This is a genomic window from Saccharopolyspora elongata (genome assembly GCF_004348985.1).
GTDB lineage: Bacteria > Actinomycetota > Actinomycetes > Mycobacteriales > Pseudonocardiaceae > Saccharopolyspora > Saccharopolyspora elongata.
The window spans coordinates 57,672-114,487 of the sequence record NZ_SMKW01000017.1 but is presented as its reverse complement, the minus strand read 5'-3'; the positions used below and the strand labels follow the sequence as shown (position 1 = coordinate 114,487).

The window sequence follows — 56,816 nt, the reverse complement described above, 5'->3', positions numbered from 1 at the left end:
CAGTCCTCGCCCTCGTCCGGGATCAGGTCCGGGGTGATCACGCCGAGCCCGCCGGCCGCCTTGAGGTCGCGGGCGAACGCGTCCGGGCCGTAGTGGTGCACCGGGTTCCAGTAGGTCATCACCACGGCGTGGCCACCGGCGTCGGCGATCGAGGACACCACGTCGAAGACGTCGCGCAGCCGGAACCCGGCGCGCAGCGCCTTGTCGCTGGCGGCCTGGATGGTGGGGCCGTCCATCACCGGGTCGGAGAACGGGATGCCGACCTCGACGATGTCGCAGCCGGTCGAGCCGTCGGTGCCGGTCAGCATCGCGCTGAACAGCTCCTTGGACTCCTCGACGGTCGGGAACCCGGCGGGCAGGTAGCCGATCAGGGCGGCCCGCTGCTCTTCCCGGCAGTTCTGGAAGACCTCGCGCAGGTTCACCGCGACTCCTCAGTGTTTTGCGGGACACCCGCACCCGGTCGGCTTACATGAGCGGAGAGCGTGCAAGTGTCGCTCATGACGCCTCCGTGTTCTCGTCAGTGTTCTCGTCGACGAGCCCGAAGTACTTCGCCGCGGTGTCCATGTCCTTGTCACCCCGGCCGGAGAGGTTCACCAGGATGATCGCCTCCGGGCCGAGCTCCTGGCCGAGCTTGATCGCGCCGGCCAGCGCGTGCGCCGACTCGATGGCCGGAATGATGCCCTCGGTGCGGGACAGCAGCCGGAAGGCGTGCATGGCCTCGTCGTCGGTGACCGAGCGGTACTCGGCGCGCCCGATGTCCTTCAGGTACGAGTGCTCGGGCCCCACGCCCGGGTAGTCGAGCCCGGCGGAGATCGAGTAGGCCTCGATGACCTGGCCGTCGTCGTCCTGCAGCAGGTACGAGCGGGCCCCGTGCAGCGTGCCGGGCGTGCCCTCGCAGAGGGTGGCACCGTGCTCGCCGGAGGCGATGCCGTGCCCGCCCGGTTCGAGGCCGACCAGCCGCACGTCCGGGTCGTCGATGAAGCCGTGGAAGATGCCGATGGCGTTGGAGCCACCGCCGACGCAGGCCGCGACGACGTCGGGCAGCCGGCCCGTCATCTCGAGCACCTGCCGACGCGCCTCGTCGCCGATGACCTTGTGGAAGTTGCGCACCATCATCGGGAACGGGTGCGACCCGGCCGCGGTGCCCAGCAGGTAGTGGGTGTGGTCGACGTTGGCGACCCAGTCGCGCAGCGCCTCGTTGATGGCGTCCTTGAGGGTCGCCGAGCCGCTGCTGACCGGGATGACCTCGGCGCCGAGCAGCCGCATCCGGGCGACGTTGAGCGCCTGCCGCTCGGTGTCCACCTTGCCCATGTAGATCACGCACTCGAGGCCCAGCAACGCGCAGGCGGTCGCGGTGGCGACGCCGTGCTGCCCGGCCCCGGTCTCGGCGATGACCCGGCGCTTGCCCATCCGCTTGACCAGCAGCGCCTGCCCCAGCACGTTGTTGATCTTGTGGGATCCGGTGTGGTTGAGGTCCTCCCGCTTGAGCAGGATCCGGGCGCCGCCGGCGTGCTCGGCGAACCGCTTCGCCTCGGTCAGCAGCGACGGCCGCCCGGCGTAGTTGCGCAGCAGGTCGTCGAGCTCGGCGAGGTACTGCGGGTCGCTCTGCGCCTTGGCGTACTCGGCGGCGAGCTCGTCCTGGGCGGCGATCAGCGCCTCCGGCATGAACCGGCCGCCGTAGACCCCGAAGTGCCCGCGCTCGTCCGGGTCATGTCCCTCCGGCACGGGCTTGCCCGGTCGGTGGGCGCGCGCGGTCTCTGCGCCTACGGTCATTGCCTTACCTCCTGTGCCTTGCGCCGAACCCTCGAACTCGCGGAACCGGTCCGGCTACCGGCTCGGCCGCGGGCACGCGGGGTGCGACCCGGCGGTCACCAGCTGGGTGACTGCGGTCTTGGGATTGTCGCTGGTCACCAGGCCCTCACCGACCAGCACGGCGTCCGCACCGGATCCCGCGTAGGCCATCAGGTCACTCGGACCGCGGACCCCCGACTCGGCGATCTTGAGGACCTCCTGCGGCAACCCCGGCGCGATCCGCCCGAACACGTCGCGGTCCACCTCGAGCGTATGCAGGTTGCGCGCGTTGATGCCAATTACTTTCGCACCGGCCTCCAACGCGCGGTCGGCCTCTTCGGCGGTGTGAACCTCGATGAGAGCGGTCATGCCCAGCGATTCGACCCGGTCCAGGAGCGCTTCGAGCGCGTTCTGCTCCAGGGCCGCGACGATGAGCAGCACCATGTCCGCGCCGTGCGCCCGGGCTTCGTGCACCTGGTACGGGCTGATGATGAAGTCCTTGCGCAGCAGGGGCGTGTTGACCCTGGCGCGGACCGCGTCGAAGTCGGCCAGCGAGCCGCCGAAGCGGCGCTGCTCGGTGAGCACGCTGATGACCCGCGCCCCGGCGGAGGCGTAGTCGGCGGCGAGATCGGCCGGCTCGCCGATCTCGGCCAGCTCGCCCTTGGACGGGCTGCGCCGCTTGACCTCCGCGATCACGCCCACGCCCGGCGCCCGCAGCGCGGCGAGCACGTCGCGCGGGGGTGCCGCCGCGGCGGATAGTTGTTTGATCTCGTCGAAGGGAATCGCGGATTCGCGAACTGCCAGATCTTCGCGAACGCCTTCGATGATTGATTCCAGAACGGTCACGCGAACACCTCGCCGGCCGTGTCCCGCACACTCGCCTTCAGGTCGGTCCGCAAGTAACCAGATGCGCAGATGAACTCATTGCGCTCGATCACGACACTCCCCTTCCCGCCGTGCCGTCGCATGGCCGATGCTAAACCTCACCGGCCACCGGTCCCACCAAGGGGTAGCCCAACGTCCCTGCGCAACAAGGACCTTCGGCCCTGGCGACGCGTCCGGTCACCGGCTCGGGGCCGCGCCGAACTGGGTTTTCCACCCTTCGGTGAATTTGAAAGATTTTCAGCGATCCTGCTCATCCGTTGGATCGCGGCCGGCGTCCAAGTCGTTCCACATCTGCCGGTCCGGATCGTGGGATTTCTGCTTCGCGGCACCCGGAGCCGAATATTTCGCGCCCATCGCGGGCATCCGACCGGCCCGGAACGCCACCAGAGCACCGGCGACGAACAGCAGCAGGGCGCCCGCAGCCATCAGCAGCAGCCCGAACGGCCGGCTGGCCATCTCGCCGATCGGCGTGCTGCCCGGCGGCACGTCACCGGCCGTCCCGGTCGCGAACCAGCCGAAGCTGAACTGCTGGAACACCCGCCAGCCCAGCACGGCACCCGCGACCGCGATGAGGGCGCCGACCACGCGCCGCAGCCACCCGCCGGTGGCCAGCACCGCGGCGACGGCGGCCAGGCCCGCCAGCGCCATCGGCACCAGCTCCGGGCGGATGTCCCCGCCGGTGATCCCGGCGGAGACCTCGGTGCCGAAGGGCGTGCGGAACCGCTGCTCCACCCAGACGAGCGCGCTCGCGCCCCAGAGCACGCCGGCGGCGACCAGCACCAGCAGCACCACCGACCACAGCAGACCCTTCGACCGCGCGGGCCGGGGGCTCGGCTCAGATCCCGGCTCGGTGGTCAACCCGCTCTCCCGTCGCCCGTTCGGTCGCCGGCCGCGACAGCGTCTCGGCCGTCGCCACCGCGTTGAGCACCGCGCGCGCCTTGTTCAGGCATTCCTGGTCCTCGGCGACCGGGTCGGAGTCGGCCACGATGCCGCCGCCGGCCTGCACGTACGCGGTGCCGTCACGCACCAGCGCGGTGCGGATCGCGATCGCCGTGTCCGCGTCGCCGGCGAAGTCCAGGTAGCCCACCACGCCGCCGTACTGGGCTCGCCGGGTCGGCTCCAGCTCCTCGATCAGCTCCAGCGCTCGCGGCTTCGGCGCGCCGGAGAGCGTGCCCGCGGGGAAGCAGGCGGCGATCGCGTCGAACGCCGTCCGGCCTTCGGCCAGCTGACCGGTCACCGTGGACACGATGTGCATGACGTGGCTGTAGCGCTCGATGCGGAAGAAGTCGACGACGTGCACCGAACCCGGCTTGCAGACCCGCCCCAGGTCGTTGCGGCCGAGGTCGACGAGCATCAGGTGCTCGGCGCGCTCCTTGTCGTCGTTGATGAGCTCCTTCTCCAGCAGCGCGTCCTCGTCCTCGTCGGCGCCCCGCCAGCGGGTCCCGGCGATCGGGTGCGTGGTCGCCTGCCCGTCGCGCACCGTGACCAGCGATTCGGGGCTGGAGCCGACGATGTCGAACGGCGTGCCGCCGTCCGGCGCGTCCAGCCGCAGCAGGTACATGTACGGGCTCGGGTTGGTGGTGCGCAGGACCCGGTAGATGTCCAGGGCGTCAGCGCTGGTCTCGATCTCGAACCGCTGCGACACCACGACCTGGAACGCCTCGCCGGCCCGGATCGCCTCCTTGGCCTTCTCGACCGCCGCGTAGTGCTCGTCGGGCTGGCGGCGCCGGACGAACTGCGGGGCGGGCCGGGAGAACGCGGCGACCGTGGGCGCGGCCGGGGTGCACAGCGCCTCGGTCATCTCGTCCAGGCGGCGCACCGCGTCGTCGTAGGCCGCGTCGACGCGCTCCGGGCTGTCGTCCCAGTTCACCGCGTTGGCGATGAGCGTGATGGTGCCCTCGTGGTGATCCAGCGCGGCGAGGTCGGTGGCCAGCAGCATCACCATCTCGGGGATCTGCAGGTCGTCCTCGGTCAGGTTCGGCAGCCGCTCCAGCCTGCGGACCGCGTCGTAGCCGAGGTAGCCGACCATGCCGCCGGTCAGCGGCGGCAGCCCGGGGAGCGGGTCGGTCTGCAGCAACCGGACGGTCTCGCGCAGCGCCTGCAGCGGGTCGCCGCTGTCCGGCAGACCCACCGGCGGCTTGCCCGTCCAGTGCGCTTGGCCGTCGCGAACGGTCAGCGCGGCCGCGCTGCGGGCGCCCACGAAGGACCATCGCGACCAGGAGCGACCGTTCTCGGCGGACTCGAAGAGGAACGTTCCGGGGCGGTCCCCGGCGAGCTTGCGGTACACCCCGAGCGGGGTCTCGTCGTCCGCGAGCAACCGCCGCACCACCGGGATCACCCGGCGGTCCGCCGCCAGGCTGCGGAACTCCTCGCGTCCTGGGCTGATAGTGCCGATATCACCGTCGCCGACCATGTCGTCATTGTGCCGTCCACCCGATCCCGGCTGCGCGGGACCTCCGCACCGCTTTGCCCTCCCGCTGCCGGGGCGGCGAGGATGGGTGGGTGAGCAGTGGCATCGACCAGAGCGGAACAGAGCCGAAGCGCCGCGGGCGGCGGCGCAGCGGGGCCGACACCAAGGCCGCGTTGCTGGCCGCGGCGCGCGAGGTGTTCACCGAGCAGGGCTACGACGCGGCCACGGTGCGCGCCATCGCGGGCCGGGCCGGGGTCGATCCGGCGATGGTCAACCACTGGTTCGGCGGCAAGGAGGGGCTGTTCACCGCGGCGGTGCACATCCCGATCAACCCGGCCGAGGTGGTGCCGCAGCTGCTGGTGGGCGATCGGGAGCAGCTCGCCGAGCGGTTGCTGCGGCGGTTCCTGACGGTGTGGGACAACGCGGAGGGCGGCCAGTTCGCGGCCCTGGTCCGCAGCGTCGCGGCGAACGAGAACGCGGTGGGGATGCTGCGGGAGTTCATCCAGAACGTGCTGTTCAAACGGCTGGTCAAGACGCTGGGCATGGACCGGGCTGAGCTGCGCACGGCGCTGTGCGGGTCGCAGATCGTCGGGCTGGGGATGGCCCGCTACGTGATCCACCTTGAGCCGCTGGCGTCGGCCGACCACGACACCGTGGTGGCCGCGATCGCGCCGAACCTCCAGCGCTACCTGACCGGCGACATCTCCGGAGCCACCGGCCCCTGACCACCGGGTGCCCCGGCCGGTGGAACCGCGGTCAGCCGAGCAGGACGTCGGCGTCGAAGCAGGTGTGGTCGCCGGTGTGGCAGGCCGCGCCTTCCTGGTCGACCACCAGCAGGATCGTGTCGCCGTCGCAGTCCAGGCGGACCTCGTGCACCTGCTGGGTGTGGCCGGAGGTTTCGCCCTTGACCCAGTACTGCCCGCGGCTGCGGGAGTAGTAGGTGCCGCGGCGGGTGGTGAGGGTGCGGTGCAGCGCCTCGTCGTCCATCCACGCCATCATCAGCACCTCGCCGGTGCCGCGCTGCTGCGCGATCGCCGCGACGAGCCCCTCCGCGTTGCGCTTGAGCCGGGCCGCGATCGCCGGGTCCAGACCGCTCATCGAACAGTGATCCCTTCCGCCCGCATGGCGTCCTTGACCTCGCCGATCTTCAACTGTCCGAAGTGGAACACGCTGGCGGCCAGCACCGCGTCGGCGCCGGCGCGCACCGCGGGCGCGAAGTGCTCGACCGCGCCGGCGCCGCCGCTGGCGATCAGCGGCACGTCGACGACGTCGCGGACCGCGCGGATCATCTCCAGGTCGAAACCGGCCTTGGTGCCGTCGGCGTCCATCGAGTTCAGCAGGATCTCGCCGACGCCGAGCTGCTGGCCCTTCGCGGCCCACTCAACGGCGCAGATGCCGGTGCCGCGCCGGCCGCCGTGCGTGGTGACCTCGAAGCCGGACGCCGTCGGCTGACCGCCTTCCGGCACGCGCCGGGCGTCCACGGACAGCACCACGCACTGCGCGCCGAAGCGCTGCGACGCCTCGCTGAGCAGCTCGGGCCGGGCGATGGCGGCGGTGTTCAGGCTGACCTTGTCCGCCCCGGCGCGCAGGAGCCGGTTGATGTCGTCGGTGCTGCGCACGCCGCCGCCGACGGTCAGCGGGATGAAGACCTGCTCGGCCGTGCGCCGCACCACGTCGAAGGTGGTCTCGCGGTCCGACGAGGACGCCGTGACGTCGAGGAAGGTCAGCTCGTCGGCGCCCTCCGCGTCGTAGGCACGGGCGAGCTCCACGGGGTCGCCGGCATCCCGGAGGTTGGTGAAGTTGACACCCTTGACGACCCGCCCCTGATCGACGTCCAGGCAGGGGATCACACGCACCGCAACGGCCATGTCCCCAGGGTAGAGACACGGCCGCGCGGCGCGGTGGATGGGGCGTTCTACTCTGCGCGCACCCGCACTTGCGAGGGCGTCAGCGCACCGCGGCGAGGGCCTCTTCGAGGGTGAAGTTCTGGGCGTAGAGGGCCTTTCCGACGATCGAGCCCTCCAGGCCGACCGGCGCGAGCTTCGACAGCTCCACCAGGTCGTCCACACTGGACACGCCGCCGGAGGCGATCACCGGCGCCTCGGTGCGGGCGCAGACCTCGCGCAGCAGCGCGATGTTCGGCCCCTGCAGGGTGCCGTCCTTGCTGACGTCGGTGACCACGTAGCGGCGGCAGCCGGCGGCGTCCAACCGGGCCAGCACCTCCCACAGGTCGCCGCCGTCCTTGGTCCAGCCGCGCGCGGCCAGCCGGTGGCCCTGCTCGGTGATCCGCACGTCCAGGCCGACCGCGACCCGCTCGCCGTACTCGGCGACCACCCGGTCCGCCCACGCCGGGTTCTCCAGCGCGGCGGTGCCCAGGTTGACCCGCGCGCAGCCGGTGGCCAGCGCCGCCTCCAGCGAGGCGTCGTCGCGGATGCCGCCGGAGAGCTCCACCTGCACGTCGAGCTTGCCGGTCACCTCGGCCAGCAGCGCCCGGTTCGAGCCGCGGCCGAACGCGGCGTCCAGGTCGACCAGGTGGATCCACTCGGCTCCCGCGCGCTGCCAGGTCAGCGCGGCCTCCAACGGGTCACCGTAGGAGGTCTCGGTACCGGCGGCGCCCTGCACGAGGCGGACCGCCTGACCGTCGGCAACATCAACAGCGGGAAGCAGCGTGAAAGTCACGCCCCAACCCTACTGCCAGCGCTTCGGCCCCTTCACCGGCGGCTGCGCTCGGAGCGGACGACGGCGACGACGGGCACCGCGAGGACGATCAGCACGAGCATCAGGACCGCCCACAGCGGCACCCCGGCCTGCAGCAGGTAGGGCGCGCCGATCCCGGCGATCATCCCGAGCGCGAGCACCAGCGCGATCACCCGCACCGCCGTCGGCCCCAGCAGGCCGCCCCGGCGGGTCACAGGCTGCCCAGCCAGTTCCGCAGCAGCCGTGCGCCCGCCTCCCCGGACTTCTCCGGGTGGAACTGGGTCGCCGTCAGCGGCCCGTTCTCCACCGCGGCGACGAACGGTTCGCCGTGTTCGGCCCAGGTCACCAGCGGCGGCGCGATCGTCTCCGACGCGGGCAGCTGCCACTTGCGGACGCCGTAGGAGTGCACGAAGTAGAACCGGGTGCCCGGCTCGATACCGGCGAACAGGGTGCTGCCCTCCGGCGGCTGCACGTCGTTCCAGCCCATGTGCGGGAGGACGTCGGCGTGCAGCCGCTCGACGGTGCCCGGCCACTGGCCGCAGCCGTTGGCCTGCATGCCGTGCTCGACGCCCTCGTCGAAGAGCACCTGCATGCCCACGCAGATCCCGAGGACCGGGCGGTCGCCAGCCAGCCGGTGATCGATGATCTTGTCGCCGCCGACGTGGAGCAGGCCCTCCATGCACGCGGCGAAGGCCCCGACGCCGGGCACGACCAGGCCGTCGGCCTCGGTCGCGGCACGATGGTCGGCGGTCACCTCGACGTCGGCCCCGGCGCGCTCGAGCGCGCGTTCGGCGGAGCGGAGGTTGCCTGATCCGTAGTCCAAGATGACGACTCGTGCCACGCGCCCAGGCTACCGCCCGGACGCATCAGCCCACGTCGCGGGCGGCCGCCGCGCAGGTCATCCGCCCAGGAACGACCGCACCGCCGTGCCGATACCGGCCGGGCCGAGGCCGTGCGCCGCTTCGTGCTCCTCGGCGGTGCCGTAGGCCCGCAGTTCCAGGTCGCGGCGAACGCCCAGCGCGAGCACCCGGTGCGGAGTGTCGGCCAGCGCGTCGTTGACCTCGTGCGTCGACGTGCCGCGCAGGTAGGGCTCCACCAGCACCACGTCGGCGGTCGCCGCCCGCACCGCTTCCCGCAGCCCGCCGGCGTCGAACGGCCGGATGGTGGCGGTGTAGAGCACGGTCACGTCGAGCGTCGCCGTCGCCGCGAGGACCGGTCCGAGCATCGGGCCGACGGCGAGCGCGACGCCCCGGCTGCCGCGCCGGACGGTGTGCCAGCCAGGCCCCGTCACCAGCGGATCGGCGTTGACCTGCTCGGAGAGCCTCAGGTAGACGAGGTCGTCGGTGTGCATCGCCGATCGCAGCAGCGCCGAGACCTCGGCCGGGTGGCCGGGCACGTGCACGGTCCAGCCGGGCAGCGTGTCGATCAGTGCGACGTCGCCGGGCGCCATGTGCGTGCGGCCCGCGGTCGGGTAGTCGTAGGAGGCGCCGGTGCTGACCACGACGGCACCGACGCCCTGGTGGTTGAGGTCGAGCTTGAGCTGCTCGAACGGCCGCTCCACGAGGAACGGCGTGATCGAGTGCAGCACCGGCCGCAGCCCGGTCAGCGCTAGCCCGCCGGCCACGCTCACCAGCGCCTGTTCCCGGATGCCGACGTTGAGCACCCGCCTCGGGTGGCGGGCGGCGGCGTCCACGAAGCGATCGGCGGAGATCTCGGCCAGCACCAGGGCGACCCGTGGATCGGTGTCGAGCGCTTCGGTGACGGTGTCGACGAACGCTTCCCGCATCGTCGGCGCGGCCGTTTCGGTGGTCGGTGCGGTCATCACAGCTCCTTGGGTTCGACCTGGGCGACCACCGCGAGCGGGCGGTCCTGGTGGATGTCGGCCAGCGCGTCGCGGAGTTCGGCGTGGTCGCGGCCGTCGACGGTGTGCGCGGCCCAGCCCTCGCGGGCGAAGCGGTCGGCGCTGCCGCCCGGCCAGCCGGTGCTGGAGGAGCTGTTGTCCACCACGACGGTGGTCAGGCGCCCGAGCCCCCAGCGGCCGGCGACCTGGATCGCCTCGTGGTTGCTGCCCTCGTCGAGTTCGGCGTCGCCGACGAGGACCACGACGCGCGGCCCGGTGCGGCCCTGGGCGCGCAGGCCGAGCGCCACGCCGAGCCCGAGCGGCAGGCCGTGGCCGAGCGAGCCGCTGCCGATCTCGACGCCGGGCGCCAGGACGCGGTCCGGGTGGAAGCCGAGCCTGGAGTCGAACTCGCCGAAGCGGGCCAGTTCCGCCGGGTCGAGGAAGCCCTTGGCCGTCAGCACGGCGTAGAAGGCCATCGGGCCGTGGCCCTTGGAGAGCAGGAAGCGGTCGCGGTCCGGGTCGTCGGGACGTCGCGGGTCGACCGACAGGATCTGGTCGTAGAGCACCCACAGCACGTCCAGCGTCGAGGTGGCGGCGGCGGAATGCTTCTCGTCGCCGGTCATTTCGCTCATCAGCGGGCGGAGATCGGCGTATCCGAACCCGGCCCTCGGTGCGGTGATCGTCATGCGACCAGGGTGGGACTTCAAGCGCACTCGAAGTCAAGCGAAAAAACCTGCACTTTGGTCTAGGTTTTCGGTAGCCTGGCGGACGTGTCGAAGCTACCGAAACTACTGACCATCGGAGAGGTGGCCCACCGCAGCGGTGTCGCCCAGACCGCATTGCGCTTCTACGAGCAGAAAGGGCTGATCGCCACCACCCGCACCTCCGGGAACCAGCGCCGCTACGACCGTTCGGTGCTGCGCCGGCTGGCGTTCATCCGCTCCGCGCAGCGCGTCGGCCTGAGCCTGGAGCAGATTTCCGAGGCACTCGAGACGCTGCCGGACGACCACGCCCCGACCAAGGCGGACTGGGCGCGGCTGTCGCGACGGTGGCGCGACGAGCTGGACGCGCGCATCGACGGCCTGCAACGGCTGCGCGACCGCCTCACCGGCTGCATCGGCTGCGGCTGCCTGTCGCTGCGCCTCTGCGCGCTGCACAACGCCGACGACAAGCTCGCCGAATTCGGCCCCGGCGCGCCGCTCCTGCGCCCGGCGGCCGACCGCACCTGACCGCCCCCGCGCCGCGTTTTGCCGCAATTTCAATGGAAATCGAAGGTCCAATTTCCATTGAAATTGCGGAAGTTGTCCACAGACACCCGAGGTTGTCCACATCCTTCGGCGTGTCGGGGGTGCGATGCACCGGCGGTCCGCAATTTCAATGGAAATTGCGGCGTCAGGACGGTCTCCGGGTTCCATCGCCCGTACCCACGCACCGGGCCGGGCTGGGGCCTGGGCCTCCGGTCAAGCTTCGCCGATCCAGCGGTACGCCATCTCCGGTCGGCCGACCGCGCCGTACAGCGGGCGGCGGTCGGCCATGCCGTTGTTGACCAGGTATTCGAGGTACCTGCGGGCCGTCACCCTGGACACCCCCGCGGCTTCGCCCACGGCTCCCGCCGGGGCGCCGTCGGGGTTGGCGCGCAGCGCCGAGACGACCGCCGCGAGCGTCTCCTCGCCCATGCCCTTCGGCAGCTCTGCGCGGTCGACGCCGCGCAGCGCGGAAAACGCCCGGTCGATCTCGGCCTGGCTGCTGACTTCCCGGTCGTCGCCGAGGCTGGCCCGGAACCGCGCGTAGTGCTCCAGCTTCTCCCGCATCGCCGCGAAGGTGAACGGCTTCAGCAGGTACTGCACCACTCCGCTGGACACCGCCGCGCGGACGACCTTGAGGTCGCGGGCCGAGGTCACCGCGATCACGTCGGCGTTGCTGCCCGCGGTGCGCAGCGCCCGCGCGACCTGCAGGCCGTCCATGTCGGGCAACCGCAGATCCAGCAGCACCAGGTCGACCGCGGTGCGCTCGACGAACCGCAGGGCCGCCTGGCCGGTGCGGACCCGGCCCGCGACCGCGAACCCGTCGAGCCGGTTCACATAGGCCTCGTGCGCCTCGCCGACCAGCGGATCATCCTCGACGACCAAGACCGAGATCACCGCGCCACGTCCGTCCCCGAGCGGCCGGGCAACCGGACGGTGAACACCGCGCCGCCGTCGTTGTGCACCTCGATGGTGCCCCGGTGGCGGCGCACGCTCTGCCCGACCAGCGCGAGCCCGAGCCCGCGGCCGTCCTCCTTCGTCGACCAGCCGCGCTGGAAGACCCGCTGGGCGCTGTCCGGGTCGACGCCCGGCCCGTTGTCGGCGACCCGGATCAGCACACCGTCCGATGTGGACCGGATGGTCACCTCGACGCTCGGGCGCGAGCCCTCCAGCGTCGCCTCCACGGCGTTGTCGATCAGGTTGCCCAGGATGGTCACCAGGTCGCGGGAATCGATGTGCTCCAGGTCGACGTCGTCGATCTCGGTGCCCGCGCCGAGCACGACCTCCACGCCGCGCTCCCCCGCCTCGGCGCTCTTGCCCAGCAGCACCGCCGCCAGCACCGGTTCGCCGACCGCGCCGACGACGCGATCGGTGAGCTGCTGGGCGAGCCGGAGCTCGTCGGTGGCGAACGCGACGGCCTCCTCCGCGCGGCCCAGCTCGATCAGCGAGACCACGGTGTGCAGCCGGTTCGCCGACTCGTGGGCCTGGGAGCGCAGCGATTCGGCGAAGCCGCGCATCGAGTCGAGTTCGCCGCTGAGGGCCTGCAGCTCCGTGTGGTCCCGCAGCGTGACGACGGTGCCCAGGTCGCGATCACCGCTGCGGATCTGCGAGACGTTGACCAGCAGCACGCGGTCGTCGGTCAGGTGGACCTCGTCGCGCACCGCCCGCCCCGCCCCGAGGGTGTCCACAAGGGACACCGGCAGGCCGAGCTCGGACACGTGCCTGCCTTCGGTTTCGACGGGATCCAGCGAGAGCAACACAGCGGCCCCATCGTTGCACAGGGTGATCAGCCCGGAGGGCGCCACCAGCAGCAGTCCCTCGCGCACCGCGTGCAGGATCGCGTCGTGGTACTCGTACATGCGGCTGAGCTCGGCGGGCCGCAGCCCGTGGGTGTGGCGCCGCATCCGGGCGCTGACCAGGTAGGTCAGCAGCCCGCCGACCAGCAGCGCGGCCGCCGCGACCACGACCAGCGCCGTGACCCGCTCGCTGAGCTCGGCGGTGAGCATCCGCACCGTGATGCCGTCCGACACCAGGCCCACCAGCCGGTGCCCGTCGTCGTAGACCGGCACCACGGCGCGCACCGACGGGCCGAGGGTGCCGGTGTAGGTCTCGGTGAACACCTCTCCGGCGAGGGCCTGCTCGATGTGCCCGAGGAACCGCTGCCCGATCTGCGCCGGGTCGGGGTGCGTGTAGCGGATGCCCGCCGGGGACATGATCGTGATGAAGTCGACCCCGGTCTCCGCCCGGACGCGTTCGGCCAGCGGCTGCAACGTGGCGGTCGGGTTCGGCGCGGTCAGGCCGTCCCGGACGGCGGGCTGCGCGGCGAGCGTGCGGGCCACCGCGACGACCTTCTCGGTGGCCGCGTCGTCGTTGCGCTGTCGCGCGTCGTACCAGGCCAGCACGGCACCGGCGAGGACGACGACGGCGACCACGACCACCTGCAGCACGAAGAGCTGGCGGGCCAGGCTCCAGCTGGGCCGGACGCGGCCGAACCAGTTCCGGTCATCGGCGGTGGGCATCACGGATCCGTGTCGGAGATGTGAACACAATGAACAGAAGCGTGACGCTGACGATACCCGGCACAGATAGTCTCTCCCGGCCGGACCGTGACCTGGGACACGGCCGGTACGAGTGTGACCCGGTAGCCCAGTAGGAGTGCAACAGTGGCAAGCAAAGACGCTGCGCAGACACGCCGTCGGGATCGAACGCATTACCTGTACATCGCGGTGATCGTCGCGGTGCTGGCCGGCATCGCGGTCGGCTTCCTCGCGCCCGACCTCGGCAAGGCTCTGAAGCCGCTGGGCACCGGGTTCGTCAACCTGATCAAGATGATGATCTCGCCGGTCATCTTCTGCACCATCGTGCTCGGCGTGGGAGGCGTCCGGAAAGCCGCCAAGGTCGGCAAGGTCGGCGGCCTCGCGCTGGCGTACTTCATGATCATGTCCGTGGTGGCGCTGATCATCGGGCTGCTGGTGGGCAACGTGCTGCACCCCGGCGAGGGCCTGCACATCACCGAATCGCTGCGCGGCCAGGGCGTGCAGCAGGCCGGTGAGGGCGCCGAGAGCACCACGGACTTCCTGCTCGGGATCATCCCGCACACCCTGGTGTCCTCGTTGACCGAGGGACAGGTGCTGCAGACGCTGCTGGTGGCGCTGCTGGCCGGTTTCGCGCTGCAGGCGATGGGCGACAAGGGCACCCCGATCCTGCGCGGCATCGAGCACATCCAGCGGCTGGTGTTCAAGATGCTGGCGATGGTCATGTGGGCGGCGCCGGTGGGCGCGTTCGGCGCGATCGCCGCGGTCGTCGGCGCGACCGGCGTGCAGGCCCTCAAGGGCCTGGCCGTGATCATGCTCGGGTTCTACATCACGTGCGTGCTGTTCGTGTTCCTGGTGCTGGGCCCGGTGCTGTGGCTGTTCGCGCGGGTCAACATCCTCTCGCTGCTGCGCTACCTGGGCCGCGAGTTCCTGCTGATCGTGTCCACCTCGTCGTCGGAGGCCGCGCTGCCGCGGCTGATCGCGAAGATGGAGCACCTCGGCGTGAGCAAGCCGGTCGTGGGCATCACGGTGCCGACCGGCTACTCGTTCAACCTGGACGGCACCATGATCTACCTGACCATGGCGTCGCTGTTCATCGCGAGCGCGATGGGCGACCCGCTGTCGCTGGGCGAGCAGATCGGGCTGCTGCTGTTCATGATGATCGCCTCGAAGGGCGCGGCGGGCGTCAGCGGCGCCGGGCTGGCGACCCTGGCGGGCGGCCTGCAGTCGCACCGGCCGGAGCTGCTGGACGGCGTGGGCCTGATCGTGGGCATCGACCGGTTCATGTCGGAGGCGCGGGCGCTGACGAACTTCGCGGGCAACGCGGTGGCGACGGTCCTCATCGGCGCGTGGACGAAGGAGATCGACCGCGGCCAGATGCAGCAGGTGTTCTCGGGACGGAGCCCGTTCAACGAGCAGTCCTTCGTCGACGAGGGCCACGGCGGCGCGACCAGCGAGGGCGACGAGCCCGAGAAGGAAACCGTCGCGGCGAAGAGCTGACGCTCCACAGCAGAAGGGCGCCTCCGATTCGTTCGGAGGCGCCCTTCGCGCGTTCAGGCTCAGCCGTAGATCATCCAGCCGATGCCGCCGACGATGGCCATCAGCGCGGCGACCGCGAGCACCACGGCGAAGAACCGGGCGGTCTTCCACGTCGCGTAGACGCCGCCGATCAGGAAACCCGCGACGGCCAGCAGGATGATCGGCAGGTAGCTCTGCATCACCACTCCCCTCAACCCGGCCAGCGTACCGAGGGGCGCGGGCTCAGCCGGTGACGCCCGGGGCTCCGTTCTCGACGCGGCCGGTGGCCCGGCGCCGGAACGACCGGTCCTGCGCTGCCGTCACCTCGACGTCGTACCAGCCCTGGTCCGTCGGCCACGTCACGGACTCCGCGCCGCCCGCGGCGAGCCGGACCTCGCGCTGCTCGCCGGGCGCGTAGCCCAGGGAGCGCAGGCGCACCGTGATCGGCTCGGCGCCGCTGTTGCGCAGTTCCAGCGACAGGCCGCCGGTGCGGGCGTCGGGGTTCGTCCGCACGTCGAGGCCCGCGGCCTTGCCGTCGCGGGAGCCGCTCAGCTCGAACCAGAAGCGGTTCGGCCCCTGCACCGCGAGCCGGTACTCCTCCTTCGCCGGCACGTTCACCACCTTCTCGCCACGAACGTCCACATGGGACGGTCCGGGCAGCTCGCCCGCGTACGCGTAGATCGCGAAGTGCGCCGATCCGGCGCCGGCGTTGCCCAGCCGCAGCGCCACCGCTTCCCCGTTCAGCGCGGCGGAGACCTGCGGCTGGTACGGCAGGGCCCGCGCCGGGCTGCGGCCCTGCTCCTGCAGCGGGAGCGCCTGCTCCGCCGGCGGCTTGGGGTGCCAGCGCTTGATCGGCTCCGGCACCGGGCCCGGCTCGGCGGGCTTCGGCGGCTTCGCCGCGTTCTCGAAGTCGAACACCGAGGTCAGGTCGCCGCACGCGGTGCGCCGCCAGGAGCTGATGTTCGGCTCCTGCACGCCCGTCCAGCGCTCCAGCAGGCGCAGCACCGACGTGTGGTCGAAGACCTCGGAGTTGACGAAGCCGCCGATCGTCCACGGCGACACCACGGTCATCGGCACCCGCGGGCCGAGGCCGATCGGCCGGCCCTCGAAGTGGTCGTCGCCCTCGCCGGATTCGGGCTTCGGCGGCACCGGCGGCGGCACGTGGTCGAAGAAGCCGTCGTTCTCGTCGAAGTTGAGCAGCAGCGCGGTCTTCGACCAGATCTTCGGGTCGGCGATCGCGTCCAGCACCTCGTAGATCAGGTTGGCGCTGCCGACCGGCGTGGAGCTGCCCGGGTGTTCGGAGTCCACAGCGGACGGAACCAGCCACACCACCTTCGGCAGCCGGTCCGCCTCGATGTCGGCTCGGAGCCGCTCGACGAGGGTGCCCGGCCTGCTGCGGTACATCGCGCGGTCGAACAGGCTGCGCTCGACGTCGGTCAGCGCATCCCGGCCCGCCTCCAGCTGCTTGAGCAGCCGCTGCTGCTCCTGGGCCGGCTTGTCGAACAGGGCGGTGTAGAACTCCTCGGTGGTGCGGAACTCGCCGTCCACCGCGGCGAGCATCTTGCGGCCGATCGCCTTGAACGTCTTGAAGTACTCGACGGAGTTGTCGGTGAAGTTGTCCCACTCCTGGTAGATCTGCCAGGGCACCCCGGCCTTCTCCAGCCGCTCCGGGTACGTCGTCCACTCGTAGCCGGCGTGGTCGTAGCTGTAGGCGGCGTTGGTGACGGCCCGCTTGGTGGTGCCCGGCTCGTAGCCGGTGGTGCCGGAGAACAGGTAGTTCCGGTTCGGGTTGGTGGAGCCGAAGACCGAGCAGTGGTAGGCGTCGCAGATGGTGAAGGTGTCGGCCAGCTCGTACTGCAGCGGGATGTCCTGCCGCTCGTAGTAGGTCATGGTGGCGGAGGTCTTCGCGGCGACCCAGTCGTTGTTCCAGCCGCCCGCCCAGGCCTTGCCGCTGCCGCCCCAGCTGTGGTCGAGGTCGCCGAGGTACTGGATGTCGGAAACCGGCCGCCCCTCCCGCTCGGCGCCCTGCCGCAGCGAGAACGGCAGCACCTCGCCGCCGATGGCGGGCTGCTGGAAGACGGACCGCCCATCGGGCTGCTGCAACGGCAACCGGTCGCCGTAGCCGCGAACCCCGCGCAGCGTGCCGTAGTAGTGGTCGAAGGAGCGGTTCTCCTGCATGAGCACGATGACGTGCTCGACAGCATCCAGCCCGCCCTGGGGAACCTGCTTCGCCATGGCCTGGTGCAGCGAGGGCGGCAGCAGCGAAGCGGCGGCAACGCCACCGGCCACACCGGCGGCACCGGCCAACACCCGACGTCGAGAAACCTCAGTCACGAGCGGACATCGTCACCGAAGAAAGCCAAGCGGCGTAAGACCCGCAGTGACGCAACGGTGAACCACCGGCGTCAGCCAAACGGCGCAACGGTAGGCATTCCTAACACCACGTTCCGTGGTTATCAGGCCAGACCGAAGCGGACGCGCTCCTGATCGGTGAGCCGCCGCACGCCGCGCTCATCCGCCTCGCGGAGCAGGGCCTCGGCGTCGGTCTCCACCGTCCAGGTCAGGGCCAAGCGATCCTCACCGGCGCTGACCAGCCGGCCGCCGTCGAGCCAACCAAGCGCGACGATCCGCTCGTCATGCGCTGGCACGGTTGCGACGACATTCCCCGTTTCCAGGTCCCACAAGCGGATTCGGCCTTCTCGGTCAGCGCTGGCCAGGGGCATCCCCGGAGACCAACCCAGCCGGGAGATCTCCACCTCATCGCCGATGACGACCACCTGACCAGTGGTGGTATCCCACACCAGCAGCCCATCGGCACCGCCCGTGACCAGCCGGTCATCGGCAATCCAGAGCAGGGCGTGCACCGGGGCGGTGTGCCGGCGGAGCTCGCGCGGCCTCATGTTGCCCGGCTCCCAGAGGCGGACGACAAAGTCGGGTCCACCGGTTGCAAGCACGCCGCGACTGCTCCAGGCCATGGCATCGATCTGGCTCGTACGGGACCACGCCGTCGCGCTCCCGGTGTCCGGGGCCCAGATCTCGATTTCCTGCTCACCTGATTTGACGTACGCCAAGCGCCCGTCCGCGGCCCACGCCAGAGCCGCCACTTGTTGCCCGGTCCGAAGCACGACCTGGGACGAACCCGTCTCCTCGTTCCAGAGCCGGATCTCTCCGTCGTATCCGCCTGTGGCGATCTTTCGACTGCCGCTGATCGCGATGGACCCGGCCGGCCCGCCGTGGTGCCGCACCTCGCGGTGCTGCTCGAAGTCAGGCTTCCAGATCCGGATCCGCGCGTCGCCGTCCGCTGTGGTCAATTCTCCCTGCGGGGACCACGCGACCGCCAGAGATCGCTGCGCACTCTTCAGCCCTCGCACGGTGTCCGAACTGGAGTCCCACACGAACACCTCGTCGTCGCCGCTGGTGCTCGCGAGAACACCTCCACGCGACCAGACGAGCGAAGAGACGGAGTCAGGATGCCGATGCAGTGCATGAGATTCGCTGCGACCGCCGACGTCCCCTCGGAACAGACGGACTTCCCCGTTCTCCCAGCCACTGGCGAGCTCTCCCTGCGGGGACCACGCCAGGAATCGAACGTCGTGTTCTGCGACCTCTACGGGGAGGCTTTGCGAACGCCCCCAGATGCTGACGACCTTGTCGCACCCGCAGGCGAGCGACCCCTTGTCGGACCAGGCGAGCGACCGAACCCACCCGGGCTGCCGGAGCACGACGTGCGCGGTATCGGTTGCGGGATCCCACAGCTGCACCACGCCGTCGTCGCCCCCGCTGGCCAGCAACCCGTCCGGCGACCAAGCGATCGCGCGCACCCAGTCGGAGTGCGTCAAGACCACCCGGGTGGCCCCCGTCCGGAGATCCCAGATCCGGACCTTCCCGTCGTGCGACCCGCTGGCCAGTACTCCGCTCGGCGACCAGGCAACGGCGGAGATCGCCCTGGCAGATTCATGAACTACCCGGGTGACACCTGCATCGTGATCCGACACCCGCACGACCTGATCATCGCCACCACTGGCGAGCAGCTTTCCATCTGCGGACCAGGCGATCGAATTGATGGGCTGGTCGTGCGTGTGCACCCTTCTGGATTCCTGCGTGCGCGGGTCCCAGATCCGCAACGCGTTGTCCCCGGAGATTGCAGACGCGCTGGCCAAAATCCCGTTCGACGACCAAGCCAGCTGGTCGGCGTCGCCGAAGTGCTTCTCAGTTCCGATAACCGCCGCGCGGCCGGATGCCGAAGCGCGTCGAAGATGCCCGTCTCGCGCCAACGTGAACAACGCCGTGCTGCTTGCGGCTCCAGCTGTGACCTCGCTCGGCTGCCAAGCCTGAGACATGTTCGTATGGTGGTCGTCCGGACTGAGCACGGCCAGCGCTCCGTTGCGCTGAGCCACGGTCAAGCCCTTCCCCTGCTGCCAGGACATCAACACCACGTCCGGGCCTGGACGGTACCGAAGCACCGCTGAACTTCTTTTCCTCCGGTTCCACAGGGAGAGCACGCAGCCGGAGAACGTCGACCGCGCGATGGCCAGGCGCCCGTCAGAAGACCAAGCCAGGCCCTGCACGACGGGATAGCCCGTGTATTCGCGAATCACCTCCGCGCTGCCGCTGCGGACATCGCAAACCTTGACGGTGCTGCTCTCTCCTCCACTGGCCAGCCAGCCGTCGGCCGACCACGCGAGACATGTCGCTTGACCGAGGTGCGCGTGGAGGATCCGCGACTCGCCCGTGCGCGAATCCCACAACTGCACTGCTCCGTCCTCGGAACAGCTGGCGAGCAAGGTGCCGTCCGGTGACCAGGCAACGGCCGTCACCGTTTCCGAATGCTCGTGGACCGGGCGAGGCCCCGAGCCGCCCGAATCGTGGACGAGAACCACCTTGTCCTGGCCACCACTAGCGATCCAGTTCCGCGATGAGAGCGAAACCGACCGGACTGCCTTGTCATGCTGGTAGTGGAGGATGCCGCCATCCGAGTCCAGGTCCCAGGTGCCGACGTCCCCGTTCGACGTGCCGTACACGAGCCTCGCACTGTCCGACCACGCCGCAGCCGAGAATCCCCGCGCGCCGAGAAAGCGTCTCGTCATCACGGGATCAACGCTGTTCAAGTCGTGAACCATGGCCATGCCGTTGCGATCCACTGCGTGGAGGCGGCCGCTGTCATCCCACCAGACGTCCAGCACATCACTCGCGTGCCGATGCGCGCTCCACACCAGAGGATCACGCAACCGCGCCCACAGGCTCAAAGCCGTAGACCGGTCCGAGCTGAGCTCCACCGCCTCCCGCGCCAGAATCAGGCCGGTTTGCGGACTCGATTCCCGCAGCTGATCCGACGTGGCCGCCAGGTTGATCGCCCGCTGGCGAAGCGCTCTGCTCCTGGCTTCGCTCGACGCGGCGCAATACTCGCCCAACAGCTTCGAGCACTCGACCTTCGTTTCCACCGCCAGCGCGGCGTCGACCTGGCTCTCCGGGAGCAGCAGGTCCGCTTCCCGACCCGACTGCTCCCACTCCAGGGCTCGCTGTTCGAAAACGGTGCGCTGCCGCAGCAGCGGCCGTTGTTCCTCCACCCGTTCGCGAAGAGGTTCCCATTGCCGCAGCAGGGCTTCGTGCGCGATGTCGCGTTCACCTTCGGCGCCGTCGACCAGTAGCCGTTCTTCCAGGAACTCTTGGACGATGTGCTGTTCGTCGGCGTCGAGGTCGTCCACGCGGACCCGGTTCCGCGTGGGGTCTTCGGCGTGCGACGCCCAGGACACGAACCGCAGCAGGGTCCGCATCACCTTCTCCTCGTCGTACTGCCTCGACAACCTCGCCAGCACCTTGTCCGCGGTGGAGGAGATCGCCTTCTCCACCCGGCCGGATTCCTCGTACTCCTGCAGCGTGATCCGGCCGTCGCCGCCGAAGTCCTCGTACAGGTTGTGCAGCAGGTGGGCCAGCAGCGGCAGGACGTCGGCACCGGCCTCGGTCGCGTCGTCGACCATCGCGTCCACCGCGTCCCGCTCGATCTCCACTCCGGCCTTGCGGGCCGGGACGGTGATGATCTGGCGAAGTTCCGCGCGGTTCAGGCGGGTCACGAAGTACGGATTCCGCAGCAGGGCACCACTGGGTTCCGGCAGGAAGTCCGCGATGAACTCCGCGCGCATCGTCGCCACCACGTGCAGCCGCCGGTTGTCCGCCAGCGCCGCATGCAGCAGCGCCATGAACTCCTGGCGGGTTTGGGCGTCGACCTGCGTCACCAGTTCCTCGGCCTGGTCGATCAGGAGCGCCGCCGGGCGGTTCGTGTTCAGCATGCGGCGCAGCAGCGAGTCGAGCACCTCCGGCCGCTCCGAACGCGGATCGTCCGTGCTCCGCAACCGTTCCAGCGCGCGCCGAGCCTCGGCACGCAGGCCGCGGATCAGCACGTCGCCCTCGGCCCGCGACAGCTCGCCCTGCAGGACGTGCACCAATTCGCCGAAAGGATCCCGACCCGGCTTGAGGGGAGAGCTGAACGACCAGTGCCGCCGCCGCAACAGGCTCGCCAGTCCGGCGTTGACCAGCGACGACTTGCCCGACCCCGAAGAGCCCGCGACCAGCAGGAACCGGTCTTCCGGGCCGCCGCCCGGCACACCCAGCTTCTCGTACAACTCCTGCTTGGCCCGGTCGCGGCCGAAGAAGACCTTCTCGTGCTCCGGGCCGAAGGACTGCAGGCCCGGGTACGGGTTGCCCTGCTTGCCGGCGTCCCACTCGTGCGCGGTGCTCAGTTTCCGCTGACGCCACACGTAATACGCCGCCGGCACCACCACGCCCGCGCCCAGCAGGTACTCGGAATGGTCGCGGATCAGGTTGAACGGCGGCCCCCATCCCTCCGCGCTGTTGGTCGCCAGGTTCGTCAGGAACCCGAGCCCTGCGCCGTACAGCAGCAGCGTGAAGTCGCGAAGCGGACGTTCCTGACGCGCCACCGGCAGATCCCCTCGATCCAGTGCGAACCTTCCGCACTGTCATACCAAAGGGAAAACGAGAAGGGGCATCATCGACCGATTCGGCTGGTCGAAGACGCCCCTCGCTCGAAAACCAGCCCCTACAGGGCGCCCTTCGTCGACGGGACCACGCCCGTGAAGCGGGGGTCGGGTTCGACCGCCGCGCGGAGGGCTCGGGCGATCGCCTTGTACTCGGCTTCCGCGATGTGGTGCGGGTCGCGGCCGTGGATGACCCTGGTGTGCAGGTTGATCTGGGCGTGGAACGCCAGGGATTCGAAGACGTGGCGGTTCAGGACGAACGGGTAGTTCCCGCCGATCGTGAAGCTGTTGTACTGCTCCGGTTCGCCCGTCATCACGCAGTACGAGCGGCCCGAGACGTCCACCGCCGCGTGCGCGAGGGTTTCGTCCATCGGGATCCAGGCGTCGCCGAAGCGGCGGATGCCCTTCTTGTCGCCGAGCGCCTGGCGAAGCGCCTGGCCGAGCACGATCGCGGTGTCCTCCACCGTGTGGTGCGCGTCGATGTGGGTGTCGCCGGTCGACTTCACCTTGAGGTCGAAGGCCGCGTGGGTGCCCAGCGCCGTGAGCATGTGGTCGTAGAACGGCACCGTGGTGTCGATGTCGACCTGCCCCGTGCCGTCGAGGTCGAGTTCGACCAGCACCGAGGATTCCCTGGTGGTGCGTTCGACCCGCCCGATGCGGGTCCCGGGCTGGAATGTCACTTGCTGATCTCCTCGCTCACGACCTTGCTCGCCGCCAGGAAGGCGTCGTTCTCCTCCGGCGTGCCGATGGTGACCCGCAGGTGGCCGGGGATGCCGACGTCGCGGATCAGCACGTCGGCGTCCAGGTAGCGCTGCCAGGCGCGGTGCGCGTCCGCGAACCGTCCGAAGAGGACGAAGTTGGCGTCGCTGGGCACCGGCGAGAAACCCTGTTCCCGCAACGCTTCCACGACCCGCTCGCGCTCGTCGATGAGCGCCTGCACCGAGCCGAGGGTGGCCTTGGCGTGCCGCAGTGCGGCCCGCGCGGCGGCCTGGGTGACGACCGACAGGTGGTACGGCAGGCGCACCAGCAGCAGGGCGTCGATCATCGCCGGGGCGGCCGCCAGGTAGCCGAGCCGGCCACCGGCGAACGCGAACGCCTTGCTCATGGTGCGGCTGACGATCACCTTCGCCGGGTACTCGCGGATCAGCTCGATCGCGCTGGGCCGGGCGGAGAACTCGGCGTAGGCCTCGTCCACCACGACCACGCCGGGCGCGGCGTCGAGGACGGCGCGCAGGTCGTCCTGCGACACCGACTGCCCGGTGGGGTTGTTCGGGCTGGTCACGAACACCACGCCGGGCTGCTTCTCGGCGACGATGCGGGCGGCCTGCGCGCCGTCCAGGCTGAAGTCGTCGCGGCGCGGCGCCGGCACCCAGTCGGTGCGGGTGCCCGCCGACAGGATCGGGTGCATCGAGTACGACGGTTCGAAGCCGAGCGCGGTGCGCCCCGGCCCGCCGAAGGCCTGCAGGATCTGCTGCAGGACCTCGTTGGAGCCGTTGGCCGCCCACACGTTCTCGGTCGCCAGCGCGACACCGGTGGCCTTGGTCAGGTAGGCGGCGAGATCGGCGCGCAGCGCCTTGGCGTCGCGGTCCGGGTAGCGGTGCAGCGCCGTGGCGGCCTCCTGCACCGCGGCGGTCACGTCGTCGACGAGCTCCTGCGGCGGCGGGTAGGGGTTCTCGTTGGTGTTGAGCCGGACCGAGACGTCCAGCTGCGGCGCGCCGTAGGGGCTGCGGCCGCGCAGATCGTCCCGCAACGGCAGGTCGGCCAGCGTCGTGTCGGCGCCGGGCACGTCACTCATGGGTTCTACCTTCGGTTGTTCCGGGCGCTCAGCGGGGAAAGCGGGCGGTGACCGCCTGACCGTGCGCGGGCAGGTCCTCGGCGTTGGCCAGCGCCACCACCTGGTCCGCGACGTCGCGGAGCGCCTGCTCGCTGTAGGCGATCACGTGGATGCCGCGCAGGAAGCTCTGCACGCTCAGGCCGGACGAGTGCCGCGCGCAGCCGCCGGTGGGCAGCACGTGGTTGGAGCCCGCGCAGTAGTCGCCCAGCGACACCGGCGCGTACGGGCCGACGAAGATCGCGCCCGCGTTGCGCACCCGCGCGGCCACCGCTTCGGCGTCCGCGGTCTGGATCTCCAGGTGCTCGGCGGCGTACGCGTCCACCACCCGGATCCCGTCCTCCACAGTGGACACCAGGATGCAGCCGGACTGCACGCCGGCCAGCGCGGTGCCGATCCGCTCGACGTGCTTGGTCTGCGCCACCTGGCGCTCCAGCTCGGCGTCGACCGCGTCGGCCAGCTCTTCCGAGGTGGTCACCAGCACGCTCGCCGCGAGCGTGTCGTGCTCGGCCTGGCTGATCAGGTCGGCGGCCACGTGCACCGGGTCGGCGGTGGCGTCGCCGAGCACCGCGATCTCGGTCGGCCCGGCCTCCGAGTCGATGCCGATCAGGCTGCGCAGGTGCCGCTTCGCGGCGGTCACGTACACGTTGCCCGGCCCGGTCACCATGTCCACCGGCTCCAGCTCGGCGCCGTCGGTGTCGTGCCCGCCGTAGGCCAGCAGCGCCACCGCCTGCGCGCCGCCGACCGCCCAGACCTCTTCGACGCCGAGCAGCTGCGCGGCGGCCAGGATCGTCGGGTGCGGCAGGCCGCCGAACTCCGCCTGCGGCGGGCTGCACACCACCAGCGACTCCACCCCGGCGGCCTGCGCCGGGACGACGTTCATCACCACGCTGGACGGGTAGACCGCCAGGCCACCCGGCGCGTACAGGCCGACGCGCGCGACCGGCACCCAGCGCTCGGTGACCGTGCCGCCGGGCACGACCTGCGTGGTCGTGTCGGTGCGCCGCTGGTCGTCGTGGACCTTGCGGGCGCGGGCGATCGACTCCTCCAGCGCCGCGCGCACCGCCGGGTCGAGCTCGTCGAGGGCGCGCCGCAGCTCGTCGGCCGCCACCCTCACCCGTTCCGGTCGAACCGCGTCGAACTTCTCGGTGAACTCCAGGACGGCCGCCACCCCGCGGTCGCGGACCGCCTCGATCACCGGCCGGACCCGATGCAGCACGTGCTCGACGTCCATCTCGGCGCGCGGCAGCGTCGCGCGCAGCTCGACGGTGGACGGAACGCGACCGCGCAGGTCGGTACGGGTGAGCATGTGCGTCCTTCCAATACCCGGGGGCTACACCGACCAGGGTAATCGCCGCCGGGCCCCGCCGTCCCCGAACCCGGTCGCAGGTCACCCGGGGCACGCGCGGAATGGGAAAACGTCAACGGCAGACCATTGTTCGCCAGTGGCTTGCCAACATCGGGCGGCTCCTAGAACCTGCCAACATCACCACCAGTGATCGATCGGAGACCCGATGTTCAGCTCACGGCGCAAGGCAGTGACCGTGGCGGCAGCCGCGTGCCTGGTCCTGCTGGCCCCGATCCAGGCCGGCGTGTCCGCGGAGCCGACCGGGGCGACCGCCGCCCAGGACTTGGCCACCTACACCGTTCCCAACACCGACAGCAAGACGCGAACCGAGATCAACCGCACCGGCGCCCAGGTCATCGCGGTGTCCGGCGCGGTGGCCACCGTGGAGGCCACACCTGCGCAGGCCGAGCAGCTGCGGGCGGCCGGTTTCGCGCTCAACGACGAGACCAAGGTCGCCGACGCGCTCAAGCGCATCAACCCGGCGCAGGCGCAGCAGGTGCCCGGCGACTTCCCGCCCGGCTACGAGGGCTACCACAACCTCGACGAGATGAACGCCGAGCTCGACACCGTGGTCAAGGACCACCCGGACATCGCGTCGAAGTCCAGCATCGGCAAGTCCTTCGAGGGCCGCGACATCCCGGTGCTGAAGATCAGCGACAACGTCGGCCAGGACGAGGACGAGCCGGAGGTGCTGTTCAACTGCAACCAGCACGCCCGCGAGCACCTCACCACCGAGATGTGCCTGCGCATCGCCAACCGGTTCACCGACGAGTACGCGAACGACCAGGCCGTGAAGGACGCCGTCGACAACCGGGAGATCTGGATCATCCCGGTGGTCAACCCGGACGGCTCGTCCTACGACGTGGAGTCCGGCCAGTTCCAGGGCTGGCGCAAGAACCGGCAGGACGCCGGCACCGACCTCAACCGCAACTGGGGTTACAAGTGGGGCTGCTGCGGCGGCTCCGATGACGACCCGAACGGCGAGACCTACCGGGGCACGGCCGAGTGGTCGGCGCCGGAGACCGCGGCGATGCGCGACTTCATCGACTCGCGGGTGGTCGGCGGCGCCCAGCAGATCAAGGCCGCCATCGACTGGCACACCTACTCCGAGCTCGTGCTGTGGCCCATGGGGCACACCTCCGACGACGTCACCGAGGACATGACGCAGGAGGAGTACGACCGGTTCGCGCGGGTCGGCGGCGAGATGGCCCAGACCAACGGCTACACCCCGCAGCAGTCCAGCGACCTCTACGTCACCGACGGCGACAGCCTGGACTGGATGTGGGGCCAGCACAAGATCCTGGCCTACACCTTCGAGATGTACCCGGCCAACGGCGGCGGCATCGACGGGTTCTACCCGCCCGACGACGTGATCGCGAAGGAGACCGCCCGCAACGACGCGGCGGTGGACATCCTGATCCGCGAGGCAGGCGCCTGATCCGGGGAGAGGGGAAAAGGGCCCGGGGTGCCACGGCACCCCGGGCCCTTCCTCCTACCGGGCGGCTCCCAGCCGAGGCCGATTTGGCCTTCGTTTTGAAGCGGCGAAGCCGCTTAGCCCACCCTCGCAGCCTGCACCGCTGCGGGTTCTCAGAGGTCTTCTCGCGAGGACAGCCCCGACGCCGCGTATTGGACATACATAAGTCGGGGATCCCGGAGCCGAGAAGGCCGCAGCAACTCCCGCAGGGGGGCCGCCACCCGCACCGCCACGTAGGACGAGCCTGGAAACAGCCATTTGGATAATGGCGGTATGGCCGCCGAACCTGCCACCACCGTGGCCGAGCACCGCTTCATCCGGCACGGCACCTGGCTCATCTGCCCGTTGCTGGGCGCGCTGCTGATCTGGCTGCTGCGGGTGGCGGCTGGCTGGGTCGCCGGGCTGCCGTGGGCGCCGTTCCAGGGCGTTTTCGAGCTCGCCGCGTCCGTGCCCGATCCGTGGGGCACCGTCGGCGCCGTCGCCATCGGCTTGATCATCGGGCTCGGCTTCGCCGGGCTGATGGCGCAGGAGCGGTTGACCGTCACCGTCGAGCCCGAGCGGGTGACGCTGGCCGTCGGCAGCTCGACGCAGCACATCGCGCGCGACGAGATCGGCTCCGTGTTCCTCGACCGCAAACACCTGGTGGTGCTGGACGAATCCGGCGCCGAGCAGGCCCGGCAACCGTCCGATTTGGACTGGACGAAGCTGCGCCGGGCGTTCGTCGAGCACGGCTACCCGTGGCGGGAGAACGACCCGTTCGCCGGCCACTACGCCCGGTGGGAGGAGGACACCCCGGAACTGCCGCTGCGGATCAACGCGCTGATGGCGGCCCGCGACCGCGCGCTGCGCAAGCGCGACCGCAAGGAAGCGGCGCTGCTGCGCACCGAGCTCGCCCACCACGGAATCCTGGTGCGCGACGAGAAGAAGCACCAGTTCTGGCGCGCCACCGGCTGACCGGTTCTCCCCGGCTCGCGTCCGCCGCGGGTGGAACAATCGGAAGATGGACGGTGTCGTCTGGAACCTCGCGCTGGTGCTGCTGTTCGTGCTGTTCGGCGGCTACTTCGCGGCCGCCGAGATCGCACTGGTGTCGCTGCGCGAGAGCCAGGTCCGCAAGCTCGCCGAACGCGACCGGCGCGGCGCCCGGGTGGCCAAGCTGCGCGCCGACTCCAACCGGTTCCTCTCCGCCGTGCAGATCGGCGTCACCTTCGCCGGGTTCTTCGCCTCCAGCTACGGCGGCGCGACGATCGCGGTGCGCCTGGAGCCGATGCTGGCCGGGTGGGGCCTGCCGATCGGCCTCGCCGCGTCAGTGGCCCTGGTGCTGGTGACGCTGTTCGTCTCGTACCTGTCGCTGGTGCTCGGCGAGCTCGCGCCCAAGCGGCTGGCGCTGCAGATGTCCGAAAACGTCGCGCTGGTCACCGCCGGCGTGCTGGACCGGCTCGCGACGCTGTTCCGGCCGCTGATCTGGTTCCTGTCGAAGTCCACCAACGCGGTGGTGCGGCTGATGGGCATCGATCCGCGCGCCGACGCGGACAAGGTCAGCGAGGAAGAACTGCGCGACATGGTGCGCACCAACGAGCAGCTGACCCTCGAGGAGCGGCGGCTGCTCAGCGACGCGTTCAAGGCCACCGACCGGGTGCTCGGCGAGGTGATGGTGCCGCGCACCGAGGTCGACTTCCTGGACCGCACCACGCCACTGGTGGAGGCGATCGCCGAGGTGGCCGGCAAGCCGCACTCGCGGTACCCGGTCATCCGGGACACCGCCGACGACGTCGTCGGGTTCATCCACGTCCGGGACATGCTCGCCACGACCCACGGCGGCCACGAGGCGCGCACGGTCGGCGACCTGACCCGGCCGGTGACGGCGCTGCCGGCCAGCAAGCCGGTGCTGGCCGCGCTGTCGCAGATGCGGCGGCACGGCGGGCACCTGGCCGTGGTGATCGACGAGTACGGCGGGACCGCGGGCATCGTCACCGTCGAGGACCTCGTGGAGGAGGTCGTCGGGGAGATCTGGGACGAGTACGACCCCAGCTCCGCGCCGGTGCGGCCCAAGCGCGACGGGAGCTTCGAGACCGACGGCCTGCTGCACCGCGCCGATTTCGAGCAGCAGACCGGGATCGAGCTGCCCGACGGCCCCTACGACACGGTGGCGGGTTTCGTGGTCAGCCGCCTGGGCCGCGTCCCGGCCGAGGGCGACTCCCTGGAGGCCCTGGGCCACCGCTTCACGGTCCGCACGATGGACGGCCACCGCGTCTCCCGCCTACTGGTCACCAAGCTCCCCGAGGAGCAGTGATCCCGTGCCGGGGCTCGCAGTTTCAATTGAAACTGCGGACCTCCGGCGAGTCGGACCACGACACGCCGGAGGCTGTGGACAACTTCCGCAATTTCAATGGAAATCGGACCTCTGATTTCCATTGAAATTGCGGACATCCGGGTCAGGACAGCAGCAGGAAGAGGGATCCCACGACGATCCCGATGACCACCACGACCGCCGCGGTGATCATGAGCGCCCGCATCTTGGGGCGGTCGTCGCGGACCTCGGTCTGGGCCCGTTCCCGCCACTGCATGAAGGTCGTGCCTTCGCCCTCGCTCAACGTCGACTCCTAGGGTCCGTCGTCACTTGCCGAGCGGTCCCCCGCGACCGCGTTCGCCCCACCATGTCATATCGTCCCGCCGCCGAGGCGAACCACGTGCACCGCCCAATGCCCCAGCAGGTCCTCGTCGTGGCTGATCGCGAGCACCCCGGCGCCGTGCTCCTCGACGCGCCGGTTCACCACCCGCACCAGCGCCGCCGTGGTCGACGCGTCCAGCATCGCGGTCATCTCGTCGCAGATCAGGTACTTGGGCCGCAGCGCCAGCGCCCGCGCCAGGCAGGCCCGCTGCAGTTGGCCGTCGCTCACCTCGTGCGGTCGCCGCGACAGCAGCTCCGCGGTCAGCCCCACCTCGTCGGCCAGCTCGCCGACGTCGCCGCCGGCGCCGGTGGCGCGCAGCGGTTCGGCGATGATCTCGCGCAGCGTGAAGCGCGGATCCACGGCGGGCCGCGGATGCTGGAACACGATGCCGATCGCGGTCCGCTGCGCCCGCGGCGTCGCGTGCCGGAAGCCGGTGACCGGTTCGCCGTCGAGCGCCACCCGCCCGGACCACGGCTCGTGCAGCAGCCCGAGAACCCTGGCCAGCGTGGACTTCCCGCACCCGCTCGGCCCGGCCAGCCCGACCACCGCACCGGCCGGGACGTCCAGGTCGACGCCGTCGAGCACCGGTTCGCCGCGCCGGTAGCCGGCGACCAGGCCGGTCGCGCTCAGCACGGCGGGTGCGCGGCGACCCACCGGTCGCCGAGTTCGAGCAGTTCCGGATCTCCCGTGCAGGGCCCGAATCCGGGCACGTCCGGACAGCGTTGGCAGAACACGCAACCCCATTCCTGTTCGAGGCGGGCCAGTTCGGTGAGGGCCGGCGGATGGCCCGGGATCGGCTGGAAGCCGCCGTCGGGCAGCGCGCCGAGCAGCCCCGCGGTGTACGGGTGCCAGGGCTCGGCGAGCACCTGCTCCGCGGGTCCCGCCTCGACGATCCGGCTGGCGTACATCACCGCGACGTCGGTGGCGACCCGGCGGGCGGCCGCGAGGTCGTGGGTGATCAGCAGCACCGCGCGGTCCTCGGCGGCGGCCTCGGCGAGCAGGTCCACGGTGCGGTGCACCAGCGGCCGGTCCAGCCCGGTCGTCGGCTCGTCGGCGAGGATGAGCCGCGGGTCGCCGGCCAGCGCCACCGCCACCGCGACCCGCTGCGCCATCCCGCCGGAGAGCTCGTGCGGGTACCGGTCCAGGTCGGCGGGGTCCAGCCCGACGCGCTCGGCGAGCTCGTCCGGCCCGGCCGCGCCGTCCAGCGCGCGGATCGCCTCGACGAGCTGGCTGCGCGCGGTCCGCACCGGGGTCAGGTGGGTGCCCGCGGACTGCGGCACCAGGCCGACCTGCCGGCCGCGGACCTGCCCGGCCAGCACCGCTTCCGGCGCGGCCAGCAGCTCGATGCCGCCGGCGAGCACGGCCTCGCCGCGCACCTGCGCGTTGCCGGGCAGCAGGCCGAGCAGCGCGGAGGCCAGCACCGACTTGCCGCAGCCGGACTCCCCGACCAGCGCGAGCACCCGGCCCGGGCGCAGCCGCAGCGTCGCGTCGGTCACGGCCCGCACCTCGGTCCCGCGGCCCAGCAGGAACCGCACCGAGAGCCGGTCCAGTTCGAGCAGCGGTTCGCTCACAGCGCCAACTCCGATCGCCGTCGCGGCACGACCCGGTCGCGCCAGGTGGCGGCCAGCCCGGACACCGCCAGCGTCGTGAGCACCAGCAGCACCGACGGGAACAGCACGATCCACCACGCGCCGAGCAGCACCGCTTCCCGGCCGTCGCCGAGGATGTTGCCGATGCTGGCCAGGTGCGGCGGCAGGCCGAGGCCGAGGAAGCTCAGCGCGGTTTCGTGCCACACCGCGTGCGGCACGAGCAGCACCGCCGACAGCGCGGCCTGCGGCACGATCGCGGGCAGCAGGTGCCGCCGCAGGATCCGCCACCGCGACGAGCCGCCCGCGATCGCCGCGTCGATGTGCGGCCGCTGCCGCAGCGACAGCACCTCCGAGCGCACGATGCGCGCCACCGTCGTCCAGTGCGTGAGGGCGATGGACAGGATCACCGCCACCAGGCTGCCCCGGTACAGCGCGACGATCACGATGCCCAGCAGCAGGTGCGGCACCGAGTTGACGGTGTCGACCAGGCGCATCAGCAGCCGGTCCGGCCAGCCGCCGGCGCTGCCCGCGATCGCGCCCACCAGCGACCCGAGCACTGTGGACACGACGGCGCTGATCCCGGCCACCAGCAAGGAGATCCGCAGCCCGGCCAGCGACTGCACGAACAGGTCCCGGCCCCCGGAGTCGGTGCCGAACGGGTGCGCGGGGCTCGGCGCGAGCCGGATCGAGTCGTAGCGCACCGATTCGCTGCCGAACACCGCGGGCACCGCGATCGCGGCCAGCACCAGCAGCGCGAGGCCGCCCAGCGACACCCACAGCCGGGCCCGGGGCCGGGCGCGGGACGTCCCGGCGCGGCCGCGCCCCGCGGCGCGCCACGGACCGGCCGATGTGGACCCATCGGATGTCTCTAATAAGCGGCGAAGCCGCTTGCGGTGAGGCACGCAACTTGCACCGCCGCGGGTTCTCAGACGTCGCCTCGCGAGGACAGCCCCGATGCCGCGTATTGGACATACACAAGTCGGGGATCCCGCAGTCGAGGCGGCGTCTGTAACTCCCGCAGGGGGGCCGCCACCGGCACCGCTACGCAAATCACGTTGCGTATCTTTTTCAGCCATCGGCGGCCACCCTCGGGTCTAGCACGATCGCGGCGATGTCGGCGAGCAGCGAGCCCAGGAGCACCGCCGCCGTGGCCACCAGCGTCAGGATCGCCAGCAGCTGGTAGTCGACGGCGGTCGCGGCGGTGACGACGGCCGCGGCCAGGCCCGGCCAGGAGAAGACCTCCTCGACCAGCACCGCCCCGGTGACCAGCTCCGGAACCCGCGCCCCGATCAGCGTGACGAACGGCAGCAGCGCGGTCGGCAGCGCGTGCCGCAGCACGACGACGCGTTCCGCGAGGCCGCGCGCCCGCGCCCCGGTCACGTGGTCCTCGGACAGCGACGTCAGCATCGACTGCCGGACGTGCAGCACCAGCCACGGCGACTGCGAGATGCCCAGCACCAGCGCGGGCAGCGCCAGGTGCTTCGCGACCTGCCCGAACGACACCGCGGTGCCCGCGTCGGTCAGGCCCGCCACCGGCAGCCAGCCCAGGCCCAGCGAGAACACCGCGATCGACAGCAGCGCCAGCACGAACGGCGGCACGCCTTCGAGCGCGTGGCCGATGGCGGTGACGAACCGGTCGATCCAGCCGCCCTGCCGCCACGCCGCCACGGTGCCCAGCACCAGCGCGATCACCACGGCCAGCGCGAGCCCGGTCGCGGCCAGCAGGATCGTCCACGGCAGCCGTTCCGCGACGACCTGCGCGACCGGCTGCCGGAACGACCGCGACACGCCGAGATCGCCGCCGAAGACGCCGGTGGCCCACTGCCAGAACTGCACCAGCACGGGCTCGTCGAGCCCCAGCCGGGCCCGCACCGCGGCGACGTCGGCGGCGGACGCGCCGAAGATCTCCACGCCGTAGTACTGGTGGATCGGGTCGAACGGGGATGCCGCGGCGAGCAGGAAGATCCCGAACGCGACGATCACCAGCACCGGTACGGCGAACCCGATCCGCCGCAGCACCAGGCGGCCGATCGCGCGGCTCATGCCTGCGGTTTCCAAGCCTCGATGTTCCACCACGGGCCCCAGGTGGTCCCGTGCACGTGCGGCTCGACGGGCGGCTGGTAGCCGGACCACTTGCCGTCGCGCATCACGTAGCTGTGGTCGATGAACGCCAGGTACACCAGGCCCGGGTCGGCGACGTAGGCGCGCTGCGCCTGCTTGTAGAACTCCGCCCGCTTGGCCGGATCGAGTTCCTGCCGACCGCCGTCGAGCGCGGCGTCCACCTCGGCGTTGCGGTACTTGCCGGGGTTGTTGTACGTGCCGGTGCCGATGACCGAGGAGTGCAGGCTGGCGTAGGCCTGCGGGTCGGGGTCCATCGGGTTCCCGCCGCCGAGCACGATCCCGTCGGTGGCCAGCCGTCCGGCCACCGCCGAGCGGTCCACCCCGGCGAGCTCGACCTGGATGCCGACCGCCTTGGCGTCCGAGGCGAACGCGCGGGCCAGGTCCTTGCGCAGGCTGTCGTCGGCGAAGTACATCACCGTGAACTCGGCGCGGACCCCGCCCCGCTCCCGGATGCCGTCGCCGCCGACGCGCCAGCCGGCGTCGTCGAGCACCTTCGCGGCGCGCTGCGGATCGAAGTCGAACCGGGCGGCGGGCTCGTAGTTCGCGCCCATCGACTCCGGGATCGGGGCGTAGGCGGGCTTCCCGTGCCCGCCCAGCAAGGCCTGGATCATGCCTTCGCGGTTGACCGCGAGGTTCAGCGCCTGCCGGACGGCGCGATCACCGGCGACCGGGTGCTCGTTGGGCAGCGCGATGCTGCGGTAGTCGGCGGTGCTGTGGTGCACCGTCCGGTAGCCGTCGCGGCCGACGCTCTCGGCCAGCACCGGCGGCAGCACGGTGCCGTCGAACTCGCCGGAGGACAGGCGCTGGGCGCGGGTGTTGTCGTCCTTGGCGAAGACGACGGTGACCTTGCCGATCGCGGGCGCGCCGCCCCAGTAGCCGGCGTTGGCCTCCCAGGTCATCTGGTCGCCCTGGCGCCATTCGACGAGCTTGTAGGGGCCGGTGCCGACCGGCTTGGTGTTCAGCGCCGAGTCCTCCTGCGGCTTCGGCTCGGCGAGCTGCTCGTTCGGCACGATGCCGAGCACCAGCTTCGACGGCCAGGCGGCGTAGGGGATCTTCAGGTCGAACTGCACGGTGTGCGGGTCGAGCGCGCGGACGCCGGCGAGCATGTCGAAGTCCGACGAGACCGTCGAGGCGTAGGCCGGGTCGATCGCGGCCCGGTAGGTGGCGACGACGTCGTCCGCGTCGAAGGGCGTGCCGTCGTGGAAGCGGACGCCGTCGCGGAGCTTGACCGTCCAGGTCTTGGCGTCCGGCGTGGACTGCGGCACCTCGCTGGCCAGCGCGGGGCGCAGCGCGGCCTGGCCGTCGAAGGCCAGCAGCCCGTCGTAGAACTTCGCGGCGCCTTCCACGCCGTAGCCCAGCAGCGGGTTCAGGCTCTCCGGCTCGAAGCCGTCGGCGAGCAGCATCGATCCGGGATCGCCGGTGCCCGGCGCGGAGGGTGCGGCGCAACCGGCCCCGAGCAGGCCCAGGGCGACCGGAACGGCGACGAAGAAGGCACGACGATTCAGCACTCCCGAACAATAGGTGCTGTTGCAAGTATTTCTCAATAACCTGAGATCTTGCTCGCCAGGGCGCCCCGCCGGCGCAGACCCGTGAGCACTTTCCGATGCTCTAGCGACAGAACGTACTCACGGGCCCCGACCAGCCGAAACACTCCACCGGCCGGAGTCACTCCACCGGCTCGGGCATCCGGCTGACCCGGTACTCGCAGGCGATGACGTCGCCGGTCTTCGGGTCGCCGAGCTCGACCCGCCAGGAGCCGGCGAACTGGTCGACGGCGGCGTCCATCGGGATGGTGCCCGACAGCAGCACGGTGCCCGGCTTCAGCAGGCCGCGCTCGCGCAGGTCGTCGAGCCAGAACTGGGGCGTGAGCAGCTCCGCCAGGGTGCCCCGCTGGATCACCTCGCCGTCGGCCCACGCGGTCAGCGTCAGCTCGTCGAGCCGGTCGGCGACGTCGACCAGGCGCCAGGCCTTGCGGCCCAGCACGTCCGGACCGGCCTGCTTGCTCCACGCGACGCCGTGCACCTCCAGCGCCCGGTCGGTGTGGTCGCAGGCCACGGTCAGCAGCACGTCCCGCTCCTCGGGCCCGGCGACGACCAGCGCCCACTCCGCCTCGCCGGAGGTCCGCTCGTGCTGCGCGGGCACCTCGTCGGCCTGCATCGCCAGGTAGGGCGCGACCGGGTAGAGGCACGGCGTCTTCGTCGGCGCGGGCACACCGAGTTCGGCCAGCTCGGCGACGTGCGCCGCGACGTCCTCCTGGCTGCGCCCGGCGTAGCCGCCGTTGAGCAGGGCCGTCACCGACACCTCGACGACCTCGCCGTTGACATCGAAACTCAGTGGAAACAAGATGTCCTCCAACGTCCGCATACTGGTTGTATACATTTGGTGTATCACAGTACCCCGGTGGTCGGCATCCACGAGCCGAACGACCCCCGGAAGCCCTGCACAGGAAATGGACCCCGATGACCCAAGCGCTATCCACGCCGGCCCGGCCGGCCCGCAAGGACCTGATCAAGGCCTTCGTCGCGAGCCTCAGCGGCACCTCCCTGGAGTGGTACGACTTCGCCGCGTACTCGGTGGCGTCGGCGCTGGTGTTCGGCCAGCTGTTCTTCCCCAGCCACGACCCGCTGTCCGGCACGCTGCTGGCGTTCTCCACCTACGCCGTCGGCTACGTCTCCCGGCCGCTGGGCGGCTTCGTGTTCGGCCGGCTCGGCGACGTGCTGGGACGCAAGCAGGTGCTGGTCATCACCCTGCTCATCACCGGCATCTCCACCGTCTTCATCGGACTGCTGCCGACGCACAGCCAGGTCGGCGCGCTCGGCGCCGTGCTGCTGGTGGTGCTGCGCTTCGCGCAGGGCGTGGGCATCGGCGGCGAATGGGGCGGCGCGGTCCTGCTGTCCAGCGAGTTCGGCAGCGAGAAGCACCGCGGCTTCTGGGCGTCGGCCGCCCAGATCGGCCCGCCCGCGGGCAACCTGCTGGCCAACGGCGTCCTGGCGGCGCTCGCGGCGCTGCTCACCCAGGAGCAGTTCATGTCCTGGGGCTGGCGGGTCGCGTTCTTGCTCTCCGCCGTGCTGGTGCTGTTCGGCCTGTGGATCCGGGTGAAGCTGGAGGAGACCCCGGTCTTCAAGGAGCTGCAGGAGAAGGGCGAGCAGGCCGGGGCGCCGGTGCGGGACGTCTTCACCCGCGAACCCCGCGCGCTGGTGTCGGCGATCCTCTCCCGCGTCGGCCCGGACGTGCTCTACGCGTTGTTCACCGTGTTCGTGCTCACCTACGCCACCCAGCAGCTGAACATGCCGAAGAGCTGGGCGGTCACCGGGGTCATGCTCGGCTCGACGCTGCAGCTCGTGCTGATGCCGCTGGCCGGCGCGCTGTCGGACCGGTGGGGGCGGCGGAAGGTCTACGCGGTGGGCGCGATCGGCGCCGGCGTGTGGCCGTTCGTGTTCTTCCCGATGGTCGGCGGCGGCTCCGCGGGGCTGCTGATCTTCGGCGTGGTCATCGGCCTGGTCTGGCACGCGCTCATGTACGGGCCGCAGGCGGCGTTCGTGTCCGAGCAGTTCAGCCCGGCGCTGCGCGCCACCGGATCGTCGCTGGCGTACACGCTGGCCGGCGTCATCGGCGGCGCACTGGCCCCGCTGCTGTTCACCTACCTGTTCGCGTCGTTCGGCACCTGGTTCGCCCCGGCGTGCTACCTCACGGCGACCTGCGTGGTGACCCTGATCGGCCTGTCCCTGGGCCGCCGGAACGCGCAGTGACCTGCCCGATTTTGCCTAAAATTGGAAACCCCGCCCGCCGGGAGGCCCGAGGGTGGGGTTTCCGATTTTGCCTAAAATCGGGCGCTTCCCAGCCAGGAAGCCCGGGTGATGCGGGAATAGGGTTCCCAATTTCGCCTAAAATCGGGAGCCGCTCGTCAGCCCGCCAGGACGACCTGCTGCGTCGCCGTCAGGTGCTCGGTGATCGCCTTCGTCGCGGCCTCCGCGTCACCCGCGGCGAGCGCCGCGAGGATCGCCTCGTGCTCCGCGAGCACCGCCTTGCGCCGTCCGCTGACGCTGAACAGCGCCACGATGCCCGCGCGGATCTGGCGGGCCCGCAGCGCGTCGTAGGTCTTGCTGAGCATGTCGTTGCCGACCGCGCACACCAGCGCGGCGTGGAACCCGTGGTCGCGGTCGATGAACGCGCGCGCCTGGTCGTCGCCGCCGAGCTCGCGCTGGGCGTCCAGCTCGGCGCGCATCTGCTCCAGCGGCACCGCGTCCAGCTCGACGGCGCGGCGGGCCGCGTAGCACTCGATCATCGCGCGGATCTCGAACAGCTCGCGGATCTCCCGGCCGCCGACCGGCGCGATGTAGGCGCCGCGCTTGGGCACGAGCTGCACCAGCTCCTCGGCGGCGAGCAGCAGCAGGGCCTCGCGGATCGGCGTGCGGGACACCCCGATCTCGTCGGCGAGCGCCTGTTCGTTGACGAACTGCCCCTGCATCGACGGGTCGCTGAGGACCGTGTCCTTGAGATGGTCGTAAGCCAGTTCGCGTCCCGACGGCAACGAAGACCCCCTGTGTGAAATCTAGCTGCATGCATATCGCTGGTATACAAACATCGTAACGGGTGAGCGAAGGATGGTTGTGGTTATGCGGATTGCTCTCTGCCAGATCGTTTCCGGCCCGGACCCCAAGGCGAACCTGGAGCTGGTCGCCGACTACGTGCGGCGGGCCGCCGACGCCGGCGCCGACCTCGCGGTCTTCCCGGAGGCGACGATGGCCTGCTTCGGGATCAAGCTCGGGCCGCTGGCCGAGCCGCTCGACGGGCCGTGGGCCACCGAGGTGCGGCGGCTGGCCGAGGAGGCGGGCATCGCCGTCGCGGCGGGCATGTTCACACCCACCGAGGACGGCAGGGTGACCAACACGCTGCTGATCACCGGCCGCGGCGTGGACACCTCCTACGACAAGATCCACCTGTTCGACGCCTTCGGCTTCGCCGAGTCGGACACCGTCGCGCCGGGCGAGCAGCCCGTGGTGGTGGACTTCGGCGGCACCAAGGTCGGCTTCACGACCTGCTACGACGTGCGTTTCCCCGGCCTGTTCACGGCGCTGGCCGACCAGGGCGCGTCGGCGATCGTCACCTCGGCGTCCTGGGGTTCCGGCGAGGGCAAGCGCGAGCAGTGGGAGCTGCTGGTGCGCGCCCGCGCGCTGGATTCCACGTCGTGGGTGGTGGCCTGCGACCAGGCCGACCCGCGCAGCGTCGGCCGGGAGCCGAGCGGCAAGGCCCCGACGGGCATCGGCTACAGCCTCGCGGCGACCCCACTCGGCCAGGTGCACGCGCAGCTCGCCGACTCTCCCGACATCCTCGTCGTGGACATCGATCCGGCCGCGGTCGAGCAGGCCCGCCAAGCCATCCCGGTCCTCGCCAATCGCCGCTTCTGAAGTCCCGCCGCGAGGGGCGCCTTCTGGTTCGGAAGGCGCCCTTCACCCGGCCTGGGAGCGGGCGAGCTTCCGGCGGTAGGCGAGCGCGGCGAGCACCGCCGCGACGGCCAGGACCGCGGTGGTGAGCAGGCTTCCTTCGATGCCGAACCCGCCGCCGGTGAGCAGGGGCGCGCTGCCCGGCGAGCCGCCGATCTCCAGCACGGTCGTCTGGATGTCCATTCCGGACACTTCGATGCCGTACACGTTGCCCTGCCACCAGTTCCACACCGCGTGGAACGCGCACACGCCCCACAGGCCGCCCTCCGCCAGCGCCCAGAACGCCAGCACCACGGCGATCAGCAGGATGTTGACCAGGGCGATCACGCTGACGCCTGCGTTGACGCCGTGCAGCGCGGCGAACACCAGCGCCTGGAAGGCGATCGCGGCGACCAGGCCCCACTTCCGGTAGGTGACCTGCATCAGGTAGCCGCGGGTGAGGATCTCCTCGGTGCCGGCCTGCACGGCGAACCCGATCAGCGCCACGAGCGCGCCGCCGATCTGCGCGGCGCGCACCAGGCCGATCTCGAACTGCCCGCTGAGCACGTTGATGCCGACCGGCACGGACAGCAGCACCACCGCCACCGCGGTCCCGAGCGCCAGGTGCGCGCCGATGCGCGACGCGGGGAAGAACCCGACGGAGCCGAAGGGCCGCCGCTCCTTGACCCGGATCCACAGCGCCAGCAGGCCGGCGGCCCCGGCGAAGCTGAGCATCAGCGCCAGCTGGGTGGTCAGCCCCAGCTCGCCGCCGACCAGAGCGCTCATCGGCAACCCGAACGCCGCGACCAGCACCACCCCGGCGACGGCCTGCCCGACGAGCAGGCAGAACAGCACGACGAGCAACCCGACCACGGGCCCGGTCGGCCGCCGGGCCCGGTAGATCCCGCCCAACAGCGGAGAAGGCAGAACCCGCTCGGGCTGCACAGTGCTCACCAGTACCCCACCCCGATCAACTGAGCCATGACGAAATCATGCCCGACATCCACGAGCTCGAACACGGTCGGTAGCATTCGATCACTCCACGTGAATTAATCGTCGTGCAAGATGCCCGGCGACGAAGCGCTACAGCTGCGCTGGTCCGGTACCCGTAGGGAGAGGGGCTCGACAATGACCGCACTTCCTGACTGGATGGCGCTACCGCCGGAGGGGCTGAGCGCTGCGGAGTACGAGGCGCTGCCCGAGGAAGTGTGCCGCCGCATCGAGATTGTCGATGGAGCCATCGTCGTGACTCCTGCCCTTCGCCGCTCGCACCAGAGGATCGTTCGCCGCCTTGCGGAGGAACTGGATCTTGCCGCTGGCCCCGGACTCACTGTCGACTTCGATGTCGACCTTCGGCTACGGGACGTGCCCCTGCTCAACCGCCGGCCGAACATCGTCGTCTACGACTCAGCTCTGCCGGACGAGGCTGTGCTTCGCCCGCAGCACTGCCTGCTGGTCGTCGAGGTGATGTCACCGGGCTCGGTCACCGCCGACCAAACCGACAAGCCCGCCGAGTACGCCACTGCGGGTATCGAACACTTCTGGCGTATCGAACGCGAACACCAAGACAACGGGCGGCTGGCCGCATTCCGCTACCGGCTGGATCCGACAACACGGCTCTACGCCCCGGCCGGGGTGGACACCGGCAAGCTCGCGGTGTCCGACCCCGTCGAGCTCCGCATCGACTTCGAATCGCTGCTGTGACAGAGCACGACACGCACCACTCCGAGTCTGGTCCCGACGACACGCTTCAGCGCTGCTTCGCGCACAACGATTGGCATCGCACTCATCGGGCGCTCGTCGAGCAGTGGGACGCGGACCTGTTCACCGAGCCCTTCGCCACCGACTAGCTACATGTCCAGGCCGAGGTCCAGGGCCGGGGAGGAGTGCGTCAGGCCTCCCACCGACAGGTACTGGACTCCCGTCTCCGCGTAGGCCCTCGCCACCTCCAGCGTCAGGCCGCCCGATGCCTCCAGCTCCGTTCGCGGCGCCGCCGCGCGGACCCGGCGCACCGCTTCCGCGCACTGCTGCGGGGTGAAGTTGTCCAGCAGGACCAGCGCCACGTCTTCCGCCAGCACCTCGTCGAGTTCGTCCAGCGTGGACACCTCGACCTCCATCGGCAGGTCCGGCGCGTGCTCCCGGCAGGCCCGCACCGCCGCCACCGCCGAGCCCGCAGCGACCACGTGGTTGTCCTTGATCAGCACCGCGTCACCGAGGCCCATCCGGTGGTTGACGCCGCCGCCGCAGCGCACCGCGTACTTCTGCAGGACCCGCAGGCCCGGCAGCGTCTTGCGGCTGTCCCGGATCCGGCAGCCCGTGCCCTCGACCGCCTCGACCCACGCGGCCGTCGCGGTCGCGATGCCCGAGAGGTGGCACAGCAGGTTCAGCGCCGTGCGCTCCGCCGTGAGCAGGCCGCGGACCGGCGCTTTCACCCGCAGCACGCAGTCGCCGGGCTCCAGCACGTCGCCGTCGGCCCGCTCGGAGAGCACCGCGTAGGCGTCCGCGCCCAGCACCTCGTCGAGCACCAGCCGCACCAGCGGCAGGCCCGCGACCACGCCGGCCTTGCGGGTGTTGAACCCCGCCTCGGCGACCGCGCCGGCCGGAACCGTCGCCGCGGTCGTCGCGTCCGGCCCGTAGCGCAGGTCCTCCGCCAGCGCCGTGCGCACCACTTCGCGCGCGTCGTCCAGATCGATGGTCATGCCGTCCTCGCAATCCCGCCCGCGGTGTGGATGAGGCACCCCGAGGCGTCCAACCGGAGCACCGTGCTGCGCCGCCAGCGCAGGTCGTCGGTGTCCGGGAAATCCGTTCGGCGGTGGCAGCCGCGCGACTCCGCGCGTTGCCTGGCCGCCGCCAGCAGTGCCTGCGCGGTCAGCGCCAGCGAGGAGTCCTCGACCGCCTGCCGATTACTAAGTGGACGGACGATGGCCGCCCGGTCCAGCTCCTTCGTCGCGGTCGCCAGGCCCTCGTCGTCGCGCTCGATGCCGGCGTACCGGCTCATGGTGCGCTGCAGCAGATCCCGGTCGACCACCGCCATCGCGGACTGCAGGGCCGCGCCGGCGGGCTTGCGGTTGAGCAGCCCGCAACACAGGTCCTTGGCCACCGCCTCGGCCGCGCGCCCGCCGACCACGAGGCCTTCCAGCAGGCTGTTGGACGCCAGCCGGTTCGCGCCGTGCAGCCCGGTGCACGCGACCTCACCGGCGACGTAGAGCCCGGTCACGGCGGTGCGACCATCCACACTGGACACCACGCCGCCGCAGGAGAAGTGCGCGACGCTGGCCACCGGGATCGGCTCGCGGACCGGGTCGATCCCGGCCGCCCGGCACGCCGCGTGGACCGTCGGGAACCGCTCGGGGAACCCGGCCCCGATGCTCGTGGCGTCGAGGAACACGTGCTCGGCGCCGGTTTCGGCGGCCCGCCGGTTGATCGCCGCCGACACGACGTCGCGCGGCGCGAGGTCGGCGAGCGGGTGCTCGCCCTCCATCACGCGCCGCCCGTGCACGTCGACGAGCACCGCGCCTTCGCCGCGCACCGCCTCGGTGATCAGCGGCCGCCGCCCCCGCGGCCCGCCCGGCGTGTAGAGCACCGTCGGGTGGAACTGCACGAACTCCAGGTCCGCGACGGAGGCACCGGCCCGGAGCGCGAGCGCGATTCCGTCCGCAGTGGACACTTCGGGGTTGGTGGTGGCGGCGTAGAGCTGGCCGAGCCCGCCGGTCGCCAGCAGCACCGCCGGGGCGCGCAGCACACCCGGCCTGTTCTCGGCGTCCATCGCGACCGCACCGACCACGGCGCCGCTGTCACCGCGCAGCAGCTCGACGATGCAATGCTGCTCCAGCATCGGAATCCCGCCGCCGCGCACGGCTTCAGACAGCGCGCGCTGCACCTCCGCGCCGGTCGCGTCGCCGCCGGAGTGGATCACGCGGAACGCGCTGTGCCCGCCCTCGCGGGTGCGCGCCAGCTCGCCGTCCGGGCCCGCGTCGAACCGGGCACCGGCCGCCCGCAGCCGCGCGATCGCCGCCGCGCCGTCGGCGAGGATGTCCCGCACCGCCGGGCGCGAGCACAGTCCGACCCCTGCGGTCAGCGTGTCCTCGACGTGCTCGCGCAGGCTGTCGCCCAGGTCGAGCTCGTCGGGCCGGACCACGGCTATGCCGCCCTGCGCCCAGCTCGTGTTGCCCGCCGTCGCGGAGTCCTTGCTGACCACGAGCACCCGCAGGCCCAGCTCACGGGCCCGCAGCGCCGCCGTCAGGCCCGCGACGCCGGTGCCGACGACGAGTAAGTCCGCGCCCGCTTCCCAGCTCATTCGCCGCCTCCCGGCTTGCCGATCGCGATCATCCGCTCGACCGAGGCCCGCGCGCGGTCGGCGACGTCCACCGGCACGTGCACCTCGTCGGCGCCTTCCCGCAGGCAGCGCAGCAGCGCCGCGGGGGTGATCATCTTCATGTAGCGGCAGGACGCCCGGTCGTTGACCGCGCGGAAGTCGATCTCGGGGGCGGCGCGGCGCAGCTGGTGCAGCATGCCGATCTCGGTGGCCACCAGCACAGAGCGCGCGCCGGTCTCCTTCGCCGCGGTCAGCATGTCGCCGGTGGACAGGATCTTCACCCGCTCCTTGGCGACGGTGCCCTCGCCGGCCAGGTAGAGCGCCGAGGTGGCGCAGCCGCACTCGGGGTGGATGAACAGGTCCGCGTCCGGGTTCGCCGCCGCGCGGTCGGCGAGCTCGGGCCCGTTGATCCCGGCGTGCACGTGGCACTCCCCGGCCCAGATGTGCAGGTTCTCACGGCCGGTCTCGCGCTTGACGTGCGCGCCCAGGAACTGGTCCGGGCAGAACAGCACGTCGCGGTCGGCCGGGATCGAGCGCACCACGTCCACCGCGTTCGACGACGTGCAGCAGATGTCGGTCTCCGCCTTCACCTCTGCGGTGGTGTTCACATAGGACACCACGACCGCGCCGGGATGTTCGGCCTTCCAGGCGCGCAGCTCGTCCGCGGTGATCGAGTCGGCCAGCGAACAGCCCGCCCGGGCATCCGGGATGAGCACCGTCTTCTCCGGGCCGAGGATCTTCGCGGTCTCGGCCATGAAGTGCACGCCGCAGAAGACGATCGTGCTCGCGGAGCTGTTCGCCGCGATGCGGCTGAGGGCCAGCGAGTCGCCGGTGTGGTGGGCGACGTCCTGGATCTCCGGCAACTGGTAGTTGTGCGCCAGCAGCACCGCGTCCCGCTCGTGCGCCAGCCGGCGCACCTCGCGCGCCCAGTCCGCGGTGGGCTCCACCCCGGTATAACCGGCGTCGGTCCGCTCCCAGGTTGCAGTCGCGGCCATGTAGTCCTCCTCGCCGGACCCTCCGGGGCGACCCGCCCGGAAGCTCCGCTAGCACCCCGGATCAAGCGCTCCGAGGTTTTCGCCTTAGAATCGAAAACGTGCCATATCCTAACACCGCAAGTTGTGCGGACAAGGGCGACGCTGGTCACGAAGTGCTCGCCGGAGTCCTCCAGATCCGCGACGACGGGCTGCGGGTGCTGCTCTGGCAACGCGCCCAGGAACCGGACGTGCACCGCTGGTCACTGCCCGGTGGGCGGCTCGCGGCGACCGAGGACGTCGAGACCTCCATCCGCCGCCAGCTGGCCGAGAAGGTCGACGTGCACAAGCTGTCCCACGTCGAGCAGCTCTCGGTGTTCAGCAACCCGGACCGGGTGCCCGGCCGCCGGGTGGTCGCCACCGCGTTCCTCGGCCTGGTGCCCTCCGACATCGATCCCGAGGTGCCCGCCGACACCGCCTGGCACCCGGTCGACGCCCTGCCGCCGACGGCCTTCGACCACGAGCTGATCGTGCTCGCCGCGCAGGACCGGCTGCGCGCGAAGCTGTCCTACACCAACATCGGCTTCGCGCTGGCCCCGGCCGAGTTCACCGTCTCGGAGCTGCGCCGGATCTACTCCGCCGCGCTCGGTTACCAGGTCGCGGCGACGAACCTGCAGCGCGTGCTGTCGCGGCGGGGCGTGCTGGAACCCACCGGCCGGACGGTGCCCGCGGGCCCGGCCGGCGGCCGCCCGCCCGCGCTGTTCCAGTTCACCTGCCGGGACCTGCAAGTCACGGACCCCTTCGCAGTGTTCCGCCCGCCGGCGTAAAGGAGTATTTCCAGACTCGTCCTGCGTGGCGGTGCGGGTAGCGGCCCCCCTGCGGGAGTTACTGCGGCCTTCTCGACTCCGGGATCCCCGGCTTGCGTATGACCAATACGCGGCATCGGGGCTGTCCTCGCGAGAAGACGTCTGAGAACCCGCGGCGGTGCCGGTTGCGAGGGTGGGCTAAGCGGCTTCGCCGCTTCAAAGACAGAGACCAAACCGGGCCTGAGGCCAGCGCCGAGAATCACTCTGGTGCCATCGGGTGATTTGGCACGTAGGTTTGGGGCGTGACTGACGTGCTGCCGTTGTTCCCGCTGGGCTCCGCGCTGCTGCCGGGCGGCCACCTGCCGCTGCACATCTTCGAGCCGCGCTACCGGCAGCTGGTCACCGACCTGGTCGGCGAGGAGCTGCCCGACCGCCGCTTCGGCGTGGTGGGCATCCGCCAGGGCTGGGAGGTCGGCGAGGACAACGTCGACTCGATGTACGACGTCGGCTGCTCGGCGCTGCTGGACCAGGTGCGGCAGCTGCCCGGCGGGCGCTACGACATCAGCGCCGCTGGCGAGCGGCGGTTCCGGCTGCTGCAGATCGACCGGACCGCGGCGCCGTACCTGATGGCCGAGGTCGAGTGGCTGCCGGACACCGCCCCGGAGCACGACTCGCCGGCCCGCCGCGAGCACCTGATCACCGCCGCCCGCTCGGCCCACCAGCGCTACCACGACACCGGGCTGCGCGGCGGGCGGCGCGACGTGCCCGGCGAGGACGCCGATGCCGCGGCGCTCTCCTACCTGCTGGCCGACGATTGCGTGCTGACCGTCGAGGACCGGCAGGAGCTGCTGGCCGAGACCGATCCGCTGGAGCGGCTGCGCAGCATCCGGCGGTTGCTGCTGCGGGAGGCCGAGTTCCTCCGCGAGCTCCGCGCGGTTCCGGCGCCGCTGACCGAATTCGCGCAACACGCCAGCGTCAACTGAGGTACTCGCGCGCCTCGCTAGGATCGCCGCATGTCATCACCTGGCAACTGGGGCTCCAACGAGTACGGGCAGTACGACCCGATCACCGGCCAGCCCATCGCGGGCAATCCCAGCGGATCGGCGCCGCAACTCGGCGCGCAGTACCAGGGGTTCGGCACGTTCTCGCAACCCCAGCAGCCGCCGCAACACCCCCAGCAGCCGCCGCAACAGCAGCAGCCGGTCCATCCGGGCATGGCCGGCGGCTACCCGGTGCAACCGGCTCCGCCGGGCAAGAGCCGCGGGCCGCTGATCGCGGCGATCGCGCTCGCCTCGGTGGCCGTGATCGCCATCGTCACGACGATCGTCGTGCTCAGCACCTCCGGCGGCCCGTCGGTGGCGTCGCCGCCGCCCCCGGCTCGCACCAGCTCGCCCACCAAGCCGACCACCAGCACGCCCCCGCCCACGTCGGGAGTGGCCAACCCGAACCTGACTCCGGTGGTGGACGGCTGGCAGGTGGCGACCGTGCCGAAGCGGGGCGCGGTCTACGACCTGCCGGCCGGCGGGGGCTGGAAACTCGACCCCAACCCGGAGAACGTCCACGCCTTCGGCCCGCCCGACGACCCGGTGACGATGACCGGCGTCGCCGACTACATGGAGGGCTTCTGCTCCGGCGACGCCGGCAGCTTCCGGGCGACCACGGGCGTGAGCGCGCGCAAGGGCCCGGACGACACGACGGTGGCCAACGAGACGGCGCAGAAGCTGGCCGAACTCGCTTACGTGCGCGATGGCAACAAGCCCCTGGTCGTCCTCGGCCCGCCGGAGCAGGTGCAGCTCCCCGGCGGCATCCCGGCCGTCCGGGTCACCGCCCGCGTCACGCTGATGGCGCCCGGGCCGTGCGACTCCAAGAACGCCGCGGTCAGCGTGCTCTCCACCAACAGCGACGGGCAGAGCTCGATGGTGTTCCTCGCCGTCGCCGATCAGGACGTGCCGGACGCGGTCCCGATCGACACGCTGAACAAGATCACCCAGTCCCTGCGCTCGATGCCGAAGTGATCGCTCAGCGCAGGCGGCGGCCGAGGTCGTCGAGGCCGTTCCAGGAGGCCGCGAGGCCGTAGCCGAGCGCGACGCCCAGCGGCTGGAGCAGCAGCACCCAGCCGCTGGCGACCTGCGGGGCCACCGTGATCAGGTCGCCCAGCTTCGCGTTCGGCGGCATCGCGTGGAGGCCCGCGGCGAACGAGGTGCCCATCTGCACGCCCAGCCACGACGCGATCAGCGCGCCGAGCACACCCGCGATGAGCAGCACCGGGCCGCGGCGCCCGCGCAGCAGCCACAGCACCGCGGCGGTCAGCAGCCCGGCGGCGAAGGCGAGCAGGGCGAAGATCGCGATCGCGTCGAAGTCGTGGTAGCCCTCCACCAGCAGCGGGGTCAGCCTTCCCCGCTCGCCGAGCACGCTCTCCTGCGGCGGCGCCAGCCGCGACCACACCCAGCCGATCGGCAGGCCCAGCAGCGCGATCAGGGACACCGCGCTCACCGCGGGCAGCAGGTCGGCCTTGACCACCACGTGCGGGGCCGGCGGGGACAGTCGCGGCACCGGCACTTCCGCCGCGGCACCGGCCCTGGGCTCGATCCGCTCCGGGGCGGCGCGCGTGCCGCCGGGCTCCACCGGGCTGTCCGCCACCGGCCGACCTCCTCCTGCGGCTATCACGACCGTTCTGCTGCGTCACCCTAGCGTTCCGCCGCGCCCTGCCAGCATCACCCGATGGCGGGGCGCAGGGCGCACATCAACTATTCTGCGCGAGCCCCCATGTCAGCTACGCCGAAGGACGCGCGAAGTGGCGGGAATCCTGCCGAGTCCGCTGTTGACCGGACCGAGCCCGATCGACGAACCTCGCCGAAATTCGGCCGTCCGGCTGCCGCTGCGCAGCACCGTCGCCGAGCTGCTGCTGGGCGCGTTCGTGGCGGCGGTGGTGAGCCTGGTGCTGCAGTTCGCCATCGCCAGGTTGAGCATCAGCGAACCCAGCTTCGCGCCGGAGGCCCTCGCGGCCGTCAGCAGCGCGCTGGTGCTGGCGGTGCTGTTCCTGCTGCTGGCGTTCGGGCATCGCCGTTCGCCGCGGTGGGCGCGGGTTTTCGGCACCTGGGTGGCGCTGAGCGCGTTCAGCACGTTCGCGCTCGCGATCCCGTTGCAGGCCACCAGGTTCTACTACGGCGGGTCCTCCGTGGACAACGGGTTCCGCCTGCAGTACATGACCCGCATGGCCACCACCCCGGGCCTGGCCGACCTCAACTACGCCGACACCTCGCCCTACTACCCGGGCGGCTGGTTCTGGCTGGGCGGCCGGTTCGCCAACCTCATCGGCTGGGAGGGCTGGGCGGCGTACAAGCCCTACGCGCTGACCTGGGTGGCGGTGACCACCGTCGTCGCCTTCACACTGTGGAGCGTCGTGGTGCGCCGTCGGCTCGCACTGCTCGCGGCGGTGGTGACGGCGCTCGCCGGCATGCTGCACGGCATCGAGGAGCCCTACGCGTGGCCGTCGGCGGCGTGGCTGGCGCCGGTCGCAGTGCTGGCCTGGCACGCGCTGCGCCGCCAGGAGCACGCTCCGCGGTGGGCGCTCGTCTGCATCGGCGGCTACGTCGGTTTCGCGGCGATCACCTACACCCTGCACTTCGCGTTCGCGGTGCTGATGGTCGTGCTGATGGCGGTGCTCATCGGCGCGTTCCGGGTGCACCAGGGGCAGCGGCTGTGGCCGACGGTGCGGCAGCTGTTCCTGCGGCTGCTGCCGATCGGCATCGTCAGCCTCGTCATCGCGCTGCTGGTCTGGTTGCCGTACCTGCTGTCCACGAACTTCCTGCTGGCCAACCCGCGCAGCGCGGCGCAGCACTACCTGCCCGAGGACGGCGCGTTCCTGCCGGTGCCGATGCTGGAGGGCACCGCGTTCGGGATGCTGTGCCTGGCCGGGCTGGTGTGGCTGCTGCTGCGGTGCCGCCGCAGCGAGGTCGCCGCCGCGATGCTGACCACCGTCCTCGCCGTCTACGGCTGGTTCGTGCTGTCGACGGTGGCGCTGATCGCCAAGACCACGCTGCTGGCGTTCCGGCTCAACGTGATCCTGGACGTGACGCTGGCCGTCGCGGGCGTCTTCGGCCTGCTGGAACTCATCGGCTACCTGCGGCACAAGCTGGACGCCCGGTACGCGCTGCGGATCAGCATGGTCGCCACCGCGCTCGGGCTGCTCGGCGCGATCACCATCAACCAGGGCGCGATCGGGCTGGCGCTGCAGCCGTCCGTCGAACGCGCCTACGCGGACTACTACCCCGCCGGCGACAACGCGATGGGGCAGCGCGATCCGCAGAAGCCCGGCTCGTGGACCGCCGCCGAGATCGCCGCGATCGCCGAGCTGACCGGCCGCGAGCCGGAGCACAACGTGCTGCTCACGACCGACTACAAGCTGATGTCCTTCAAGCCCTACTGGGGTTTCCAGCAGGAGACGCCGCACTACGCCAACCCGCTGGCGGACTACCAGGAGCGGGCCGCCGAGATCCGCCGGTGGACGACCGCGAAGACCGCCGACGAGTTCCTCGGCATGCTGCGCGACAGCCGGTTCAAGACGCCCAACGTCTTCGTCCTGACCAACCCGGCGAGCCCGTACTCCACAGTGGAGCTCCCGGATGACGAGGCGGGCAAGCTGGTGCTGCAGCTGAAGGACGACGCCTTCCCGCAGCTGCCGAACGTCCGGGACTACGACGTCTACTTCGACCCGGCGGTGTTCGACTCGCCCGCCTTCGCCAAGCGCGAGGTCGGCCCCTACACCATCATCGCGCTGCGCTGACCGGTGCTGCGGCGGATGCGGTAGTTCACCGCCGCCAGCACGAGAGCGACCGACCACAGCGGCCACAGGTACATCGGTATCACGATCAGCACGTCGCCCCAGCCCAGCTCGGACTTCGCGAAGGCCGGCGCCAAGAGCGTCTTGGACGCCGCCACCACCAGCAAGGACACCGCCAGCGGGGGCGCCGCGGCGAGGTCGATCGGGACCCGCCGCCCCGCCGCCCACGGGATCCAGCGGGGGAAGCGCTCGCCCCACGGGCGGATCAGCCCCCAGGTGAGCACCGCACCTCCGGTCGCCGCCAGGGCGAGCCCGAGCGGGGCGAGGATTCCGATGGGGTCGTCAGGCGGCACTTCGAAACCGGGCACCTGCAATGCCATCAGGAACCGCGAAAGCGCGTACGCCAGCGGTGCAGCCATGGCGATCACGGTCCACCGCCGGGTCCGCACCCGGGCGCGCTCGTGCGCTGCTGCCGGGTCCTTCCCGGCGGCGTTCTCCGTCGCCCGAACCACCTGCATCCACAGCAGACTCCCGGCAGCGGCGGCGATGCCGAACTGGACCAGCAGCGATGTGGACAGGAGCACGCTCAGGCGCTCGGCATGCCCCGTCAGGAGCGAGATGATCGTGAACGGCACATACCCGAGCGCGGCCAGCACGCCCGCGTCCAGCACGAGGACCAACGCGCCGGTCGCGGTCACCCCGACGACTCGAGCCGCTCTCCCGTCGCGCCGCGCGCAAATCGCGGCGGCAACGGTGAGCACGCCGACCGCGGCCACGACCAGGTGCGCGGCGGTTTGCGGCAGGAACAGCAGCGAGCGTCCGAAGTTGTCATCCGCCACGGCGAGCGGGTTGGGACTTCCGGTCGCCCAGCACAGCAGCGAGATCGCGATCAGGGCCAGTCCGGTGATTCCGGCCAGGTAGACCGGAAAATTGCGTCTCTTGGTTGTCATGCCCCGATACTGGCCGGGGACACCGGTGTCGGACCTCCTCCGCGGCGGACCCGCTTCCTCCTCCTCGAGGAGGAGGCGCGGTCACACCACGCCGTTCTCGTAGGCCCAGATCACCGCGTGCAGGCGGTCGCGGACCGCGAGCTTGCGCAGGATCGCGCCGACGTGGGTCTTCACCGTCGTCTCCGCCAGGTGCAGCTCGGCGCCGATCTCGGCGTTGGACGAGCCGCGCGCCAGCGAGACGAGCACATCGCGTTCCCGCCCGGTCAGCGCCTCCCACTCCGGCCGGTGCCGGGGCGCCGCGCGGCGGGCGAGTTCCAGCAGGCTCCCGGTCGCGCGGGGCGAGACGATCGAATGTCCCTTGTGGACCGTCCGGACCGCTTCGACGACGTCCTCGCCCGGCGTGTCCTTGGTGAGGAAGCCGCTGGCGCCGGCCCGCAGCACGGCGAACAGGTTCTCGTCGAGGTCGAACGTGGTCAGGACCAGCACGCGGGTGCCGGGCACCCCACCGGTGATCAGCCCGGTCGCGGCGATGCCGTCCAGGCCGGGCATCCGGATGTCCATCAGCACCACGTCCACCCGGTGGGCCCGGCACGCCTCGACGGCCTCCCGGCCCGTCGACGCCTCGGCCACGCACTCCAGGTCGTCGTGCAGGCCGATCACGGTGGTCAGCGCGGACCGGATGAGCTGCTGGTCGTCGGCGACGACGACTCGGATCGTCATCGCGCGGAATACCCGAACTCGGCCCGGACCTCGGTCCCGGCACCGGGCTCGCTGCGCACCACGAAATCGCCTCCGATCTGCCGCATCCGCTCGGCCATGCCGACGATGCCATAGCCACCGCGCGCGGTGAGATCGGCCGCGGTCCCCGGCCCGTCGTCCGACACCGCCACCACGAGCCGGTCCGCGCCCCAGTCCAGGGCGACCCGGCAGGAGACCCCGGATCCGACGTGCTTGAGGGCGTTGGTGACCGATTCCTGGACGATCCGGTAGACGGCGTGGCGCTGCGCGGTGCTGATCTCGCGCGGGGTGCCGGTGCCGACCAGCTCGACGTCGGCGCCCGTGCCGCGGAACTTCTCGACCAGCTCGGCGATGTCGCCGCCGGTCTCGATGCTCTCGTCGCCGGCGCGCAGCACGCCGAGCATGCTGCGCATCTCCCCCATCGCCTCCCGGCCGACCTCCACCGCCGTACCGATCATCGCCCGCGCCTTCTCCGGATCGCGGTCGAAGACCAGTCGCGCGGTGTCGGCCTGGGCGAGCACGACGGCCAGCGAATGCGCGGCCACGTCGTGGATCTCCCGGGCGATCAGCCGGCGCTCGGCGGCGATGGCGTCGCGCACCTGCTGCTCGCGCAGCTGCTCCGCCTGCGCCGCGCGCTCCTCCAGCGAGCGCACGTAAGCGACCCTGATCCGCCGGTACCGGCCGAGCGCCCAGGCCGCGAGCACCGAGCCGACCGCCCCGGCCCCCAGGCCGACGACCGCGGGCCAGTCGATCGCGGGTTCCGGGTAGTCGAAAAGCACCCGCGCCACGACGATCGCGGCGCCGAGCAAGCCGCACAGCACCGGCAGCGCGGACCGCTCGGCGTACGCGACGACCGAGTACAGCAGCACCGGGTAGATCAGTGAGAACGGCAGCAGCACCGGCGAGACGTCGCCGGGGATGTCCGGCAGCGCGACCAGCACCAGCATCGCGATCGAGCCCGCGACGAACGCCCCGGTCGGCCGCACCCGGCGGAAGGCCAGGCTCGCGGAGAGCCAGACCGAAACCGCGAGGAGCGCCACCCACAGCAGCGGATCGGCGCCCCGCACGGCGGTCAGCGACGTGCCGCCGCCCAACGCGAGGACGAGCACCGCCACCACGCCGTCGGCCACCAGCGGCCGGCCCGGCCACGAGATCCGCATCGGACCAAAGTAGCCGCGCCACCCGGCCCGGAACCTCCTCCTCGAGGAGGAGATCGTCCCGCCGCAATTTCCATTGAAATCGAAGGTTCGATTTCAATGGAAATTGCGGACCGCCCACCCCGGGTCAGTGCGTCCCGGGGTGGACCGGGAGGCTGCGGAGGCCGTGGATCAGGCTGCTGAAGCGCCACTGGGCGTCCTCCACCGAGCCGACCGGCCGGAGGTTCGGGAAGCGCTCGACGAGGTGCCGGATCGCGATCTGCGCCTCCAGGCGGGCCAGCTGCGCGCCGAGGCAGAAGTGGATGCCGTGGCCGAAGGCCAGGTGGCCGTGCGCGTCGCGCTCGATGTCGAAGCGCTCCGGCTCGGCGAAGCGCTCCGGGTCGTTGTTCGCCGAGGCCAGCCCCACCCAGACGATCTCGCCCGCCGGGATCTCCACGCCGCCGACCTCGACCGCCTCGGCGGTGTGCCGGAACGTCCCGTGGATCACCGGGCCGTCGAAGCGCAGCATCTCCTCGACGGCGGCGGGCACCAGCCCCGGATCCGCCACCAGCGCCGCCCACTGATCGGGGTTGCGCAGCAGCGCCAGCACGCCGTTGCCGATCAGGTTCACCGTCGTCTCGTGCCCGGCGAGCAGCAGCAGGAACACCATCGAGATCAGTTCATGCTTGCTGAGCCGGTCCTCGTCCTCGGTGGCCTCGATGAGCCCGGTGAGCAGGTCGTCGGCCGGTTCGCGGCGCTTGATCTCGATGAGCTCGATCAGGTACTTGGCCATCGCCTCGGCGGCCTGCTTGGCCGACGCGTGGTCCGAGGCGTCCACCAGGGTGTTGGTCCAGGCCCGGAAGTCGTCCCGGCGGGTCTCATCCACTCCGAGCAGCTCGGAGATCACCTGCATCGGCAGCGGGAACGCGAACGCGTCCAGCAGGTCCACTTCGGACTCATCGGCCATCGCGTCCAGCAGTCCCGCGCTGATCTCCTCGACGCGCGGGCGCATGGCCTCCACCCGGCGCGCGGTGAACGCCTTGACCACCAGCTTGCGCAGCCGGGTGTGGTCCGGCGGGTCCATGTTGAGCATGTGCTCGGCCATTTCGCTGGCGAACTCCCGGCGGGCTGCCTCCGGCGGCAGCTTCTCGTTGATCACCAGCTTGAGCCGGGTGACGTCCTTGCTGAGCCGGGGGTCCGCCAACGCGGCGCGCGCGTCGTCGTAGCGGGTGATCACCCAGACCTCCAAGCCGTCCCTGGTGACCATCCGCTGCACCGGGGTGGTGGCCCGCAGCTTGTCGTACCGGGCGTGCAGGTTCTGCACGAACTCGTGGTCGAAGACGGGAAGATCGGTGTGCGCCTCGGTGGTGGACATCGGATTCCTTCGCGCTAGGCAGCGTTGACCCTGAATCCAGTGAACTCCTTTCACGTCCGGCTGTCACACCGATCTGAGAGCCCGCTCAGCTATGCGCGTTCGGCCGCGCGCGCCGCCGCCGAACGGCGCAACACGCGTGACGGAAAGCGTTTTTCGGCCGATTCGTCACCTCGCCGCTTCGCTGCGGATTGCGTCGGTGACGTGCTCCCGGAACCGCCGCGCGGCCGCGGAGAGGTAGGCGTCCCGGCGCCACGCGAACGACAGGGTGCGGTGGCAATCGGGCGAATCGACGCGCAGCAGCGCCAGCGGAGCCACGTCGTGGTGGCCGGCCATCTGCGGGACGAAGCCGACACCGAGCCCCATGCTGATCAGGAACGCCGTCGCCCCCGGCTCGTTGCCCTCGCAGGCGATCGACAGCTGCTGCCCCGCAGCGGCGAACAACCGCTCCGCCAGCACTCGCGGCCAGTAGCCGTGGTCGGTGGTGATGAACGGCTCGCCCACGAGTTCCTCGATGCCGACGCTCTCCCGGGACCCCAAGCGGTGTCCGGCCGGGACCGCGAGCAGCACCTCTTCGCGCAGCACCTCGGTCACCTCCAGCGCCGGGTCGTCCACCGGCTGCGACGACAGGCAGAGGTCCACCTCGCCGTGGCGCAGCCGTTGCAGCATCACCTCCGCAGGCGCCTGGTAGAGCCGCACGTCGACGCCCGGGTGCTCGGCGCGGAAGCCGACCATCGCGGAGACGACCGTGTACATCGTTTCGGAGGCGACCACGATGCTGCCGTGCGCCAGCCCGGCCGCGTCGGCGAGCTCCTGCCGGCCGTCGTCGAGCTCCCCCAGCACCCGGTCGACCCTCCGCAGGAACGCCGCGCCGAAGCGGTTCAGCCGGATGTTGCGCCCCTGCCGGTCGAACAGCGGGACGCCGAGCTCGGTCTCCAGCCGCGCGATGGTGCGGCTCAGTGACGGCTGGGAGACCCGCAGATCCGCCGCGGCCCGGCTGATGTGCTCGTGGCGCGCGACGGCCTGGAAGTAGCGCAGCGGCAGCAGGTCCATCAGACCATCATGCCTCACAAGGCATGAGTACATAGCGAAATTGGCCTTGGAAGGCATCGAAGAACGCCATTAACGTCGCAATCGATCCGAGAATCCCGACCATTCAGGAAGAACCGCGATGGGACCGTCCACTTCGGCCGAACCGGCCGCACCTGCCCGAGCCCGGACCCGTCCGGCGTTGTTCGCGCTCCGCCTCGTCGCGGCGGCCCACGCGGTCGCCATCTTCGGGCAACCGGTGTTCGCGGGCGTTTTCCTCAGCGGCGACTACGAAATGCTGCACAACCACGCCGTCGGCGCCGACGTCGTCTTCTACCTCGCCCTGGTGCAGCTCGTCGCCGCGATCGTGCTGTGGGCGCTGCGCGGCGCCCGCTGGCCGAGCGCGGTGGCCCTGCTGATCGTCCTCGGCGAAACGGTCCAGTACTTCGCCGGCCTGAACGGCGCGCTCGACCTGCACTTCCCGCTGGGCGTCGCGCTGATCGTCCTGACCGTCACCTCGCTGATCGCGCTCCTGCGGCCGAGCACCCTGGGCCTCCCGGAGGTGACCCGATGAGCGGCCGGCTGGGACGCCGCCGGTTCCTCGGCCTCACCGGCGGCGCCGGGCTGGTGCTGGCCGCCGGGCTGGGCGGCCCCCAGCTGCTGGCGCAGCGCACCTCGACCGGCGCGATCCTGCGCAGCGCCATCCGGCCGCCCGCCCCGTTCCAGCTGCCGCTGCGCCTGCCGCCGGTGCTCGAACCCGTTGCGCGGGACGGGAAAGCCGATCACTACGAGATCACCGCCCGGGAGGCGGCGGCGGAGATCCTGCCCGGCGTGCGCACGCCGATCTGGGGCTACGAAGGCATTTTCCCCGGCCCGACCATCGAATCGCGGCGCGGCCGCCCCGCGATCGTCCGGCACCGCAACGACCTTCCGGTGCCGACCGTCGTGCACCTGCACGGCGGGCACACCCCGCCGGAGTCCGACGGCTACCCCACCGACCTGGTCCTGCCCGCCCGGGGCTGGTCCGGAGGCCACCACTCGATGCACGACCCGGCGGCCGTGATCACCGAAGGCACACGCGACTACACGTTCCCGCTCGACCAGCGCGCGGCGCTGCTCTGGTACCACGACCACCGGATGGACTTCACCGGCCCGGCGGTGTACCGCGGGCTGGCCGGGTTGCACATCGTGCGCGACGACGAGGAGGACACCCTCCCGCTGCCGCGCGGCGAGCGCGAGATCCCGCTGCTGATCACTGACCGCGCGTTCGCCGCGGACGGCTCCTTCGACTACCCGTCGCTCGACCCGTCGCTGACCCGGGTGCCCGGCGTGACCGACCCCTACCTGGCCGGCGTGCTCGGCGACGTCATCCTGGTCAACGGCGTGCCGTGGCCGGTCCACGAGGTATCGGCGACGCGACACCGGCTGCGCCTGCTCAACGCTTCCAACGCCCGCCGCTACGAGCTCGCGCTGGACCCGCCGCCCCCGGACGGCCCGGCGTTCGTGCAGATCGGATCCGACGGCGGCCTGCTCGAATCCCCGCGCGAGCACGGCAGCATCACGCTCGCGTCCGCCGAACGCGTCGACGCGATCGTCGACTTCGGGCGCTACCCGGTCGGCACCGAGGTCACCCTCGTCAACCGGCTGGGCGCCGGCTCGACGGCGCAGGTGATGCGGTTCCGCGTGGCGCGGCGGGAACACGACGACACCGCCATCCCGGCGAGACTGTCCGAAGTAGAGCCGCTGCGCCGCGAACAGGCCGTGGTGACGAGGGATTTCTCCTTCCGCAGCGGGCGGCACGGCGACCGGCACGGCTGGCTGATCGGCGGCCGCCCGTTCGACACGGGCTACGTGGCGGCCCGGCCGCGGCTCGGCGACGTGGAGATCTGGCGCTTCGTCACCGACCTGCACCACCCGATCCACCTGCACCTGGTGAACTTCCAGGTCCTCTCCCGCGGCGGCCGCGCGCCCGGCCCGCTGGACGGCGGCTGGAAGGACACCGTCGACCTGGGCCCGGGCGAGGCGGTGGAAGTCATCGCCCGCTTCGACGGCTACCGGGGCCGCTACGTCTTCCACTGCCACAACGCGGAGCACGAGGACATGGGCATGATGGCGACCTTCGAAACCGTGTGACCGAATGACCCCGTGCGCACTTTGTGCTGCCATAGCGGCACAAAGTGCACACGGGCCTAGACGCGACGGCACCCCCGATCGGCGGCCCGCGCCGCCCGGGAGGTCAGCCGTCGGTGGGCAGGCGGGCCTCGCCGAGGCGGTTGCGGTCCCGGCCGATCCAGTAGCGGCGCAGGACGTCCAGGACGACCGAGACCTCGACGGACCGGATGCCCCGCAG

The 56,816-nt window shown here is 71.2% G+C and carries 55 protein-coding genes (2 of these 55 cut by a window edge); 16 read left to right on the top strand and 39 right to left on the bottom strand.

What is annotated here, in order from left to right:
- The 5 genes from trpA to E1288_RS15535 form a co-directional block, all read right to left on the bottom strand.
- Positions 1 to 422: the 5' portion of a tryptophan synthase subunit alpha gene (gene trpA, locus E1288_RS15555; protein ID WP_132485612.1), read on the bottom strand. 373 nt of this gene lie to the left of the window's left edge; the window shows 422 of its 795 coding nt (coding positions 1-422); its start codon is at positions 420 to 422; its stop codon lies beyond the left edge, outside the window.
- A gap of 73 nt (positions 423 to 495) precedes the next feature.
- Positions 496 to 1,773, bottom strand: a complete 1,278-nt coding sequence (trpB, locus tag E1288_RS15550; RefSeq protein WP_132485610.1) for a tryptophan synthase subunit beta — start codon at positions 1,771 to 1,773, stop codon at positions 496 to 498.
- A gap of 54 nt (positions 1,774 to 1,827) precedes the next feature.
- A complete protein-coding gene (gene trpC / locus E1288_RS15545) occupies positions 1,828 to 2,637 on the bottom strand; it encodes an indole-3-glycerol phosphate synthase TrpC (RefSeq protein ID WP_132485608.1) in 810 nt (269 codons plus the stop codon).
- Positions 2,638 to 2,913: 276 nt separating this feature from the next.
- Positions 2,914 to 3,534 (bottom strand): Trp biosynthesis-associated membrane protein, encoded by a 621-nt coding sequence (locus tag E1288_RS15540; RefSeq protein ID WP_132485606.1) that lies wholly within the window; start codon positions 3,532 to 3,534, stop codon positions 2,914 to 2,916.
- A complete protein-coding gene (locus E1288_RS15535) occupies positions 3,512 to 5,089 on the bottom strand; it encodes an anthranilate synthase component I (protein ID WP_132485604.1) in 1,578 nt (525 codons plus the stop codon). The genes E1288_RS15540 and E1288_RS15535 overlap by 23 nt, the downstream gene beginning before the upstream one ends.
- A gap of 89 nt (positions 5,090 to 5,178) precedes the next feature.
- Between E1288_RS15535 and E1288_RS15530 the strand changes: the two genes are divergently transcribed.
- On the top strand, positions 5,179 to 5,811 hold the full coding sequence (locus E1288_RS15530) for a TetR/AcrR family transcriptional regulator (RefSeq protein ID WP_132485602.1): 633 nt from the start codon (positions 5,179 to 5,181) through the stop codon (positions 5,809 to 5,811).
- 31 nt (positions 5,812 to 5,842) lie between these two features.
- Here E1288_RS15530 and hisI read toward each other — a convergent pair whose 3' ends face one another.
- From hisI to E1288_RS15495, 7 genes are all read right to left on the bottom strand, one after another.
- On the bottom strand, positions 5,843 to 6,184 hold the full coding sequence (hisI, locus tag E1288_RS15525) for a phosphoribosyl-AMP cyclohydrolase (RefSeq protein WP_132485600.1): 342 nt from the start codon (positions 6,182 to 6,184) through the stop codon (positions 5,843 to 5,845).
- The gene (gene hisF, locus E1288_RS15520) at positions 6,181 to 6,954 is read right to left on the bottom strand and encodes an imidazole glycerol phosphate synthase subunit HisF (RefSeq protein ID WP_132485598.1); all 774 of its coding nucleotides are present in this window, start codon (positions 6,952 to 6,954) and stop codon (positions 6,181 to 6,183) included. Before hisF ends, hisI begins: the two co-directional genes overlap by 4 nt.
- Positions 6,955 to 7,033: 79 nt before the next feature.
- Positions 7,034 to 7,765, bottom strand: coding sequence for a bifunctional 1-(5-phosphoribosyl)-5-((5-phosphoribosylamino)methylideneamino)imidazole-4-carboxamide isomerase/phosphoribosylanthranilate isomerase PriA (priA, locus tag E1288_RS15515; protein ID WP_132485596.1), 732 nt, complete (start codon positions 7,763 to 7,765; stop codon positions 7,034 to 7,036).
- 32 nt (positions 7,766 to 7,797) lie between these two features.
- Complete coding sequence (locus E1288_RS15510; protein ID WP_132485594.1) at positions 7,798 to 7,998, bottom strand: hypothetical protein; 201 nt, start codon at positions 7,996 to 7,998, stop codon at positions 7,798 to 7,800.
- Positions 7,995 to 8,624, bottom strand: a complete 630-nt coding sequence (hisH, locus tag E1288_RS15505) for an imidazole glycerol phosphate synthase subunit HisH (protein WP_093261474.1) — start codon at positions 8,622 to 8,624, stop codon at positions 7,995 to 7,997. Before hisH ends, E1288_RS15510 begins: the two co-directional genes overlap by 4 nt.
- Before the next feature lie 57 nt (positions 8,625 to 8,681).
- Positions 8,682 to 9,605 carry a transketolase family protein gene (locus E1288_RS15500; protein ID WP_132485592.1) on the bottom strand — a complete coding sequence of 308 codons (924 nt, stop codon included), beginning with the start codon at positions 9,603 to 9,605 and terminating at the stop codon, positions 8,682 to 8,684.
- Positions 9,605 to 10,309, bottom strand: coding sequence for a thiamine pyrophosphate-dependent enzyme (locus E1288_RS15495; RefSeq protein ID WP_132485590.1), 705 nt, complete (start codon positions 10,307 to 10,309; stop codon positions 9,605 to 9,607). The genes E1288_RS15500 and E1288_RS15495 overlap by 1 nt, the downstream gene beginning before the upstream one ends.
- Before the next feature lie 84 nt (positions 10,310 to 10,393).
- Between E1288_RS15495 and soxR the strand changes: the two genes are divergently transcribed.
- Entirely contained in the window at positions 10,394 to 10,852 is a 459-nt protein-coding gene (gene soxR / locus E1288_RS15490) for a redox-sensitive transcriptional activator SoxR (RefSeq protein WP_132485588.1), read from the top strand.
- Between the two features lie 231 nt (positions 10,853 to 11,083).
- Here the strand turns inward: soxR and E1288_RS15485 are convergent, their stop codons facing one another.
- Together E1288_RS15485 and E1288_RS15480 are read right to left on the bottom strand one after the other, a co-directional pair.
- The gene (locus E1288_RS15485) at positions 11,084 to 11,764 is read right to left on the bottom strand and encodes a response regulator (RefSeq protein ID WP_132485586.1); all 681 of its coding nucleotides are present in this window, start codon (positions 11,762 to 11,764) and stop codon (positions 11,084 to 11,086) included.
- Positions 11,761 to 13,386 carry a sensor histidine kinase gene (locus E1288_RS15480; protein WP_132485584.1) on the bottom strand — a complete coding sequence of 542 codons (1,626 nt, stop codon included), beginning with the start codon at positions 13,384 to 13,386 and terminating at the stop codon, positions 11,761 to 11,763. The genes E1288_RS15485 and E1288_RS15480 overlap by 4 nt, the downstream gene beginning before the upstream one ends.
- A gap of 144 nt (positions 13,387 to 13,530) precedes the next feature.
- Here E1288_RS15480 and E1288_RS15475 point away from each other — a divergent pair, with 144 nt between their 5' ends.
- Complete coding sequence (locus tag E1288_RS15475; RefSeq protein ID WP_132485582.1) at positions 13,531 to 14,901, top strand: cation:dicarboxylate symporter family transporter; 1,371 nt, start codon at positions 13,531 to 13,533, stop codon at positions 14,899 to 14,901.
- 59 nt (positions 14,902 to 14,960) lie between these two features.
- On the opposite strand, the gene E1288_RS46950 is transcribed toward E1288_RS15475, so the two are convergent.
- The 6 genes from E1288_RS46950 to hisD all read right to left on the bottom strand — a co-directional run bounded on the left by E1288_RS46950 (position 14,961) and on the right by hisD (position 25,051).
- On the bottom strand, positions 14,961 to 15,119 hold the full coding sequence (locus E1288_RS46950) for a hypothetical protein (RefSeq protein ID WP_165968130.1): 159 nt from the start codon (positions 15,117 to 15,119) through the stop codon (positions 14,961 to 14,963).
- Between the two features lie 43 nt (positions 15,120 to 15,162).
- Positions 15,163 to 17,253 carry a phosphocholine-specific phospholipase C gene (locus E1288_RS15470; protein WP_132485580.1) on the bottom strand — a complete coding sequence of 697 codons (2,091 nt, stop codon included), beginning with the start codon at positions 17,251 to 17,253 and terminating at the stop codon, positions 15,163 to 15,165.
- 122 nt (positions 17,254 to 17,375) lie between these two features.
- Positions 17,376 to 21,854 (bottom strand): nSTAND1 domain-containing NTPase, encoded by a 4,479-nt coding sequence (locus E1288_RS15465; protein ID WP_132485578.1) that lies wholly within the window; start codon positions 21,852 to 21,854, stop codon positions 17,376 to 17,378.
- Between the two features lie 119 nt (positions 21,855 to 21,973).
- The gene (gene hisB, locus E1288_RS15460; protein ID WP_132485576.1) at positions 21,974 to 22,591 is read right to left on the bottom strand and encodes an imidazoleglycerol-phosphate dehydratase HisB; all 618 of its coding nucleotides are present in this window, start codon (positions 22,589 to 22,591) and stop codon (positions 21,974 to 21,976) included.
- Positions 22,588 to 23,706: a histidinol-phosphate transaminase gene (locus E1288_RS15455; protein ID WP_132485574.1), complete on the bottom strand. Its 1,119-nt coding sequence runs from the start codon at positions 23,704 to 23,706 to the stop codon at positions 22,588 to 22,590. The genes hisB and E1288_RS15455 overlap by 4 nt, the downstream gene beginning before the upstream one ends.
- A gap of 28 nt (positions 23,707 to 23,734) precedes the next feature.
- Entirely contained in the window at positions 23,735 to 25,051 is a 1,317-nt protein-coding gene (gene hisD / locus E1288_RS15450) for a histidinol dehydrogenase (RefSeq protein WP_132485572.1), read from the bottom strand.
- A gap of 205 nt (positions 25,052 to 25,256) precedes the next feature.
- Between hisD and E1288_RS15445 the strand changes: the two genes are divergently transcribed.
- From E1288_RS15445 to E1288_RS15435, 3 genes are all read left to right on the top strand, one after another.
- Positions 25,257 to 26,528 carry a M14 family metallopeptidase gene (locus tag E1288_RS15445; protein WP_132485570.1) on the top strand — a complete coding sequence of 424 codons (1,272 nt, stop codon included), beginning with the start codon at positions 25,257 to 25,259 and terminating at the stop codon, positions 26,526 to 26,528.
- 309 nt (positions 26,529 to 26,837) lie between these two features.
- Positions 26,838 to 27,518 carry a YqeB family protein gene (locus E1288_RS15440; protein ID WP_132485568.1) on the top strand — a complete coding sequence of 227 codons (681 nt, stop codon included), beginning with the start codon at positions 26,838 to 26,840 and terminating at the stop codon, positions 27,516 to 27,518.
- A gap of 46 nt (positions 27,519 to 27,564) precedes the next feature.
- On the top strand, positions 27,565 to 28,854 hold the full coding sequence (locus E1288_RS15435; RefSeq protein ID WP_132485566.1) for a hemolysin family protein: 1,290 nt from the start codon (positions 27,565 to 27,567) through the stop codon (positions 28,852 to 28,854).
- A 142-nt stretch (positions 28,855 to 28,996) separates the two neighbouring features.
- On the opposite strand, the gene E1288_RS46945 is transcribed toward E1288_RS15435, so the two are convergent.
- From E1288_RS46945 to E1288_RS15405, 7 genes are all read right to left on the bottom strand, one after another.
- A complete protein-coding gene (locus E1288_RS46945; RefSeq protein ID WP_165968129.1) occupies positions 28,997 to 29,155 on the bottom strand; it encodes a hypothetical protein in 159 nt (52 codons plus the stop codon).
- 66 nt (positions 29,156 to 29,221) lie between these two features.
- A complete protein-coding gene (locus E1288_RS15430) occupies positions 29,222 to 29,866 on the bottom strand; it encodes an ABC transporter ATP-binding protein (RefSeq protein WP_132485564.1) in 645 nt (214 codons plus the stop codon).
- On the bottom strand, positions 29,860 to 30,804 hold the full coding sequence (locus E1288_RS15425) for an ABC transporter ATP-binding protein (protein WP_132485562.1): 945 nt from the start codon (positions 30,802 to 30,804) through the stop codon (positions 29,860 to 29,862). Before E1288_RS15425 ends, E1288_RS15430 begins: the two co-directional genes overlap by 7 nt.
- Positions 30,801 to 31,724: an ABC transporter permease gene (locus E1288_RS15420; RefSeq protein ID WP_235883575.1), complete on the bottom strand. Its 924-nt coding sequence runs from the start codon at positions 31,722 to 31,724 to the stop codon at positions 30,801 to 30,803. Before E1288_RS15420 ends, E1288_RS15425 begins: the two co-directional genes overlap by 4 nt.
- A 166-nt stretch (positions 31,725 to 31,890) precedes the next feature.
- Complete coding sequence (locus E1288_RS15415; RefSeq protein ID WP_132485560.1) at positions 31,891 to 32,865, bottom strand: ABC transporter permease; 975 nt, start codon at positions 32,863 to 32,865, stop codon at positions 31,891 to 31,893.
- The gene (locus tag E1288_RS15410; RefSeq protein ID WP_132485558.1) at positions 32,862 to 34,451 is read right to left on the bottom strand and encodes an ABC transporter substrate-binding protein; all 1,590 of its coding nucleotides are present in this window, start codon (positions 34,449 to 34,451) and stop codon (positions 32,862 to 32,864) included. The genes E1288_RS15415 and E1288_RS15410 overlap by 4 nt, the downstream gene beginning before the upstream one ends.
- Before the next feature lie 157 nt (positions 34,452 to 34,608).
- The gene (locus E1288_RS15405) at positions 34,609 to 35,286 is read right to left on the bottom strand and encodes a DUF2848 domain-containing protein (RefSeq protein WP_132485556.1); all 678 of its coding nucleotides are present in this window, start codon (positions 35,284 to 35,286) and stop codon (positions 34,609 to 34,611) included.
- Between the two features lie 116 nt (positions 35,287 to 35,402).
- On the opposite strand from E1288_RS15405, the gene E1288_RS15400 reads away from it, so the two are divergent.
- A complete protein-coding gene (locus tag E1288_RS15400) occupies positions 35,403 to 36,692 on the top strand; it encodes an MFS transporter (protein ID WP_132485554.1) in 1,290 nt (429 codons plus the stop codon).
- Positions 36,693 to 36,847: 155 nt separating this feature from the next.
- Here the strand turns inward: E1288_RS15400 and E1288_RS15395 are convergent, their stop codons facing one another.
- On the bottom strand, positions 36,848 to 37,474 hold the full coding sequence (locus E1288_RS15395) for a GntR family transcriptional regulator (protein ID WP_132485552.1): 627 nt from the start codon (positions 37,472 to 37,474) through the stop codon (positions 36,848 to 36,850).
- Between the two features lie 85 nt (positions 37,475 to 37,559).
- Between E1288_RS15395 and E1288_RS15390 the strand changes: the two genes are divergently transcribed.
- Complete coding sequence (locus E1288_RS15390; RefSeq protein WP_132485550.1) at positions 37,560 to 38,351, top strand: carbon-nitrogen hydrolase family protein; 792 nt, start codon at positions 37,560 to 37,562, stop codon at positions 38,349 to 38,351.
- A gap of 42 nt (positions 38,352 to 38,393) precedes the next feature.
- On the opposite strand, the gene E1288_RS15385 is transcribed toward E1288_RS15390, so the two are convergent.
- Positions 38,394 to 39,320 (bottom strand): CPBP family intramembrane glutamic endopeptidase, encoded by a 927-nt coding sequence (locus tag E1288_RS15385; protein WP_235883574.1) that lies wholly within the window; start codon positions 39,318 to 39,320, stop codon positions 38,394 to 38,396.
- A 111-nt stretch (positions 39,321 to 39,431) separates the two neighbouring features.
- On the opposite strand from E1288_RS15385, the gene E1288_RS15380 reads away from it, so the two are divergent.
- Positions 39,432 to 40,070 carry a Uma2 family endonuclease gene (locus tag E1288_RS15380; RefSeq protein ID WP_235883573.1) on the top strand — a complete coding sequence of 213 codons (639 nt, stop codon included), beginning with the start codon at positions 39,432 to 39,434 and terminating at the stop codon, positions 40,068 to 40,070.
- Positions 40,067 to 40,216, top strand: coding sequence for a hypothetical protein (locus tag E1288_RS46940; protein ID WP_165968128.1), 150 nt, complete (start codon positions 40,067 to 40,069; stop codon positions 40,214 to 40,216). The genes E1288_RS15380 and E1288_RS46940 overlap by 4 nt, the downstream gene beginning before the upstream one ends.
- Here E1288_RS46940 and nadC read toward each other — a convergent pair whose 3' ends face one another.
- The 3 genes from nadC to nadA are packed head-to-tail and all read right to left on the bottom strand — an operon-like array spanning position 40,217 to position 43,676.
- A complete protein-coding gene (nadC, locus tag E1288_RS15375) occupies positions 40,217 to 41,065 on the bottom strand; it encodes a carboxylating nicotinate-nucleotide diphosphorylase (protein ID WP_132485548.1) in 849 nt (282 codons plus the stop codon).
- Complete coding sequence (locus E1288_RS15370; protein WP_132485546.1) at positions 41,062 to 42,663, bottom strand: L-aspartate oxidase; 1,602 nt, start codon at positions 42,661 to 42,663, stop codon at positions 41,062 to 41,064. The genes nadC and E1288_RS15370 overlap by 4 nt, the downstream gene beginning before the upstream one ends.
- Complete coding sequence (nadA, locus tag E1288_RS15365; protein ID WP_132485544.1) at positions 42,660 to 43,676, bottom strand: quinolinate synthase NadA; 1,017 nt, start codon at positions 43,674 to 43,676, stop codon at positions 42,660 to 42,662. The genes E1288_RS15370 and nadA overlap by 4 nt, the downstream gene beginning before the upstream one ends.
- 152 nt (positions 43,677 to 43,828) lie before the next feature.
- Here nadA and E1288_RS15360 point away from each other — a divergent pair, with 152 nt between their 5' ends.
- The 3 genes from E1288_RS15360 (at position 43,829) to E1288_RS15350 (ending at position 46,473) form a co-directional block, all read left to right on the top strand.
- A complete protein-coding gene (locus E1288_RS15360; protein ID WP_132485657.1) occupies positions 43,829 to 44,479 on the top strand; it encodes an NUDIX hydrolase in 651 nt (216 codons plus the stop codon).
- A 281-nt stretch (positions 44,480 to 44,760) separates the two neighbouring features.
- Entirely contained in the window at positions 44,761 to 45,441 is a 681-nt protein-coding gene (locus tag E1288_RS15355; protein ID WP_132485542.1) for an LON peptidase substrate-binding domain-containing protein, read from the top strand.
- Positions 45,442 to 45,471: 30 nt separating this feature from the next.
- On the top strand, positions 45,472 to 46,473 hold the full coding sequence (locus E1288_RS15350; protein WP_132485540.1) for a hypothetical protein: 1,002 nt from the start codon (positions 45,472 to 45,474) through the stop codon (positions 46,471 to 46,473).
- 4 nt (positions 46,474 to 46,477) lie between these two features.
- Here the strand turns inward: E1288_RS15350 and E1288_RS15345 are convergent, their stop codons facing one another.
- The gene (locus E1288_RS15345) at positions 46,478 to 47,098 is read right to left on the bottom strand and encodes a DUF2567 domain-containing protein (RefSeq protein ID WP_132485538.1); all 621 of its coding nucleotides are present in this window, start codon (positions 47,096 to 47,098) and stop codon (positions 46,478 to 46,480) included.
- 154 nt (positions 47,099 to 47,252) lie between these two features.
- Between E1288_RS15345 and E1288_RS15340 the strand changes: the two genes are divergently transcribed.
- A complete protein-coding gene (locus E1288_RS15340) occupies positions 47,253 to 49,244 on the top strand; it encodes an arabinofuranosyltransferase (RefSeq protein WP_235883572.1) in 1,992 nt (663 codons plus the stop codon).
- Here the strand turns inward: E1288_RS15340 and E1288_RS15335 are convergent.
- The 5 genes from E1288_RS15335 to E1288_RS15315 form a co-directional block, all read right to left on the bottom strand.
- The gene (locus E1288_RS15335; protein WP_132485536.1) at positions 49,220 to 50,191 is read right to left on the bottom strand and encodes a hypothetical protein; all 972 of its coding nucleotides are present in this window, start codon (positions 50,189 to 50,191) and stop codon (positions 49,220 to 49,222) included. The two genes, E1288_RS15340 and E1288_RS15335, sit on opposite strands and share 25 nt — an antisense overlap.
- 81 nt (positions 50,192 to 50,272) lie before the next feature.
- Entirely contained in the window at positions 50,273 to 50,911 is a 639-nt protein-coding gene (locus tag E1288_RS15330) for a response regulator transcription factor (protein ID WP_132485534.1), read from the bottom strand.
- Entirely contained in the window at positions 50,908 to 52,089 is a 1,182-nt protein-coding gene (locus E1288_RS15325; protein WP_132485532.1) for a sensor histidine kinase, read from the bottom strand. Before E1288_RS15325 ends, E1288_RS15330 begins: the two co-directional genes overlap by 4 nt.
- Positions 52,090 to 52,213: 124 nt before the next feature.
- A complete protein-coding gene (locus E1288_RS15320; protein WP_132485530.1) occupies positions 52,214 to 53,440 on the bottom strand; it encodes a cytochrome P450 family protein in 1,227 nt (408 codons plus the stop codon).
- Positions 53,441 to 53,605: 165 nt separating this feature from the next.
- A complete protein-coding gene (locus E1288_RS15315) occupies positions 53,606 to 54,490 on the bottom strand; it encodes a LysR family transcriptional regulator (protein WP_165968127.1) in 885 nt (294 codons plus the stop codon).
- A 118-nt stretch (positions 54,491 to 54,608) separates the two neighbouring features.
- On the opposite strand from E1288_RS15315, the gene E1288_RS15310 reads away from it, so the two are divergent.
- Positions 54,609 to 55,040, top strand: coding sequence for a hypothetical protein (locus tag E1288_RS15310; RefSeq protein WP_132485528.1), 432 nt, complete (start codon positions 54,609 to 54,611; stop codon positions 55,038 to 55,040).
- Complete coding sequence (locus E1288_RS15305) at positions 55,037 to 56,599, top strand: multicopper oxidase family protein (protein WP_132485526.1); 1,563 nt, start codon at positions 55,037 to 55,039, stop codon at positions 56,597 to 56,599. The genes E1288_RS15310 and E1288_RS15305 overlap by 4 nt, the downstream gene beginning before the upstream one ends.
- A gap of 103 nt (positions 56,600 to 56,702) precedes the next feature.
- On the opposite strand, the gene E1288_RS15300 is transcribed toward E1288_RS15305, so the two are convergent.
- A protein-coding gene (locus E1288_RS15300) for an Lrp/AsnC family transcriptional regulator (RefSeq protein WP_235883571.1) crosses the window boundary here: on the bottom strand, positions 56,703 to 56,816 show its 3' end. Its footprint extends 900 nt past the window's final position; the window shows 114 of its 1,014 coding nt (coding positions 901-1,014); its start codon lies off the right edge, out of view; it ends in the stop codon at positions 56,703 to 56,705.

Bases quoted from the DNA above. Each gene is read 5' to 3' on its own strand.
- E1288_RS15370 (WP_132485546.1), bottom strand. From the start codon at position 42,663: ATGAGCTGGGAAGCGGGCGCGGACTTACTCGTCGTCGGCACCGGCGTC.
- nadA (WP_132485544.1), bottom strand. From the start codon at position 43,676: ATGGCCGCGACTGCAACCTGGGAGCGGACCGACGCCGGTTATACCGGG.
- E1288_RS15495 (WP_132485590.1), bottom strand. From the start codon at position 10,309: ATGACGATCACCGCACCGAGGGCCGGGTTCGGATACGCCGATCTCCGC.
- E1288_RS15330 (WP_132485534.1), bottom strand. From the start codon at position 50,911: ATGACGATCCGAGTCGTCGTCGCCGACGACCAGCAGCTCATCCGGTCC.
- nadC (WP_132485548.1), bottom strand. From the start codon at position 41,065: ATGACCATCGATCTGGACGACGCGCGCGAAGTGGTGCGCACGGCGCTG.
- E1288_RS15500 (WP_132485592.1), bottom strand. From the start codon at position 9,605: ATGACCGCACCGACCACCGAAACGGCCGCGCCGACGATGCGGGAAGCG.
- E1288_RS15335 (WP_132485536.1), bottom strand. From the start codon at position 50,191: ATGACAACCAAGAGACGCAATTTTCCGGTCTACCTGGCCGGAATCACC.
- E1288_RS46950 (WP_165968130.1), bottom strand. From the start codon at position 15,119: ATGCAGAGCTACCTGCCGATCATCCTGCTGGCCGTCGCGGGTTTCCTG.
- E1288_RS15445 (WP_132485570.1), top strand. From the start codon at position 25,257: ATGTTCAGCTCACGGCGCAAGGCAGTGACCGTGGCGGCAGCCGCGTGC.
- hisD (WP_132485572.1), bottom strand. From the start codon at position 25,051: ATGCTCACCCGTACCGACCTGCGCGGTCGCGTTCCGTCCACCGTCGAG.
- E1288_RS15400 (WP_132485554.1), top strand. From the start codon at position 35,403: ATGACCCAAGCGCTATCCACGCCGGCCCGGCCGGCCCGCAAGGACCTG.
- E1288_RS15315 (WP_165968127.1), bottom strand. From the start codon at position 54,490: ATGGACCTGCTGCCGCTGCGCTACTTCCAGGCCGTCGCGCGCCACGAG.
- E1288_RS15440 (WP_132485568.1), top strand. From the start codon at position 26,838: ATGGCCGCCGAACCTGCCACCACCGTGGCCGAGCACCGCTTCATCCGG.
- E1288_RS15480 (WP_132485584.1), bottom strand. From the start codon at position 13,386: ATGCCCACCGCCGATGACCGGAACTGGTTCGGCCGCGTCCGGCCCAGC.
- E1288_RS15310 (WP_132485528.1), top strand. From the start codon at position 54,609: ATGGGACCGTCCACTTCGGCCGAACCGGCCGCACCTGCCCGAGCCCGG.
- E1288_RS15380 (WP_235883573.1), top strand. From the start codon at position 39,432: ATGCCCGGCGACGAAGCGCTACAGCTGCGCTGGTCCGGTACCCGTAGG.
- E1288_RS15350 (WP_132485540.1), top strand. From the start codon at position 45,472: ATGTCATCACCTGGCAACTGGGGCTCCAACGAGTACGGGCAGTACGAC.
- E1288_RS15390 (WP_132485550.1), top strand. From the start codon at position 37,560: ATGCGGATTGCTCTCTGCCAGATCGTTTCCGGCCCGGACCCCAAGGCG.
- E1288_RS15320 (WP_132485530.1), bottom strand. From the start codon at position 53,440: ATGTCCACCACCGAGGCGCACACCGATCTTCCCGTCTTCGACCACGAG.
- E1288_RS15305 (WP_132485526.1), top strand. From the start codon at position 55,037: ATGAGCGGCCGGCTGGGACGCCGCCGGTTCCTCGGCCTCACCGGCGGC.
- E1288_RS15455 (WP_132485574.1), bottom strand. From the start codon at position 23,706: ATGAGTGACGTGCCCGGCGCCGACACGACGCTGGCCGACCTGCCGTTG.
- E1288_RS15325 (WP_132485532.1), bottom strand. From the start codon at position 52,089: ATGCGGATCTCGTGGCCGGGCCGGCCGCTGGTGGCCGACGGCGTGGTG.
- E1288_RS15415 (WP_132485560.1), bottom strand. From the start codon at position 32,865: ATGAGCCGCGCGATCGGCCGCCTGGTGCTGCGGCGGATCGGGTTCGCC.
- trpB (WP_132485610.1), bottom strand. From the start codon at position 1,773: ATGACCGTAGGCGCAGAGACCGCGCGCGCCCACCGACCGGGCAAGCCC.
- E1288_RS15435 (WP_132485566.1), top strand. From the start codon at position 27,565: ATGGACGGTGTCGTCTGGAACCTCGCGCTGGTGCTGCTGTTCGTGCTG.
- hisI (WP_132485600.1), bottom strand. From the start codon at position 6,184: ATGAGCGGTCTGGACCCGGCGATCGCGGCCCGGCTCAAGCGCAACGCG.
- hisF (WP_132485598.1), bottom strand. From the start codon at position 6,954: ATGGCCGTTGCGGTGCGTGTGATCCCCTGCCTGGACGTCGATCAGGGG.
- E1288_RS15535 (WP_132485604.1), bottom strand. From the start codon at position 5,089: ATGGTCGGCGACGGTGATATCGGCACTATCAGCCCAGGACGCGAGGAG.